58 protein-coding genes, 2 tRNA genes, 1 other RNA gene and 1 pseudogene (1 of these 62 running past the window's edge) are annotated in these 54,503 nt (G+C 62.5%); 32 read left to right on the top strand and 30 right to left on the bottom strand.

The window, feature by feature from the left end:
- Both cmk and D460_RS0113725 read right to left on the bottom strand, forming a co-directional pair.
- Positions 1–113 carry the 5' end (the start) of a (d)CMP kinase gene (cmk, locus tag D460_RS0113730; RefSeq protein ID WP_018899131.1) on the bottom strand. It extends 538 nt beyond the left edge of the window, so only the first 113 of its 651 coding nucleotides appear in the window; the start codon lies at positions 111–113; its stop codon lies beyond the left edge, outside the window.
- 68 nt (positions 114–181) lie between these two features.
- Positions 182–847: an FMN-binding negative transcriptional regulator gene (locus D460_RS0113725; RefSeq protein WP_026283117.1), complete on the bottom strand. Its 666-nt coding sequence runs from the start codon at positions 845–847 to the stop codon at positions 182–184.
- A 258-nt stretch (positions 848–1,105) separates the two neighbouring features.
- Here D460_RS0113725 and D460_RS0113720 point away from each other — a divergent pair, with 258 nt between their 5' ends.
- The 4 genes from D460_RS0113720 (at position 1,106) to D460_RS0113705 (ending at position 3,461) form a co-directional block, all read left to right on the top strand.
- Positions 1,106–1,498: a TIGR02300 family protein gene (locus D460_RS0113720; RefSeq protein WP_018899129.1), complete on the top strand. Its 393-nt coding sequence runs from the start codon at positions 1,106–1,108 to the stop codon at positions 1,496–1,498.
- Positions 1,499–1,651: 153 nt separating this feature from the next.
- A tRNA-Ala gene (locus D460_RS0113715) sits at positions 1,652–1,727 on the top strand.
- 157 nt (positions 1,728–1,884) lie between these two features.
- Positions 1,885–2,604, top strand: coding sequence for a YoaK family protein (locus D460_RS0113710; protein WP_026283116.1), 720 nt, complete (start codon positions 1,885–1,887; stop codon positions 2,602–2,604).
- A gap of 71 nt (positions 2,605–2,675) precedes the next feature.
- Positions 2,676–3,461: a YdcF family protein gene (locus D460_RS0113705; protein WP_018899127.1), complete on the top strand. Its 786-nt coding sequence runs from the start codon at positions 2,676–2,678 to the stop codon at positions 3,459–3,461.
- A 16-nt stretch (positions 3,462–3,477) separates the two neighbouring features.
- Here D460_RS0113705 and D460_RS0113700 read toward each other — a convergent pair whose 3' ends face one another.
- Complete coding sequence (locus D460_RS0113700; RefSeq protein ID WP_018899126.1) at positions 3,478–3,960, bottom strand: hypothetical protein; 483 nt, start codon at positions 3,958–3,960, stop codon at positions 3,478–3,480.
- 114 nt (positions 3,961–4,074) lie between these two features.
- Here D460_RS0113700 and D460_RS0113695 point away from each other — a divergent pair, with 114 nt between their 5' ends.
- Complete coding sequence (locus D460_RS0113695) at positions 4,075–4,710, top strand: trimeric intracellular cation channel family protein (RefSeq protein WP_018899125.1); 636 nt, start codon at positions 4,075–4,077, stop codon at positions 4,708–4,710.
- A 13-nt stretch (positions 4,711–4,723) separates the two neighbouring features.
- On the opposite strand, the gene irrA is transcribed toward D460_RS0113695, so the two are convergent.
- Positions 4,724–5,143: an iron response transcriptional regulator IrrA gene (gene irrA / locus D460_RS0113690; RefSeq protein WP_026283115.1), complete on the bottom strand. Its 420-nt coding sequence runs from the start codon at positions 5,141–5,143 to the stop codon at positions 4,724–4,726.
- Between the two features lie 301 nt (positions 5,144–5,444).
- On the opposite strand from irrA, the gene fabA reads away from it, so the two are divergent.
- The 5 genes from fabA to D460_RS0113665 all read left to right on the top strand — a co-directional run bounded on the left by fabA (position 5,445) and on the right by D460_RS0113665 (position 9,689).
- Complete coding sequence (fabA, locus tag D460_RS0113685; protein WP_018899123.1) at positions 5,445–5,960, top strand: 3-hydroxyacyl-[acyl-carrier-protein] dehydratase FabA; 516 nt, start codon at positions 5,445–5,447, stop codon at positions 5,958–5,960.
- A 59-nt stretch (positions 5,961–6,019) separates the two neighbouring features.
- Positions 6,020–7,243, top strand: coding sequence for a beta-ketoacyl-ACP synthase I (gene fabB, locus D460_RS0113680; RefSeq protein WP_018899122.1), 1,224 nt, complete (start codon positions 6,020–6,022; stop codon positions 7,241–7,243).
- Positions 7,244–7,247: 4 nt separating this feature from the next.
- Positions 7,248–8,054: an enoyl-ACP reductase FabI gene (gene fabI / locus D460_RS0113675; protein ID WP_018899121.1), complete on the top strand. Its 807-nt coding sequence runs from the start codon at positions 7,248–7,250 to the stop codon at positions 8,052–8,054.
- A gap of 107 nt (positions 8,055–8,161) precedes the next feature.
- The gene (locus D460_RS0113670; RefSeq protein WP_196809338.1) at positions 8,162–9,388 is read left to right on the top strand and encodes a S8 family serine peptidase; all 1,227 of its coding nucleotides are present in this window, start codon (positions 8,162–8,164) and stop codon (positions 9,386–9,388) included.
- A 58-nt stretch (positions 9,389–9,446) separates the two neighbouring features.
- Positions 9,447–9,689: a hypothetical protein gene (locus tag D460_RS0113665; protein WP_018899119.1), complete on the top strand. Its 243-nt coding sequence runs from the start codon at positions 9,447–9,449 to the stop codon at positions 9,687–9,689.
- A gap of 99 nt (positions 9,690–9,788) precedes the next feature.
- Here D460_RS0113665 and D460_RS0113660 read toward each other — a convergent pair whose 3' ends face one another.
- From D460_RS0113660 to rimP, 9 genes are all read right to left on the bottom strand, one after another.
- Positions 9,789–10,805, bottom strand: coding sequence for a class I SAM-dependent methyltransferase (locus D460_RS0113660; protein ID WP_018899118.1), 1,017 nt, complete (start codon positions 10,803–10,805; stop codon positions 9,789–9,791).
- 75 nt (positions 10,806–10,880) lie between these two features.
- Positions 10,881–13,019 carry a polyribonucleotide nucleotidyltransferase gene (pnp, locus tag D460_RS0113655; RefSeq protein ID WP_018899117.1) on the bottom strand — a complete coding sequence of 713 codons (2,139 nt, stop codon included), beginning with the start codon at positions 13,017–13,019 and terminating at the stop codon, positions 10,881–10,883.
- Positions 13,020–13,347: 328 nt separating this feature from the next.
- Entirely contained in the window at positions 13,348–13,617 is a 270-nt protein-coding gene (rpsO, locus tag D460_RS0113650; protein WP_026283114.1) for a 30S ribosomal protein S15, read from the bottom strand.
- Positions 13,618–13,784: 167 nt separating this feature from the next.
- Positions 13,785–14,717 carry a tRNA pseudouridine(55) synthase TruB gene (truB, locus tag D460_RS0113645; RefSeq protein WP_018899115.1) on the bottom strand — a complete coding sequence of 311 codons (933 nt, stop codon included), beginning with the start codon at positions 14,715–14,717 and terminating at the stop codon, positions 13,785–13,787.
- A gap of 12 nt (positions 14,718–14,729) precedes the next feature.
- Entirely contained in the window at positions 14,730–15,137 is a 408-nt protein-coding gene (rbfA, locus tag D460_RS0113640) for a 30S ribosome-binding factor RbfA (RefSeq protein WP_018899114.1), read from the bottom strand.
- Positions 15,138–15,244: 107 nt separating this feature from the next.
- The gene (gene infB / locus D460_RS0113635) at positions 15,245–18,016 is read right to left on the bottom strand and encodes a translation initiation factor IF-2 (protein ID WP_018899113.1); all 2,772 of its coding nucleotides are present in this window, start codon (positions 18,014–18,016) and stop codon (positions 15,245–15,247) included.
- Between the two features lie 99 nt (positions 18,017–18,115).
- Positions 18,116–18,805, bottom strand: a complete 690-nt coding sequence (locus D460_RS0113630) for an RNA-binding protein (RefSeq protein ID WP_018899112.1) — start codon at positions 18,803–18,805, stop codon at positions 18,116–18,118.
- Positions 18,805–20,409, bottom strand: coding sequence for a transcription termination factor NusA (gene nusA, locus D460_RS0113625; RefSeq protein WP_018899111.1), 1,605 nt, complete (start codon positions 20,407–20,409; stop codon positions 18,805–18,807). Before nusA ends, D460_RS0113630 begins: the two co-directional genes overlap by 1 nt.
- A gap of 60 nt (positions 20,410–20,469) precedes the next feature.
- Entirely contained in the window at positions 20,470–21,075 is a 606-nt protein-coding gene (gene rimP, locus D460_RS0113620) for a ribosome maturation factor RimP (RefSeq protein WP_018899110.1), read from the bottom strand.
- 232 nt (positions 21,076–21,307) lie between these two features.
- Here rimP and D460_RS0113615 point away from each other — a divergent pair, with 232 nt between their 5' ends.
- Entirely contained in the window at positions 21,308–22,939 is a 1,632-nt protein-coding gene (locus D460_RS0113615; protein WP_018899109.1) for an MFS transporter, read from the top strand.
- A gap of 3 nt (positions 22,940–22,942) precedes the next feature.
- Here the strand turns inward: D460_RS0113615 and D460_RS0113610 are convergent, their stop codons facing one another.
- Both D460_RS0113610 and recR read right to left on the bottom strand, forming a co-directional pair.
- On the bottom strand, positions 22,943–24,208 hold the full coding sequence (locus D460_RS0113610; protein ID WP_018899108.1) for a lytic murein transglycosylase: 1,266 nt from the start codon (positions 24,206–24,208) through the stop codon (positions 22,943–22,945).
- Positions 24,209–24,357: 149 nt separating this feature from the next.
- Entirely contained in the window at positions 24,358–24,963 is a 606-nt protein-coding gene (gene recR, locus D460_RS0113605) for a recombination mediator RecR (protein ID WP_018899107.1), read from the bottom strand.
- 56 nt (positions 24,964–25,019) lie between these two features.
- Here recR and D460_RS0113600 point away from each other — a divergent pair, with 56 nt between their 5' ends.
- Together D460_RS0113600 and D460_RS0113595 are read left to right on the top strand one after the other, a co-directional pair.
- Positions 25,020–25,637: an MOSC domain-containing protein gene (locus D460_RS0113600; RefSeq protein WP_018899106.1), complete on the top strand. Its 618-nt coding sequence runs from the start codon at positions 25,020–25,022 to the stop codon at positions 25,635–25,637.
- A gap of 105 nt (positions 25,638–25,742) precedes the next feature.
- Entirely contained in the window at positions 25,743–26,273 is a 531-nt protein-coding gene (locus D460_RS0113595) for a DUF992 domain-containing protein (RefSeq protein WP_018899105.1), read from the top strand.
- Between the two features lie 72 nt (positions 26,274–26,345).
- Here the strand turns inward: D460_RS0113595 and D460_RS0113590 are convergent, their stop codons facing one another.
- The 3 genes from D460_RS0113590 to ffs form a co-directional block, all read right to left on the bottom strand.
- Positions 26,346–26,669: a YbaB/EbfC family nucleoid-associated protein gene (locus tag D460_RS0113590; protein ID WP_018899104.1), complete on the bottom strand. Its 324-nt coding sequence runs from the start codon at positions 26,667–26,669 to the stop codon at positions 26,346–26,348.
- Positions 26,670–26,691: 22 nt separating this feature from the next.
- Complete coding sequence (locus tag D460_RS0113585) at positions 26,692–28,572, bottom strand: DNA polymerase III subunit gamma/tau (protein ID WP_026283113.1); 1,881 nt, start codon at positions 28,570–28,572, stop codon at positions 26,692–26,694.
- Between the two features lie 47 nt (positions 28,573–28,619).
- Positions 28,620–28,716, bottom strand: an RNA gene (gene ffs / locus D460_RS35070) — signal recognition particle sRNA small type.
- 89 nt (positions 28,717–28,805) lie between these two features.
- On the opposite strand from ffs, the gene D460_RS0113580 reads away from it, so the two are divergent.
- The 5 genes from D460_RS0113580 (at position 28,806) to D460_RS0113560 (ending at position 31,667) form a co-directional block, all read left to right on the top strand.
- Positions 28,806–29,216, top strand: a complete 411-nt coding sequence (locus D460_RS0113580; RefSeq protein WP_018899102.1) for an HIT family protein — start codon at positions 28,806–28,808, stop codon at positions 29,214–29,216.
- The gene (gene nudC, locus D460_RS0113575; protein ID WP_018899101.1) at positions 29,213–30,172 is read left to right on the top strand and encodes an NAD(+) diphosphatase; all 960 of its coding nucleotides are present in this window, start codon (positions 29,213–29,215) and stop codon (positions 30,170–30,172) included. Before D460_RS0113580 ends, nudC begins: the two co-directional genes overlap by 4 nt.
- A 9-nt stretch (positions 30,173–30,181) precedes the next feature.
- Positions 30,182–30,886 (top strand): YafY family protein, encoded by a 705-nt coding sequence (locus D460_RS0113570; RefSeq protein ID WP_018899100.1) that lies wholly within the window; start codon positions 30,182–30,184, stop codon positions 30,884–30,886.
- A 52-nt stretch (positions 30,887–30,938) separates the two neighbouring features.
- Positions 30,939–31,199, top strand: coding sequence for a hypothetical protein (locus D460_RS0113565; protein ID WP_018899099.1), 261 nt, complete (start codon positions 30,939–30,941; stop codon positions 31,197–31,199).
- Between the two features lie 99 nt (positions 31,200–31,298).
- The gene (locus D460_RS0113560) at positions 31,299–31,667 is read left to right on the top strand and encodes a VOC family protein (protein ID WP_018899098.1); all 369 of its coding nucleotides are present in this window, start codon (positions 31,299–31,301) and stop codon (positions 31,665–31,667) included.
- A gap of 46 nt (positions 31,668–31,713) precedes the next feature.
- Here the strand turns inward: D460_RS0113560 and D460_RS0113555 are convergent, their stop codons facing one another.
- A complete protein-coding gene (locus D460_RS0113555; protein ID WP_018899097.1) occupies positions 31,714–32,574 on the bottom strand; it encodes a prephenate dehydratase in 861 nt (286 codons plus the stop codon).
- 16 nt (positions 32,575–32,590) lie between these two features.
- The gene (locus tag D460_RS0113550; protein ID WP_018899096.1) at positions 32,591–33,340 is read right to left on the bottom strand and encodes a 3-deoxy-manno-octulosonate cytidylyltransferase; all 750 of its coding nucleotides are present in this window, start codon (positions 33,338–33,340) and stop codon (positions 32,591–32,593) included.
- Between the two features lie 158 nt (positions 33,341–33,498).
- On the opposite strand from D460_RS0113550, the gene D460_RS0113545 reads away from it, so the two are divergent.
- Positions 33,499–34,074, top strand: a complete 576-nt coding sequence (locus D460_RS0113545; RefSeq protein WP_018899095.1) for a cytochrome c family protein — start codon at positions 33,499–33,501, stop codon at positions 34,072–34,074.
- Positions 34,075–34,142: 68 nt separating this feature from the next.
- On the opposite strand, the gene D460_RS0113540 is transcribed toward D460_RS0113545, so the two are convergent.
- A complete protein-coding gene (locus tag D460_RS0113540; protein WP_018899094.1) occupies positions 34,143–35,087 on the bottom strand; it encodes an AEC family transporter in 945 nt (314 codons plus the stop codon).
- An 82-nt stretch (positions 35,088–35,169) separates the two neighbouring features.
- On the opposite strand from D460_RS0113540, the gene D460_RS35940 reads away from it, so the two are divergent.
- Positions 35,170–35,385, top strand: a complete 216-nt coding sequence (locus tag D460_RS35940; protein ID WP_155947747.1) for a hypothetical protein — start codon at positions 35,170–35,172, stop codon at positions 35,383–35,385.
- Positions 35,386–35,515: 130 nt separating this feature from the next.
- On the top strand, positions 35,516–36,508 hold the full coding sequence (locus tag D460_RS0113530) for an adenosine kinase (protein ID WP_018899092.1): 993 nt from the start codon (positions 35,516–35,518) through the stop codon (positions 36,506–36,508).
- Positions 36,509–36,577: 69 nt separating this feature from the next.
- On the opposite strand, the gene D460_RS0113525 is transcribed toward D460_RS0113530, so the two are convergent.
- Positions 36,578–37,117: an SH3 domain-containing protein gene (locus tag D460_RS0113525; protein WP_018899091.1), complete on the bottom strand. Its 540-nt coding sequence runs from the start codon at positions 37,115–37,117 to the stop codon at positions 36,578–36,580.
- A gap of 182 nt (positions 37,118–37,299) precedes the next feature.
- Here D460_RS0113525 and D460_RS0113520 point away from each other — a divergent pair, with 182 nt between their 5' ends.
- Positions 37,300–38,301 (top strand): D-glycerate dehydrogenase, encoded by a 1,002-nt coding sequence (locus tag D460_RS0113520; protein WP_018899090.1) that lies wholly within the window; start codon positions 37,300–37,302, stop codon positions 38,299–38,301.
- A 9-nt stretch (positions 38,302–38,310) separates the two neighbouring features.
- Here D460_RS0113520 and D460_RS0113515 read toward each other — a convergent pair whose 3' ends face one another.
- From D460_RS0113515 to D460_RS36740, 4 genes and pseudogenes are all read right to left on the bottom strand, one after another.
- Complete coding sequence (locus D460_RS0113515) at positions 38,311–38,784, bottom strand: GNAT family N-acetyltransferase (protein WP_018899089.1); 474 nt, start codon at positions 38,782–38,784, stop codon at positions 38,311–38,313.
- Positions 38,781–39,608, bottom strand: a complete 828-nt coding sequence (locus tag D460_RS0113510; protein ID WP_018899088.1) for a molybdopterin-synthase adenylyltransferase MoeB — start codon at positions 39,606–39,608, stop codon at positions 38,781–38,783. Before D460_RS0113510 ends, D460_RS0113515 begins: the two co-directional genes overlap by 4 nt.
- On the bottom strand, positions 39,605–40,729 hold the full coding sequence (gene recF / locus D460_RS0113505; protein ID WP_018899087.1) for a DNA replication/repair protein RecF: 1,125 nt from the start codon (positions 40,727–40,729) through the stop codon (positions 39,605–39,607). The genes D460_RS0113510 and recF overlap by 4 nt, the downstream gene beginning before the upstream one ends.
- Positions 40,730–40,867: 138 nt before the next feature.
- Positions 40,868–41,026, bottom strand: a pseudogene (locus D460_RS36740) (riboflavin biosynthesis protein RibD); the annotation flags it as partial.
- 614 nt (positions 41,027–41,640) lie between these two features.
- Between D460_RS36740 and D460_RS0113500 the strand changes: the two are divergent.
- A complete protein-coding gene (locus D460_RS0113500; protein WP_018899086.1) occupies positions 41,641–42,108 on the top strand; it encodes a truncated hemoglobin in 468 nt (155 codons plus the stop codon).
- A gap of 21 nt (positions 42,109–42,129) precedes the next feature.
- Here the strand turns inward: D460_RS0113500 and D460_RS0113495 are convergent, their stop codons facing one another.
- Together D460_RS0113495 and D460_RS0113490 are read right to left on the bottom strand one after the other, a co-directional pair.
- Positions 42,130–42,648 (bottom strand): GNAT family N-acetyltransferase, encoded by a 519-nt coding sequence (locus D460_RS0113495; RefSeq protein WP_018899085.1) that lies wholly within the window; start codon positions 42,646–42,648, stop codon positions 42,130–42,132.
- An 18-nt stretch (positions 42,649–42,666) separates the two neighbouring features.
- Complete coding sequence (locus tag D460_RS0113490) at positions 42,667–43,236, bottom strand: XRE family transcriptional regulator (protein WP_018899084.1); 570 nt, start codon at positions 43,234–43,236, stop codon at positions 42,667–42,669.
- A 139-nt stretch (positions 43,237–43,375) separates the two neighbouring features.
- Here D460_RS0113490 and lepA point away from each other — a divergent pair, with 139 nt between their 5' ends.
- From lepA to D460_RS0113475, 3 genes are read left to right on the top strand one after another with little or no spacing between them, the layout of a single operon-like run.
- Positions 43,376–45,211, top strand: coding sequence for a translation elongation factor 4 (gene lepA, locus D460_RS0113485; RefSeq protein ID WP_026283110.1), 1,836 nt, complete (start codon positions 43,376–43,378; stop codon positions 45,209–45,211).
- Between the two features lie 57 nt (positions 45,212–45,268).
- Positions 45,269–45,499: a type II toxin-antitoxin system CcdA family antitoxin gene (locus tag D460_RS0113480; protein ID WP_018899082.1), complete on the top strand. Its 231-nt coding sequence runs from the start codon at positions 45,269–45,271 to the stop codon at positions 45,497–45,499.
- The gene (locus D460_RS0113475) at positions 45,499–45,792 is read left to right on the top strand and encodes a CcdB family protein (RefSeq protein ID WP_018899081.1); all 294 of its coding nucleotides are present in this window, start codon (positions 45,499–45,501) and stop codon (positions 45,790–45,792) included. Before D460_RS0113480 ends, D460_RS0113475 begins: the two co-directional genes overlap by 1 nt.
- Before the next feature lie 100 nt (positions 45,793–45,892).
- Here the strand turns inward: D460_RS0113475 and D460_RS0113470 are convergent, their stop codons facing one another.
- Positions 45,893–46,351, bottom strand: a complete 459-nt coding sequence (locus tag D460_RS0113470) for a GFA family protein (protein ID WP_018899080.1) — start codon at positions 46,349–46,351, stop codon at positions 45,893–45,895.
- A gap of 487 nt (positions 46,352–46,838) precedes the next feature.
- On the opposite strand from D460_RS0113470, the gene D460_RS0113465 reads away from it, so the two are divergent.
- The 6 genes from D460_RS0113465 to D460_RS0113435 all read left to right on the top strand — a co-directional run bounded on the left by D460_RS0113465 (position 46,839) and on the right by D460_RS0113435 (position 53,924).
- Positions 46,839–48,419 carry a peptide ABC transporter substrate-binding protein gene (locus D460_RS0113465; protein WP_018899079.1) on the top strand — a complete coding sequence of 527 codons (1,581 nt, stop codon included), beginning with the start codon at positions 46,839–46,841 and terminating at the stop codon, positions 48,417–48,419.
- A 275-nt stretch (positions 48,420–48,694) separates the two neighbouring features.
- Positions 48,695–49,618: an ABC transporter permease subunit gene (locus D460_RS0113455; RefSeq protein WP_018899078.1), complete on the top strand. Its 924-nt coding sequence runs from the start codon at positions 48,695–48,697 to the stop codon at positions 49,616–49,618.
- Positions 49,615–50,532: an ABC transporter permease subunit gene (locus tag D460_RS0113450; RefSeq protein WP_018899077.1), complete on the top strand. Its 918-nt coding sequence runs from the start codon at positions 49,615–49,617 to the stop codon at positions 50,530–50,532. The genes D460_RS0113455 and D460_RS0113450 overlap by 4 nt, the downstream gene beginning before the upstream one ends.
- 13 nt (positions 50,533–50,545) lie before the next feature.
- On the top strand, positions 50,546–51,553 hold the full coding sequence (locus D460_RS0113445; protein ID WP_018899076.1) for an ABC transporter ATP-binding protein: 1,008 nt from the start codon (positions 50,546–50,548) through the stop codon (positions 51,551–51,553).
- On the top strand, positions 51,546–52,529 hold the full coding sequence (locus D460_RS0113440; RefSeq protein ID WP_018899075.1) for an oligopeptide/dipeptide ABC transporter ATP-binding protein: 984 nt from the start codon (positions 51,546–51,548) through the stop codon (positions 52,527–52,529). Before D460_RS0113445 ends, D460_RS0113440 begins: the two co-directional genes overlap by 8 nt.
- A gap of 177 nt (positions 52,530–52,706) precedes the next feature.
- The gene (locus tag D460_RS0113435; protein WP_018899074.1) at positions 52,707–53,924 is read left to right on the top strand and encodes an alpha/beta hydrolase; all 1,218 of its coding nucleotides are present in this window, start codon (positions 52,707–52,709) and stop codon (positions 53,922–53,924) included.
- Between the two features lie 305 nt (positions 53,925–54,229).
- Here the strand turns inward: D460_RS0113435 and D460_RS0113430 are convergent.
- Positions 54,230–54,306 (bottom strand) — tRNA-Met (locus tag D460_RS0113430).
- Between the last annotated feature and the right edge of the window lie 197 nt (positions 54,307–54,503).

Below are 54,503 nucleotides of genomic sequence, written 5' to 3'. Positions count from 1 at the left end.
GTATCGAGATGGTGGAAGCCATAGGTCTCGGCGATGCGGCGCGACAGCGTGCCCTTGCCGGCCGCGGCCGGTCCATCGATGGCGATGACAAAATGGTCTGAACTGGTCGGCATGCTCGTCTTTCTATCCCGCCCGATATTCTAAGGGCATTGCTGTCGGCCGATCTTGCTCGGCCGGTGTCTCAATTCTCTTTGCCGGCTTCTTCGCCCGCTTCTAGCAAGCCGCCATAGCGGCGTACGAGATCCGTCATCTCGCCCTGCCCCGCCGTTTCGCCGAGCCCGGCCGCGACCCCTTCGCGGTCGGCGATCGGCCGGTTCTGGCTGACCTTCCACTTGCCCTCGATGGCGGTGATCTCGATCTCGACGCCGACGATGCCCTTCATCTGCGCCTTCACATAAGCGTCCGGCGCATCGCTAACGGCCCAAGGCTTTTCACGCGGCGTCTCGTGTTGTGTGGTCAGCGCGGTGATCTGCGCCAAGAGCCAATCGGCATCGTCGATGACGCGGGCGGTGCCGCGCACCTGCACGACGGCGTAGTTCCAGGTCGGCACCACCTTGCCGGTCTCGCGCTTGGTCTCGTACCAAGAGGGCGTGACATAGCTGTCGGCACCCTGGAAGACGGCAAGCAGTTCGGCGCCATCTTGGAGATCGCGCCACTGCGGATTGGCCTTGGCCAGGTGCAGCCGAAGCGTACCCTTTTCGGATGCCGCCGCATCAAGATGAAAGGGCACGGAATTGGCCATCAGGCCGGAGGCGCCGGTCGTGATCAAAAGGCCAAGCGGATGCGCCCTGATCAGCGCGTGCTGGACACCGAGATCGTCTTCCCTGAAATGCGGTGGCTGATACATGTCGCCCATCCGTCTTGCCGCCGGAAGCTGCCGGCGTCACGTTGCCCATCGAGTAATCGCGGCTCACTAGCACAAACCATCGGCCCGGTCATCCGGCGTGGCGCATGGCGCTTGCGGTCGCGGCCCGTGAAGTTAGGCTTTGACATGGCGGCCCGCAACGATTATGGGGACCGGCTTATAAATTCCGAACAGAACGCCGGTTTCAACGGCATTTGCCGAACTCAGGTTCGGCCATTCTCACGATCACGAGGCTCAACAGTGGCGAAAGCTGAACTTGGAACCAAGCGTACCGATCCGGAAACCGGCAAGAAATTCTACGACCTGAACCGGAACCCGATCGTTTCTCCTTACACGGGCAAGACCTACCCGCTCTCCTTCTTCGTCGAAAGCTCGGCTGCGGCCGCCGCTGAAGCCGCGCAGGAAGAGGAAGAAGTGGCCGAAGTCGATACCGAAAGCACGGAAGTCGAACTGGTCTCGCTCGAGGACGCAGACGGCGATGCATCCGGCGACGATATCCCTGACATGGGCGACGACGACGTCGAAATCGAAGGCGATGACGACGACGATACCTTCCTGGAAGCCGACGAAGACGATGACGATGACGACATGAGCGACATCATCGGCGTGACCGGCGACGAAGAAGACGTCTGATTTCGAACAAGGATCGGCCCGGGCGAGAAAAATTCACCGGGCCGATTTTTTAGGCTTGCCATCTGCGAAAACCGCACGTATTAAGCCGCCACTTCCCGAGGACAAGCGCTTCGCGAAGCATCCCAGGCCCGGCACAAACCGGTCCACCCTGATGGGGCTATAGCTCAGCTGGGAGAGCGCTTGCATGGCATGCAAGAGGTCAGCGGTTCGATCCCGCTTAGCTCCACCAAATTTTTCTTCTTTAATTTTCGACTAAATCATCCGACTACCCGAATTGCGTTCCTCGCCATATCGGACGTATGCTCCCCTAGCAATTTTCAAACAGCGCTTTTCACGCCGCGAGGCTCACGGTCTCCGGCACCATTTAAGCGCCCCGGACCCCACCCATGACACGACAAAGACGACGGCGGATCATTCATACCAGACGCACCGCGACCGGGCTTGTGCTCGCAGGGGCGATTTCGTTTTTGGCGGGGATGACGGATGCGACCGGGTTGGTGCTGAGCGGTGACTTCGTGTCGTTCATGACCGGGAATACGACGCGCGCCGCACTTTCGCTTGGAGCAGGCAATTTCGGGCACGCGGCGGTGCTGATTGCGGCGATCACCGTCTTCGTGCTCAGCAATGCCGCCGGGATCGTGCTTGCGCATTTCGCCGAGCGGCGGGTTTTCGTGGTGCTCGGCTTCGTGGGGCTGATGCTGGCGGGCGCATCGCTGATGAGCGATCCTGGCCTTGCGCTGCCACGTTTCTATTTGATCGTCGCCTCCATGGGGATGGTGAACGCCGCGGTGGAGCATATCGAGGGGCTGCCGATCGGGCTCACCTATGTGACCGGGGCTTTGTCGCGCTTCGGGCGCGGCATCGGCCGCTTTATGATCGGCGACCGGCGGCTGGACTGGACGATCCAGATCGTTCCCTGGCTCGGAATGCTGCTTGGCGCCATAGCGGGCGCGCTGCTGACGCAGGTTGCGGGTGCGTCGGCGCTGTGGGTGGTCGCCGCCTTCGCCATGCTGATCGCGCTGGCCGCGCTTCTCATCCCGAAGCCGCTGCAGCGGCGGTTCAACCAGTCGGCTGCCGCCCGCGCGTCCGTCCAGCGCGCGAAGTGATCGTCGCACCATCGTCAGCGCGAATCAGCTAGACGTCGTTCCAGAACCGATGCAGGAACGGGAGCGCCCACGTGTTTATCTTCTCGAAACTCGTCTGGATTTTCGGCCAGCCGCTGTCGCTGGTTTTCCTGCTTATTCTGGTCGCGCTGATTGCGGGACTGATCCGCTTTCGCATCATCAGCCTGCTCGCGACCGCCTGCGCCACGCTGGTGCTCTTCCTCACGCTCTACACGACATCAGGCAATTATCTGCTGCAGGGGCTGGAGGATCGCTTCGCCAAGCCGCAGGATCCGGCTGAGCTCACATGCATGATCGTGCTCGGCGGTGGCTTCGAGAACGAGGTCAATACATCCAGGCATGGGATCGAGATGAATGCCGGCGGAGACCGGTTCATCGAGACGTTGAGGCTGGCGCAGAAATATCCGCAGTCGCGCATCCTCGTCTCGGGCGGCGATGGATCGATGTCTGGTGTCTATGAGGGCGATGCGGTCATGGCGGAGCGGTTCTTCCCGCTGTTCGGCGTGGCCAAGGAGCGTCTGGTCCAGGAGACGACCTCGCGGACCACCTTTGAAAACGCCGTCAACACCAAGGACCTGCTCGCAAGCCATGGGCTTTCCAACTGCCTGCTGATCACCTCGGGCTATCACATGCCCCGCTCGGTCGGGATCTTCCGCAAGCTCGGCATCGACGTGACGCCGTGGCCAACGGACTACCGGACGGATGGTCACGAGCGCCTGGCGCTCGATTTCACTCAGCCGAGCCGGAACGCGCAGAACATGGCAACAGCGATCCGCGAATGGTTCGGCCTTGTCGGATATTACTTCGCCGGGCGCACCTCGGAGCTTTATCCGGGCTGAGCCCGGCCGTTCTCGGCTACTTCTTGGAGATCGTCACGAACTTGGTGCCGCGCACGCGGGTGGTAATGACGCAGGGATCGGTCTTCGGATCGCCGTCGGGCCGGTCGCAGAAGCGCGGATGCATCTTCATGGCCAGCACCTTGTTGCCGAAGCGCTGCACGAAATCGTAGCCATAGGTCTTGGCGGTGGCGATCATGAAGTAGCCACCTTCGGCCACCTGCAGATAGAAATTGTAGATGCAGCCGTCTTCGTCGCACTGCGGGCCCTTGGTGCCGTCGCAGGTCATCTCGCCTTCGTTGACGACGACATCGACCAGCCCGTCATTGTTGATGTCCTGGCGGGTGACGAAGCCGTCGTCGAACTCCACCTCGGTGCATTGCTGCTTGAAATGATCCTTCTCGTAAATCTCAGGATCGGGAAGTAGCGACTGCTGGGCATAAGCCGCGGTGGATACGGCCAGGGCCGCAACGAGGTTCAAGGCGATCAGCAGCGTTTTCACGGGTTCTCTTTTCGTCGGATAAGGACGGCATTGGCTCGAGAGTTTGGCTGATCCGCCTTGCGCCGCCCTTGCGGCCATGATTATTCGAGGGAAAGATCGCCATTGGAGTACGCGATGTCGCCATTCGTCTATCTCGACTATGCCGGCGTTGCCCTGTTTGCGGCAACGGGTGCGCTCGCGGCCTCGCGCAAGCAGCTCGATCTGATCGGCTTCCTGTTCTTCGCGGTCATCACAGGCATCGGCGGCGGCACGGTGCGCGACATCGTCCTGGGTCGCGTGCCGGTCTTCTGGGTTCTGAACCCCACCTATATCCTGGTCTGCTGTGCCGCCGGCGTCTTGGTGTTCTTCACCGCGCATATGGTGGAATCGCGCTACCGGCTGCTGATCTGGCTCGATGCCGTCGGGCTTTCGGCCTATTGCGCCATGGGTGCGGCCAAGGGGCTAGCCGCCACCGGCTCGCCGACCATCGCGATCGTCACCGGCACGCTGACGGCGACCTTCGGCGGCGTGTTGCGCGATCTTGTCGCCAACGAACCCTCGGTATTGCTGAGGCCGGAAATCTACATCAGCGCGGCGCTGGTCGGCGCGGCGATCTTCACCGGCGCCAATGAATTCGGGCTACCGCTCTATGCGGCATCGGCCGCTGGCGTGCTTGCGGCGTTCGCGGTGCGCGGCGGGGCGCTTTACTACGGCTGGACGTTTCCGACCTACAAGGCAAAGCCCGGGCGGCATCCCGACGATGTGATGTAGAGATTGAGTTGGATCAGGAGCGCTTGGGGCGCAGGCGGATCACCACGTCGACATGGGCGATTTCCATACCCTCGGGCGGCTCCGGCAGATTGTCGATGGTGAGGTTGCTGACAGGAATATCGAGCACGTCGTTATCACCCTCCACGAAGAAGTGGTGGTGATCGGAGACATTGGTGTCGAAATAGGTCTTGGCACTTTCGACCGCGAGAACGCGGATCATGCCGGCCTCGGTGAACTGGTGCAGCGTGTTGTAGACGGTGGCGAGCGATACCGGCACGCCTGCGACAACCGCCTCTTCGTGCAGTTCCTCGACGGTCAGGTGGCGATCGCCCTTTGCAAAGAGCAGGTCGCCGAGCGCGACGCGCTGGCGCGTCGGCCTGAGGCCAGCGCCCCGCAACCTTGCTTCAATGGTAAGAGGGGCTTCAGCCGCCATCAACAACTCCCGCTAATCTAGCGTCTCGCAATCATGTTTCTATTAGCCATATAACTTTTGCACGAATGGCTTTCAATAGTTTCAATGGGGACAACAGGTGTCAAAGCGCCGCGAAATCGGGCTTTTCACGCAATTAGTGCTGGCCGGGGGCTTGGCCTTCCTGTATGCGACCACCAAATAAGGCGCGCAGCCGGTCCTTGGACGTGGGTGAAGCTCAGTCATGCTTATGCTTCATTTTCCGTCGAACTTGGATTAAACGTTCACATCCATCAGCTTAGTTGCGGGGGGAATTAGAGTTTTCATGGCGACGAAACAATCCAGCTTCAACTATGAGGAAATCCTGGCATGCGGCCGCGGCGAGCTTTTCGGCCCCGGCAACGCGCAGCTTCCTCTGCCGCCAATGCTCATGGTTCACCGCATCACCGATATCTCCGAAACCGGCGGCGCCTTCGACAAGGGCTATATCCGCGCCGAGTACGATGTGAAGCCTGACGATTGGTATTTCCCCTGCCACTTCCAAGGCAACCCGATCATGCCGGGCTGCCTCGGTCTCGACGGCATGTGGCAGCTGACCGGCTTCTTCCTCGGCTGGCTCGGCGAGCCCGGTCGCGGCATGGCGCTGTCTACGGGTGAAGTTAAGTTCAAGGGCATGATCCGCCCGACCACCAAGCTGCTCGAATACGGCATCGACTTCAAGCGCGTCATGCGCGGCCGCCTGGTGCTCGGCACCGCCGACGGCTGGCTGAAGGCCGATGGCGAAACCATCTACCAGGCCTCCGACCTGCGCGTCGGCCTGTCCAAGGACAAAGACGCCTGATTGCACCGGGCATCCATGCCCGGTTTTCCAAGTTAGAAAAAACGAAAAGGTCGAAACACATGAGACGGGTAGTTGTCACGGGTCTGGGCGTCGTTTCCTCGATCGGCAATGACGCCGCCGAGGTCACCGCTTCGCTGCGCGATGCCAAGTCCGGCATTTCCTTTTCCAACGATTTCGCCGAGCACGGTTTCAAGTGCCAGGTCTGGGGTCGCCCTTCGCTCGATCCGACGGATCTGGTCGATCGTCGCGCCATGCGCTTCCTGTCGCAGGGCGGCGCGTGGAACCACGTCGCGATGAAGCAGGCGCTCGCCGATTCCGGCCTTGAGGAAAAGGACTACAGCGAGAACGAGCGCACCGGCATCATCATGGGCTCGGGTGGTCCTTCGACGCGCACGCTGATCGAAGCCGCCGAGATCACCATCAAGAACAACAGCCCGAAGCGCATCGGCCCGTTCGCCGTGCCGAAGGCGATGTCGTCGACGGCATCGGCCACGCTTGCCACCTGGTTCAAGATCCACGGCGTCAACTACTCGATCTCGTCTGCCTGCTCGACATCCGCGCATTGCATCGGCAACGCCGCCGAGATGATCCAGTGGGGCAAGCAGGACATCATGTTCGCCGGCGGCCACGAAGATCTCGACTGGACGATGTCGAACCTGTTCGACGCCATGGGCGCCATGTCCTCGAAGTACAACGACACGCCCGAGACCGCCTCGCGCGCCTATGACGCGACCCGCGACGGCTTCGTGATTGCCGGCGGCGCCGGCGTTCTGGTTCTCGAAGAGCTGGAGCACGCCAAGGCCCGCGGCGCCAAGATCTACGCCGAAATCGTCGGCTACGGCGCTACCTCCGACGGCTACGACATGGTCGCTCCGTCGGGCGAAGGTGCTATCCGCTGCATGCGCCAGGCGCTCTCGACGGTGAAGGGCGATGTCGACTACGTCAACACGCACGGCACCTCGACGCCAGTCGGCGACAGCAAGGAAATCGGCGCGATCCGCGAAGTGTTCGGCAACAAGATCCCGCACATCCAGTCGACCAAGTCGCTGACCGGCCACTCGCTGGGCGCTGCCGGCGTGCAGGAATCGATCTATTCGCTGTTGATGATGCAGGCCGGTTTCATCGGCGAAAGCGCTCATATCACCGAGCTCGACCCTGAGTTCGACGGCGTGCCGATCGTGCGCAAGCGCATCGACGACGCCAAGATCGACATCGCGCTTTCCAACTCCTTCGGCTTCGGCGGCACCAACGCCACGCTCGTCTTCCAGCGCTACAACGGATAATAACATGACGGGAATCATGCAGGGTAAGCGCGGGCTTATCATGGGTGTCGCGAACAACCACTCCATCGCCTGGGGCATTTCCAAGGCGCTGGCGGCACAGGGCGCGGAACTTGCCTTCACCTACCAGGGCGACGCGCTGGGCAAGCGCGTCAAGCCGCTTGCCGCCGAAGTCGGCTCCGACTTCGTGCTGCCATGCGACGTCGAGGACATCGCGTCCGTCGACGCCACTGTGGACGCGATCAAGGAACGCTGGGGCACGCTCGACTTCGTCGTGCACGCCATCGGCTTCTCCGACAAGAACGAGCTCAAGGGCCTCTACGCCGACACCACGCGCGAGAATTTCAGCCGCACGATGGTGATCTCCTGTTTCTCGTTCACCGAGATCGCCAAGCGTCTGGCGCCTTTGATGAACGAAGGCGGCTCGATGCTGACGCTGACCTATAACGGCTCGACGCGCGTCATTCCGAACTACAACGTCATGGGCGTCGCCAAGGCGGCTCTCGAGGCCTCCGTGCGCTATCTGGCTGCTGACTACGGCCCACGCGGCATTCGCGTCAACGCGATCTCCGCCGGCCCGATCCGCACGCTCGCCGGCGCCGGCATTTCGGATGCCCGCGCCATCCTGTCGTGGAACCAGCAGAACTCGCCGCTGCGCAAGACCGTGACGATCGATCACGTCGGCAACTCGGCGCTCTACCTGCTCTCCGACATGGCGGCAGGCGTCACCGGCGAAATCCACTTCGTCGACGCCGGCTTCAACATCACCTCGATGCCGGCGCTCGACACGCTGCGCAAGGCGGACGCCGAGTAATGAATTGCAACCGCCTTCCATCGGACGGCGGTTTCATCAGCCACACAGGTTGATTGTAATCTAAACCGGAAATTGTAGTGTCTCCTAAATTCACCATGGGGGATACAATGACAGCAGACGTCGCCGACCCACCCACAGCTAATCCTTTGCTTGATACGATGCGCCCGCGCCTGACGGGAGCGTGGTTCGTCAGCCTTGAGGATCACGCCGACATCGGCCCGAGCGTCGATGCATTGCGGCGATATGCGAACACCGACGTATCCGTCGCCGTCATGAGCGAGTTGCAGGCGGTGCCTCCCGCTCCCGGCGGCAGTACGATCCTCTTCGAAGACCTGAAGCTTGCACTCGTCGTCCCACGCCAGGGCCAGACGATTGCCGGCGCCATGGCCAAATTGAGCAGAGAGAGTGATATCGCCGAGGCGCGCCCGGAGTTCTACCTGTTCGGCCTGCAGGAATTTCGTGATACCGAGGCGGCCACCTGGGGCGTCGGCGCGACGCACGCGCTGCAGTCGCCCTATACCGGCAAAGGCATCAAGATTGCCATCCTCGACACCGGCATCGACCTAACGCATCCCGATTTCGCGGGGCGGCCGATCGTTACCCGATCCTTCGTCAACGGCGAGACAATCGAAGACATCCAGGGGCACGGGACGCATTGCGCTGGAACCGCAGCCGGTCGCCCACGTTCGCCAGCCACGCCGCGATATGGAGTGGCGCCAGACGCGGAGCTCTACATCGGCAAGGTGCTCAGCAATGCAGGCTTCGGGGCAGAGCGCGATATTCTTGCCGGAATCCTGTGGGCGATCAATCAGGGATGCGAGGTCATCTCGATGTCGCTTGGAAGCCCTGTTCGGCAGGGCGAGCCCTATACCAGGGTCTACCAGCGCATCGGGCAGATCGCGCTCGACAATGGCAGCCTGATCTGCGCGGCGGCCGGCAACGACAGCAATCGCGCTTTCGGTGCCATCGCGCCGATCAGCTCGCCGGCCAACGCGCCCTCGATCATGGCGGTAGGCGCCGTCGACGCGCTCTACCAGCCGGCCAGCTTTTCCAACGGCGGCATCAATCCCGATGGCGGAGAGCTCGACCTGGTCGCACCCGGAGTCGGTATATTTTCGTCCTCGCCAAGTCCGCGGCTTTACCGCATAATGGACGGATCAAGCATGGCGTGCCCACACGCCGCCGGCGTCGCCGCTCTCTGGGCGGAAAGCGATGCCAGCCTACGCGGGCAGGCGCTTCGGGATGCGTTAACAGCTCATGCACGACGGTTGCCGCATAATGCACGCGACGTCGGCGCGGGTCTGGTCACCGCTCCTCAACGCCCGTCCGTTTGAAGATCCGAAGGCAGTACCTATATGCTGGCGGGTTAGGACGGCTGAAGAAAGGTATGAAATGAGCAGGCTCAGTTATGCCGTCGTCGTTGATGACAATCATTTCGACGAGACGCGCTCGATCGCAGAAACGATATCGCGCCAGGGCTTCAAGGTCGAAAGCGTGATGCCCGAGATCGGCGCGATCTACGGCAGCGCCGAAGAAACCATCGTCAACCGCCTTCGTGCGATCGAAGGCGTCGAAGAAGTCCGCGAAGCACACGATATACAGATGCCGCCGTTTGGCGAGGGTATCCCGCAGTAGCGGCTTTGCCGTGGGGCGGGATTTCTCGCGGGGCGGCAAGCTTCGAATGCGGAGCGATGATGGATATTGAATGAAAAAGGCGGCCAATGGCCGCCTTTTCTATTTCTTCGCCCACAAGACCTTGAAACGGGCGTTACGGCAGGTTTCGCCGCTTTCGCGGAAGCTTGCGGCCAGTACCGGCTCGTAGGGAAGGCCTCGGTTGGCGACCAGCAGGAGACGGCCGCCGGAGCGGAGCGAAGCTGCCGCGGTCTTGATCATCGCCTGGCCGAGCGCCGGCTCGGCGGCGTGGCTTTCGTGGAAGGGCGGGTTCATGATGATGAGGTCGTACTTGTCCTTGACCGGCTCGCCCGCCAGATCGTGCCAGAAGAAGCGTGCCGGTACATTCGGGCAGTTCTCCTCGATATTGGCCTTGGCGGCCTCCAGCGCGGCGTAGTTCGCCTCGTAGAGGTCGAGGCGGCTGACACCTGGGGAGCGCTCCGCCATCTCGACGGAGAGGTAGCCCCAGCCGGCGCCGAAATCGGCGACGTCGCCGGTGAAATCGGCGGGCAGGCGCGAGGCGAGCAACTCCGAGCCGTCGTCGATGCGGTCGTGCGAGAACATGCCGGCGGCAGCCTCGAAGCGGCCGTCGACGCGCACAGCGGGCTTGGCGAACTTGGCGATGATTTCGGAGGGATCGGCGGGCGCGCCGAACCAGAAGGCGACGCCGTGGTATTTCGGCATGTGCTCGAGCGACAGGCCGAAGGCTTCCATGCGCTTGCGCAGCGGCTGGATGCCGTCTTCCTTGCCGCCGGCGATGACGACGAGGCCGCCCATCTTCACGCGGGTGAGTGCCTCGGCGATATTCGCCTCGTTCTCGCCCTTGTGCTTGTTGCAGAGAACCAGAACGGCATCATAATCCTCGCCTTCGACCTCAGGCGTGGTTTCGATGCGCTGGGCGAGCAGCTGCCGGTACAGCGGCCGGAAGCCCTGTACGGCGCTCAGCGCGGCGGCAAAGCCCTGCGGCAGGGCGAAGCCTGCCTCGGCGCCGAGGAAGAGCACGCGCTCGCCCTCGCCGGGCGCCTCGACGGTGCCGCTTACAAAGGGGTGGAACAGTGTCTTCAGCGTCTCGCTGCTCATCGTTTTATCTCGATCCTGAATAGAAAAAGGGCGCGAGAAGATTCCCGCGCCCATGAAGTCATCGGAAGGCGCAGCTTACTCGGCTGCTTCTTCCTTCTTCTTGTCGGCAGGGATTTCCTGGCCGGTTGCCTGGTCAACGACCTTCATCGACAGGCGGACCTTGCCGCGCTCGTCGAAGCCGAGGAGCTTGACCCAAACCTTCTGGCCTTCCTTGACGACGTCCTGGGTCTTGGCAACACGCTCGGAAGCAAGCTGCGAGATGTGGACGAGGCCGTCGCGGGCGCCGAAGAAGTTGACGAAGGCGCCGAAGTCGGCGGTCTTCACGACCGTGCCTTCGTAGATCACGCCGATTTCAGGCTCGGCAACGATCGAGTGGATCCACTTGCGGGCCGCTTCGATTTCCTTGCCCGAGGAAGATGCGATCTTCACGGTGCCGTCGTCTTCGATGTTGATCTTCGCGCCGGTCTTTTCGACGATTTCGCGGATGACCTTGCCGCCGGAGCCGATGACTTCACGGATCTTGTCGACCGGGATGTTCATGACTTCGATGCGCGGAGCGAACTCGCCGAGCTGCGAACGGCCTTCGGAGATCGCCTTCGACATTTCGCCGAGGATGTGCGTACGACCGCCCTGTGCCTGACCGAGAGCAACCTTCATGATCTCTTCGGTGATACCGGCGATCTTGATGTCCATCTGCAGCGAGGTGATGCCGTCGGCGGTACCTGCAACCTTGAAGTCCATGTCGCCGAGGTGGTCTTCGTCGCCGAGGATGTCGGAGAGAACGGCGAAGCGGTCACCTTCGAGGATCAGGCCCATGGCGATACCGGCAACCGGCTTAGCCAAAGGAACGCCGGCGTCCATCAGAGCGAGCGAGGTGCCGCAGACGGTTGCCATCGAGGACGAGCCGTTGGACTCGGTGATCTCAGAGACGACGCGCAGCGTGTAGGGGAACTGTTCAGCCGAGGGAAGCATCGGGCGGATAGCGCGCCATGCGAGCTTGCCGTGACCGATTTCGCGACGGCCCGGAGAGCCCATGCGGCCGGTTTCGCCAACGGAGTAGGGAGGGAAGTTGTAATGGAGCAGGAAGCGCTCCTTGTACATGCCCGTCAGGCTATCGACGTACTGTTCGTCTTCGCCGGTACCGAGCGTGGCAACGACGATCGCCTGCGTTTCACCGCGGGTGAAGAGAGCAGAACCGTGGGTGCGCGGCAGGAGGCCGACTTCCGATACGATCGGGCGAACGGTCTCGAGGTCGCGGCCGTCGATGCGGCTCTTGGTGTCGAGGATGTTCCAACGAACGATCTTGGCCTGCAGGTGCTTGAAGATCGCGCCGATGACTTCGGCGGTGTACTTCGGCTCTTCGCCCTCAGGGAAGAAGTGCGCCTTGACCTTCGCCTTGACGGCGTCGACGGCAGCGTAGCGTTCAGCCTTCTGGGTGTTCTTGTAGGCGGTGCGCAGCTCGGCTTCGAAGTGCTTCAGCATTTCGGCTTCGAGTTCGGAGAAGTCTTCCGGCTGGAAGTCGCGCGGCTCCTTGGCAGCCACTTCGGCGAGCTTGATGATCGCGTCGAGAACCGGCTGGAAACCCTTATGGCCGAACATGACGGCGCCGAGCATGATTTCTTCGTTGAGTTCCTTGGCTTCGGATTCAACCATCAGAACGGCGTCGTGCGTGCCGGCGACAACGAGGTCGAGGATCGACTCGTCCATTTCGTCGAGATGCGGGTTCAGGACGTATTCGCCGTTGATGTAGCCGACGCGTGCGCCGCCGACCGGGCCCATGAAGGGAACGCCTGACAGCGTCAGAGCAGCGGAAGCGGCAACCATCGACAGAACGTCCGGGTTGTTTTCCAGATCGTGCTGGACGACGGTGACGACGACCTGGGTGTCGTTCTTGTAGCCTTCAGGGAAGAGCGGGCGGATCGGGCGGTCGATCAGGCGCGAAACCAGCGTTTCGTTTTCCGACGGACGGCCTTCGCGCTTGAAGTAGCCACCGGGAATCTTGCCGGCTGCGTAGGTCTTTTCCTGGTAGTTGACGGTCAGCGGAAAGAAGTCCTGGCCAGGCTTCGGCGCCTTGGCGGAAACGACGGTGGCGAGAACCACGGTTTCGCCGTAGGTCGCGAGAACGGCGCCGTCAGCCTGACGGGCGATCTTGCCGGTTTCGAGCTTCAGCGGGCGGCCTGCCCACTCGATTTCCACGGAATGAGTGTCGAACATATGTCTTGTCCTTCAATGCGGAGGCGCGCCATTGGCCCTGGGGCACGGCGCAGACGACCGCAATTGTTGATGACGCATCATGGGCAAGACAACGGGAGGCTTTGCGGTCTCGATTTCCTCGTCGAGAAAATCGGGCCAAGGTATGCGCCTTGGCCGAAAGCATCCGGCAATCCTGCCCCATGACAGGTCAACGGTTGGTTTTGCGGATCCGGCCCATCCGGGTCCGCGGGCAGTCCCGCAAACGCCTGCGGCGTCCTGCGGTGTCGGAGAAACGTTCCCCGGAAACAAATGCGGCGGGCGTCCATAAGGAGCGCCCGCCGGCAAAGCCTTAGCGGCGGATACCCAGGCTGGTGATCAGCTTGGTGTAACGGCCTTCGTTCTTCTTCTTGAGGTAGTCAAGAAGCGAGCGGCGGCTCGAAACCATCGTCAGCAGGCCACGGCGGGAATGGTTATCCTTCTTGTGGCCCTTGAAGTGTTCCGTGAGGTTGTTGATGCGCTCGGTGAGGATCGCAACCTGAACTTCGGGCGAACCGGTGTCGCCTTCGAACGTTGCGTATTCCTTGATAAGTGCCGTCTTGCGCTCAGCAGTAATCGACATCGGATGTTCCTTTCGATGAGAGGAGATAAGGTCGCCAAAAGCCGGGATGTCGTCCAGCTTTGGCCGCGAATGCATTCAAGCAATGCCTGATGCTGGCGCTGCCTATAAACCATTCAGGCAGCAAAGGGAAGAGGCGCGCCCGGCGCGTCGGCGCCGGGCTAAAAACATCAGCCGAAGACGCGCTTGGGGCGGAATTCGCCCTGGCCGATTTCGCCGATGGCGATCAGCTTGCCGCGGGCCGTCGCATAGGCTTCGCTTTCCTCCACCGGCGCATCGCGGCCGCGCACCAGGATGGGGTTGCCCATCTTCAGGCGGTGGGCCTGGTCGTCGTTGACGATCAGATGCGGCAGCGAGGAGAGCGCCTCGCTGGTGTCGATCAAAAGCGCATCGAGCGCCGCCAGACGTTCTTCGTCATCCTGAATGTCTTCCAGCGCAACGAGTTCGGCGAGCGGGATCATGGTCTCCTCGGCAAACGGCGCGACGAAGGTGCGGCGCAGGCCGGAGATGTGGCCGAAGCAGCCGAGATCGCGGCCGAAATCACGGGCGAGCGCGCGGACATAGGTGCCCTTGCCGCATTCGACTTCAAAGTGCGCGGTGTTTTCGTTCTCGCATTCGAGCAGCGTCAGGCGATAGATCTCGACCTCACGCGACGGGATCTCGACCGTCTCACCCTCGCGGGCGAGATCATAGGCGCGCTCGCCTGCGATCTTGATCGCGGAGAACTGCGGCGGGACCTGATTGATGACGCCGGTATAGTTCGGGAGCAGCGCCAGGATCTCGTCTTCGGTCGGACGCTTGTCGGAGCTCTCGATAACCTCGCCCTCGAGGTCGTCGGTCGAGCGCTGCTCGCCCCAGGTCACGGTGAATTCGTAGATCTTGCGGCCGTCCATGACGTAGGGAACGGTCTTGGTCGCATCGCCGAGCGCGATCGGCAGCATGCCCGAAGCCAGCGGATCGAGCGTGCCGGCGTGGCCGCATTTCTGCGCCTTGAACAGCCACTTGATCTTGGAGACGGCTTCGGTCGAGCCGAAGTCGACGGGCTTGTCAAGGATAAGCCAGCCCGAGATCGGGCGGCCTTTGGGCTTGCGTGGTTTGGACATAAGGCTCTTCTGTTACTTTTCGTCGGTATCGCCGTCTTCAAGGTCGCGCATGACCTCGGGCGAGCGCAGCAGCTCATCGATCTTCTTGTAATTGTCGAAGCTCGTATCGTCGCGGAAGCGGATCTCGGGCATGAATTTCATCTGCCTAAGATGCGGGCCGAGACGGCCGCGGATGAATTTGGCGTGGCGGTTGAGCGCCGTGATGACCGTCTCGTGATCCGACACGCCGAGCGGCGTGATGAAGGCGGTCGCGACCTTGAGGTCGGTCGACATGCGCACTTCGGACACGGAGATGACGGTCTTTTCCAGGAGGTCGTCTCGCACTTCGCCGCGCTGAAGGACCTGGGTGATCGCGGCGCGTACCTGCTCGCCGACGCGCAGCATGCGCTGCGACTGTGCTGTCGAGGTTTTTGTTGCCATTGTTCTTTGCCTCAAAAATCTGGGGCCTCAAAAGTCCGGGGCCTCAAAAGGTTCGGGCGCCGGCCTCATATGATCCGGCGCCCGTCCACAACTCTAGTCTCGCACGATCAGAGCGTACGGGTGATATGCTCGACGCGGAAGCATTCGATGACATCGCCCGCGCGGATGTCTTCATAGTTCTCGAAGGCCATACCGCATTCCTGACCGACCGGAACTTCCGATACTTCGTCCTTGAAGCGCTTGAGCGTCTTGAGCTTGCCTTCGTGGATGACGACGTTGTCGCGGATGAGGCGCACACCTGCACCACGTTCGACCTTGCCTTCGGTGACGCGGCAACCCGCGACCTTGCCGGTCTTGGTGATGTTGAACACCTCGAGGATCTCGGCATTGCCGAGGAAGGTTTCGCGGCGCTCCGGCGTGAGCAGACCCGACATCGCTGCCTTAACGTCATCCACCAGATCGTAGATGATGTTGTAGTAGCGGATCTCGATGCCTGCGCGTTCAGCGGCGACACGTGCCTGTGCGTTGGCACGGACGTTGAAGCCGATGATCGCGGCGTCGGAGGATTCGGCAAGCGCCAGATCAGACTCGGTGATGGCACCGGCGCCCGAATGGACGATACGTGCCCGCACTTCGTCGGTGCCGAGCTTGTCGAGAGCACCGATGATCGCTTCGATGGAACCCTGCACGTCGCCCTTGATGAGCAGCGGGAATTCCTTGAAGCCGGTGTTCTGCAGCTTGCTCATCATCTGTTCGAGCGAACCGCGCTGGCCGGTCTGGCGGGCAACCGCCTTGTCGCGGGCCAGACGCTGGCGATATTCGGAAATCTCGCGAGCACGGCTCTCGTTTTCAACGACGGCGAACTTGTCACCCGCAGCCGGCGTGCCGGACAGGCCGAGCACTTCCACCGGCATGGCCGGACCCGCTTCCTTGACATGGTCACCCTTGTCGGTGACGAGCGCGCGAACGCGGCCCCACTGATCGCCGGCAACGATGATCTGGCCGGGCTTCAGCGTGCCCTTCTGGACGAGGACGGTCGCAACCGCGCCACGACCACGGTCGAGCTGGGCTTCGATCACGATACCTTCGGCAGTACGCGTCGGGTCGGCCTTGAGGTCGAGGATTTCGGCCTGCAGCAGGACGGCTTCGAGCAGCTTGTCGAGGTTGGTCTTGTTCTTCGCCGACACTTCGACGTCGAGCACTTCACCGCCGAGCGATTCAACGAAGACTTCGTGCTGCAGAAGCTGCTGACGGACCTTGTCCGGGTTGGCTTCGTGCTTGTCGATCTTGTTGATCGCCACGATGATCGGAACACCAGCCGCCTTGGCGTGGCTGATGGATTCGATCGTCTGCGGCATGACGCTGTCGTCGGCCGCGACTACGAGGATCGCGATATCGGTTGCCTGCGCACCACGGGCACGCATGGCCGTGAAGGCGGCGTGGCCGGGGGTGTCGATGAAGGTGATCTTCTGGCCGTTCTGTTCGACCTGATAGGCACCGATGTGCTGGGTGATGCCACCGGCTTCGCCCGAGACGACGTTTGCCTGACGGATGGCGTCGAGCAGCGAGGTCTTGCCGTGGTCGACGTGACCCATGATCGTAACGACCGGCGGACGCGAAACCATTTCGCCGGCATCGTCGGCCCGGTCGAAGATACCTTCTTCAACGTCGGATTCCGAAACGCGCTTGACGGTGTGGCCGAATTCGCCGGCGATGAGTTCAGCGAGGTCGGCGTCGATGACGTCGCCCGGCTTCATCATCTGGCCTTCCTTCATCAGGTACTTGATGACGTCGACGGCGCGTTCAGACATACGCTGCGACAGTTCCTGAATGGTGATGGTCTCAGGCAGGATGACTTCGCGAACAACCTTTTCGCGGGTTTCCTGGATCTGGCTGCGGCGGAACTTTTCCTGGCGACGGCGCATGGCGGCCATCGAGCGGCCACGGTTGTTGCCGTCGTCGTCCGTGCTGGCAGCCGTGATCGTCAGCTTGCCCTGGCGGCGACCATCGTCACCCTTCGGACGCGCGGTAACGGGCTTTGCCGGTTCCGGACGCACGACGCGGCCACGCGCCGGAGCGCCACCGCGCGGTGCACCGCCGCGATCATCCTCATCATTTTCACGGCGACGGACGCCGGGAGCGCCCGCAGGCGCAGCGCCGGGAGCCGGACGAGCCGAAGACGGCGCATCGGTGCGGCGAACGGCCGGAGCCGCAGCCTGGGTACGCGGAGCTTCAGCAGCGGCCGGAGCCGGAGTTGCGGGTGCCGGCGGAGCGGCAGCGGCCGCAGCAGCGCGTTCTGCTTCTTCGGCGGCAAGGCGCTTGGCTTCTTCAGCGGCAGCGGCCTGGCGGACGATTTCTTCGGCGGCGCGGCGCTTTTCTTCCTCGGCGCGGCGAACCGCATCCTCGGCGTCACGAACCTGGGCCATGGCGAGCGCACGGCGGCGCGCGTCCATTTCTTCCGGCGACAGATGGTTCAGAACCACCGGGCGCGGACGATCCTGCTGGCGCGAAGGCTGCTGGGATTGCGGACGGTTATACTGCTGGCCGCTCGGCTGATTGTAGCGCTGCGGCTGCTGGGGCTGCGGCGGGCGGGCCTGCTGAACAGGCGCCGGCGCCGGTGTTGCCGCTGCCTGTGCTGCGGGCGCAGGAGCGGGCTCGGCGGCGCGTACGGGCGCTGCCGGTGCTGCCACCGGGGTGATCGGGCGCTGTTCGTCTTCAGGGCGCATCGGGCGCCGCTTGCGGGTCTCGACAACGACCGCCTTGGTGCGACCGCGGCCCATATCCTGGCGCACGGTGCCCTGGCTTACGCCCGACGGTTTCAGGGTCAGAGTCTTCTTGCCCGGGCCGTTCAGTGTCTTGTCGTCATTGCTATCGGTCATTCGTTCCCGTTCCTTCGGACAGGGAGCGATGACGTCATCAGTCCCTGTCAATCAAAATGTCGATCAATGACATCGGGCCGGACAAGTCCGGTGACCGTATCATTGTTTTTGCCGGCCAGCGCCGCCCGTTGCCCGGGACTGACCGCCATTGCGGTACTGTTCGAGCATCTTTGCGCGCTTCACTACACCCTCACCCGCCTGCCCTGCAAGCACTGCAGCATGGATAAAAGCGTTCTGACCCATCAGGCCTTCCATTTCGCTCTCCGAGAAGAGTTTGTAGGAAGGTATTTCCTCCTCGGTCTCCATTCCGAGGTGCCAGGCCTTGCGGGCCTGGTCGATCTTTCTCACGCCGTCGGCCGCCGCGTCCGTTGCGTGGAACACGGCAAGCGCCGCGCCACTGCGGATCGCGGCATCCACCTTCGAGGCGCCGGTGATGAACTGTCCGGCCTTGCGGGCCATGTTCATCATCTGCATCAGTTGCTGCATCAGCAGCTTGTCGACGGTCTCGCCGAGATCGGCGGCCGCCTTCACATCCGTTTTCAGGGCGCGGGCGAAGGATTTCTTCGCCACCGCCTTGTCGACCAGGGTGCGGTCGATCTTCACCCAGCAGCCGCGACCCGGAAGCTGACGCTTCAGGTCGGCCACCACCGTCCCATCGGGAGCGGCGACGAAGCGGATCAGCTCATCCGGCGATCCGCTTTCGCGCGTCACGATGCACATGCGACCATTCACGTCATAACCTGCAAGATCGTCGTCCTCAGGAGAAACGGTAGGCTCACGCGCAGACATTAAACTTCCTGCTCGGCCTCGGGAGCTTCTTCAGCTTCCGCTTCCTTCGCAAGGTCCTCTTCGGTGATCCAGCCAGCCGCGAGGCGGGCCTGAACGACCATCTGTTCAGCTTCGACGCGCGAGACGTCGAACTTCGAGAACAGGCCCTCGAACTTCTTGGTCTCGCCGTTCTTGCGCTCGCTCCAGCCGACGAGATCGTCGGCTGCGCAGCCGGCGAAGTCTTCCATCGTCTTGATGCCGTCCTCACCGAGGGCAACCATCATCTGGGCGGTCATGCCGTCGATGCCACGCAGTTCGTCCGATACGCCGAGCGCCTTGCGCTTCTCGTCCATCTCGGCTTCGAGCTTTTCGAGATATTCGCGGGCGCGGGTCTGGATTTCCTGCGCGGTGTCTTCGTCGAAACCGTCGATCGAGGCGATTTCGTCGAGTTCGACGTAGGCGAGTTCCTCAACGGCCGCGAAGCCTTCGGAGGCCAGAACCTGGCCGACCATTTCGTCGACGTCGAGCGAATCCATGAACAGGTTGGTGCGCTCGTTGAATTCCTTCTGACGGCGTTCCGATTCTTCGGCTTCCGTCATGATGTCGATATCCCAGCCGGTCAGCTGCGATGCGAGGCGAACGTTCTGGCCGCGGCGGCCGATGGCCAGCGACAGCTGTTCGTCCGGAACCACGACTTCGATGCGCTCGGCATCTTCATCGAGAACGACCTTGGCGACTTCCGCCGGCTGCAGGGCGTTGACGACGAAGGTCGCCGGATCCTGCGACCAGGGAATGATGTCGATCTTTTCGCCCTGGAGCTCGCCGACAACGGCCTGAACGCGCGAACCACGCATACCGACGCAGGCACCAACAGGATCGATCGAACTGTCGTTCGAGATCACGGCGATCTTGGCGCGCGAACCCGGATCGCGGGCAACCGACTTCACCTGGATGATGCCGTCGTAGATTTCCGGCACTTCCATGGTGAAGAGCTTGACCATGAACTGCGGATGCGTGCGCGACAGGAAGATCTGCGGGCCGCGCTGTTCGCGACGTACGTCATATACGTATGCACGGACGCGATCGCCATAGCGGACGTTTTCGCGCGGGATCATTTCGTCGCGACGGATGATGCCTTCGCCACGGCCGAGGTCGACGATGACGTTGCCGTATTCGACGCGCTTGACGGTGCCGTTGACGATTTCGCCGACGCGATCCTTGAATTCGTCGAACTGGCGATCACGCTCAGCTTCGCGAACCTTCTGCACGATGACCTGCTTGGCGGACTGGGCAGCGATACGGCCGAAATCCATCGGCGGCAGCGGATCGGCGATGAAATCGCCGAGGGCCGCGTCCGGGTTGCGGTCGCGGGCCAGTTCGAGCGGGATCTGCGTCGAGTAGTCCTCGGCAGCCTCGACAACCTCGAGCAGACGCTGCAGGCGGATTTCGCCGGTCTTCGGGTTGATGTCGGCGCGGATGTTGGATTCAGTGCCGTAGCGCGAGCGCGCCGCCTTCTGGATCGCGTCCGCCATCGCGGCGAGCACGATCTCGCGGTCGATGACCTTTTCGCGGGCGACTGCATCTGCGATCTGCAGAAGTTCGAGCCGGTTCGCACTGACTGCCATGTGTTTTGTCTCCGTCTAGGCGTCCAGGCTTCCCTTGCCCGGCGCCACAAGTTGATCGGTTTATTCTTCGTCTTCCGCTTCGTTCTGGTTCGCAGCCTCTGCCTTCGCCAGCTTGTCGGCGCGCAGGGCATCACGGATCAGATCGTCGGTCAGAATGAGTTTCGCATCGGCAAGGGCCGTGAACGGAATGACGATCGCCTTTTCCTCGCCGGCCGGAGCCTCGTCACGCTCGAGCGTGAAGCCATCGACGTCGCTGGAAACGATCTTGCCGCGGAAGCGCTTGCGACCCCCGACGATGATCGAGGTCTCGCACTTCAAAAAATGGCCCTGCCAGCGCACGAAATCGGACTTGCGCACCATCGGGCGATCGATGCCGGGCGACGACACTTCCAGATGATACTCTTTATCGATCGGATCTTCCACATCGAGAACCGGAGAAACGGCCACCGAGACCTCCTCGCAGCCTTCGACGTCCATGGTTCCATCGTTGCGCTCGGCCATGATCTGCATGGTGGCGCCGTTCTGGTTGAGCATGCGCACGCGGATCAGGCGGTAGCCGAGGTCGATGAGGACGGGCTCGATGATGGCGGCGAGGCGCTGGTCGAGGCCAGTCTCGGTGATCAGCCGCGGCTCAAGTTCATTGTCTGCGTTCGTCGAATCCGACAAGCGATGCGCTCCTAAGCGATATTTTCGGGCGATCGCGGTAATAAAAAAGAGCGGGTCCTTGCGGCCCACTCCTCATCAATGCGATCAAGATTTGAGAGCCATATAGGCCCGTTTCCGCGAAATAGCAAGCTCCATCGGCGGTACGGCGCGGTTGCGGCAGGCGGTCGGTGGCCTTGATCGCCGTTTCGCTTATATAGCTTGGCGCAGCGCATGGCATTCGACGGGAGGAATCGTGGCCTATACTTCATCGACACTGGCACCGCTCAGGCACGAGACCTACCGCACCATCTGGTTCGCCAGCATCGCTTCCAATTTCGGCGGCCTGATCCAGGCGGTCGGTGCCGCGTGGATGATGACGATGATTACCGCGTCGGGCGACATGGTGGCGCTGGTGCAGACCTCAACCGCGCTTCCCATCATGCTCTTCTCGCTGGTCTCGGGGGCACTGGCCGACAGCTTCGATCGGCGGCGGGTGATGCTGACGGCGCAGTGTTTCATGCTGGCGGTCTCGGCGCTGCTCAGCATCTTCGCCTTCTTCGGGATCCTCTCTCCCTGGTTGCTCCTGTTCTTCACCTTCCTGCTCGGCTGCGGCACGGCACTCAACAATCCCTCCTGGCAGGCCTCGGTGGGCGACATGGTTCCGCGCGCCGATCTTCCCGGCGCCGTGACGCTGAACAGCGTCGGCTTCAACATTACCCGCAGCGTCGGGCCGGCGATCGGCGGCATCATCGTCGCCGCCGCCGGTGCGGCAGCCGCCTTTGCCGTCAATACGATGAGCTATTTCGCGCTGATCTATGCACTGATGCGCTGGAAGCCGACCTATCCCGCGACCACGCTGCCGCGCGAGGCGCTCGGCAGCGCCATCTTTGCCGGGCTGCGCTACATCTCCATGTCGCCCAACCTGCAGAAAGTCATGCTACGCGGCCTTATCTTCGGCATCAGCGCCAGCTCGATCCTCGCGCTCCTGCCGATCGTGGCGCTGGAGCTGGTGGTCGGCGGTCCGCTGACCTACGGCCTGATGCTCGGCTCCTTCGGCATCGGCGCCATCGGCGGCGCGGTGCTGAACGCCAGGCTGCGCGAGCGCTTCTCCAGCGAGACGATCGTGCGCCTGTCGTTTTCCGGCTTCGCGCTCAGCGCAGCGATCGCCGCCTTCAGCCCGATTTCGGCGGTCACCTGTTTGGGATTGGTGATCTCGGGCGCTTGCTGGGTGCTGGCGCTGTCGCTGTTCAACACCATCGTGCAGCTCTCGACGCCGCGCTGGGTGGTCGGCCGGGCGCTGTCGCTCTACCAGACCGTGACCTTCGGCGGGATTGCCGGGGGCAGCTGGATCTGGGGTATCGCCGCCGACAATTACGGCGTCGCCAACGCGCTTTTGATGTCGGCTGTCGTCATGCTGTTCGGCATCGTCATCGGGCTGAAATTCGCCATGCCGGCCTTCGAGACACTCAACCTCGACCCGCTCAACCGCTTCACCGAGCCGGCGCTCGGTCTCGATATCACGCCGCGCAGCGGGCCTGTCGTCATCCAGGTCGATTACGAGATCGACGATCTCGACGTGCCGGAGTTCCTGCAGCTGATGGGCGAGCGGCGGCGTATCCGCATCCGCGATGGCGCGCGCAACTGGGCGCTGATGCGCGACCTGGAAAAGCCGGGCTCGTGGACCGAGACCTACCACACGCCGACCTGGGTGGAGTATATCCGCCACAACCAGCGGCGAACCCAGGTGGACGGCGAAAACACCGACCGGCTAAGGGCGCTGCATCGCGGCGAAACGGGGCCGCATGTGCACCGTATGATCGAACGGCAGGCCATTCCGCCCAGCGACGACCTTTTCTTCAAGGCGCATATCGACCTGCACCACTAGAATTTACTTGAGCTTGCCGATCATGTGCGCCTCGGGATAGCAGGTCGGCTTCATGCCGTTCTTTTCCTGCCACTGGCCGATGGAACGGCGCGTCTTGTAGCCGGGCAGGCCATCAGAACCGCCGACGTCGTAGCCCTTCTTCTCCAGCGCCTTCTGCATGGTGGCGACATCCGAGCGCAGCATCTTGCCGACATCGCCCCAAGCGCCCTCGAACGCGCCGGAGCCATAGGCGATGCGGTCCGCGAGATTGCCGATATAGAGCGCGTAGAGATCGGAATTGTTGTATTCCTTGATGACATAGAAATTCGGCGTCACCAGGAATTCCGGGCCGTCACGGCCGGCCGGCACCATCATCATGCCCGTCGCGTTCTTCTCGCCCGAGGGGAAGGCCTTGCCGGAGATGCGGTCGATGCCGAGCGAGTTCCAATGGGCGATCGGCTTGCCGAGATCGGGACCTTCCTGCGCGCAGGAGACGTTTTCGGGGATCGTCACCTCGTAGCCCCAGCTGCGGTTTGCCTGCCAGCCCTTCTTGACCAGGAAGTTGGCGATCGAGGCCAGCGTATCGGGAACCGAGGTCCAGATGTTGCGGTGACCATCACCATCGAAATCGACGGCATATTTCAGATAGCTCGTCGGCATGAACTGCGGCTGGCCGAGCGCACCGGCCGACGATCCCTTGAAATCGGCCGCCGTGACATCGCCGCCGTCGATGATATGCAGGCCGGCGATCAGTTCGGTGCGGAACATATCCTTGCGGGTGGACATGAAGGCCTTGGTGGCCAGCACCTCGATGCCGGAATTCGGGATCTTGGCGGCGCCGAAGCCCGTCTCGCGACCCCAGATGGCGAGCACGATCGAGCCGGGCACGCCATAGGTCTTCTCGATCTTCTTCAGCGTCGAGGCGTATTGCGTCTGGAAGCTTCGGCCGGTGACGGCCAGGCGCTTCAGCCTGTCATCGTTGAAATAGGGCGCCGGCGAGGAGAACTCGGCCTGCGTCTGCTTCACCTCCTTCGGCGGCGGAAAACCGGGAGGGGCGAGATCGTTCAGCGACCAATCGAGCGTGACGCCTGAGAATGCGGCCTTGAAGGTCTTTTCGGATATGCCGCTCTTTTGTGCTTCCGGCCAGAGGTCGATTTGCACCCAACGCTCGAACTGGGCTTCGACCTCGGCTTTCGAGGGGGCGGCTTGGGCGATGCTGGTGGTGGCGAGGAGGGTGAGAAGAATAGCAAGGGCATGCCGTGCGATACCCCCCTCTGTCCTGCCGGACATCTCCCCCACAAGGGGGGAGATTGGCTGGGAGCGACCGCTCGCTCCAATCTCATTGTTTGACTGGAAGCCCGCCACGAGTCGATCTCCCCCCTTGTGGGGGAGATGTCCGGCAGGACAGAGGGGGGTATTTCTTAGCATCAGTTTTCCCCTCATATCGACGTCCGCGCCCGCAGCGCCGCGGTCAGCGTACCCTCGTCGAGATAATCAAGCTCACCGCCAACAGGCACGCCATGCGCCAGTCGCGTGATCTTCACATCGAGCCCGGCCAGCTGGTCGGTTATATAGTGTGCTGTGGTCTGCCCTTCGACGGTGGCGTTGACGGCGATGATCAGTTCCTTGATGCCGCCGGCCGTGACGCGTTCGATCAGGCCCTTGATGTTCAGATCATCCGGGCCGACGCCATCGAGCGGCGAGAGCGTGCCGCCGAGTACGTGATAGGCGGCGTTCAAGGCGGCGGCGCGCTCCAGCGCCCAGAGGTCGGAGACATCCTCGACGACGATGATGACGGACTGGTCGCGGCGGTCGTCGGTGCAGACGGTGCAGGGATCGGAGGTATCGACATTGCCGCAGCGCGAGCAGATCTTCACCTTGTCATAGGCCTCGCCCATGGCGCTGCCGAGAGGCCCGAGCAGCTGATCCTTCTTCTTGATCAGGTGCAGCGCGGCGCGGCGCGCGGAGCGGGGGCCGAGGCCCGGCACCTTTGCCAGCAGCTGGATGAGTTTTTCGATTTCGGGGCCGGTGACTCGCTTTGCCATATCGGGTTCTTAGCCCATATGTTTGAAAAACGGAAACGGACAGAAAAGCGGGCCTTATGAAAATCCTCGCCGTCTGCATCGGCAACGCCGAGAGGCTGCCGGGCAAGAGCTACAAGACCGGCATCAACAAGCACGCGATCAGCGGCGGCGTGCTCGTCGACGCCGAAGGGCTGCTCGGCGACGCGATCTGTAACCGAAAGCACCATGGCGGTGTCGACCAGGCCGTCTATGTCGAGGGATCGCTGACGCTCGACTGGTGGTCGGCGGAACTCGGCCAGACGATTAAGCCCGGCACCTTCGGCGAAAACCTCGTCATCGAAGGGCTCGACAACACGATGGTCGCGGTCGGCGATCGGTTCATAGCCGGCAATCTTGTTCTCGAGGTCACCTCCGCGCGTATCCCCTGCGCCACCTTCGCGGCGCGCATGGGCGATCCCTTGTTCGTCAAGCGCTACACCCGCGCCGGCCGGCCCGGCATCTATTGCCGGGTGATCAAGCCGGGCACGGTGACAACAGGCGAGACGGTGGAATGGCAGTGCTTCGAGGGATCGCGGGTGACGATGCCGGAGATGATGGCGACATTCGGCAGGCGGCTGTCAGCCGAAGACCGCGCCCGCTATCTGGCCGCGCCGATCCACTACAAGCTGCGCGACAGCCTTCTCGCGGGAGGCTAAGCCCGCGCCGATCGCGGCTCTGAGATTCCGGCTTTATGATCACTTGCTGATATCAGGACATCTCCTAATTTCCTCCTGACGGTGTGCCAATCCAAGGAGGCCTGCATGTCCGTCTTCAAGTTTACCTCGATCGCCCTTGCCGTTGCCGCCGCGACGGCCCTTTCCGCTCCGCAGCCGGCGACGGCGGCCAATGTGCATGCGGGGTCACTGACCTGCGATATCTCGGCGGGAATCGGCATGATCATCGGCTCGAAACGGGAGGTGGACTGCATGTTCACGCCCTCGCAGCCCGGGCATGTGGAGCATTACCGCGGCGCGATCACCAAGATCGGCGTCGATATCGGCATGCTGAAAGGTGGAACGCTGATCTGGTACGTCTATGCGCCGGCGAACCATCCTGAAGGCGCGCTACAGGGCAGCTATTCCGGCGTGGCGGCCAATGCGACCGTTGGCCTTGGGCTGGGCGCGAATGCGCTGGTAGGCGGCCTGGAGGGATCGGTGGCGCTGCAGCCGCTGTCCGTCGAGGGCACATCCGGCCTCAACGTCGCGGCCGGCATCGCCAACATGAAGCTGACCTTCGTTCCGCCGCCGAAGGCAAAGCCCGCCAAGCACCACACGCAAAAGCATACGAAATAGGCGTGTCTCAAACGACAAGCGCCGGCCAACCGATGGGCGCCGGCGCTTGCAAATCCAAGTTCGATCTGATGATCAGAACGGCATCTTGAAGCCGGGCGGGATCGGCAGGCCTGCCGTCAGCGCCTTGGTCTTTTCGGCGGCAACCGCGTCGGCCTTTTCCTTGGCATCCTTGTGGGCGGCGACGATCAGGTCCTCGAGAATCTCGACGTCGTCTTCCTTGAAGAGCGACGGATCGATCTTCAGGCTCTGCATTTCGCCTTTGCCCGTGATGACGACGGTCACGAGACCGCCACCGGACTTGCCTTCGGCCGTGAGCGTGGCGATTTCCGCCTGCATCTGCTCCATCTTGGCCTGCATTTCCTTGACTTTGCCCATCATGCCCATGATGTCGCGCATCGTCTTGCTCCTTCTTGGTGTCTCAGAATTCTATGTCGTCGCCGGGCAGGATATCGCCCTCTTCGGATTCGGCGGTCGCCGGCGCCTGCACGGGGCCTTCCTCTTCTTCCGGTTCCGGCGCACGGACGCGAACGTCGATGATCTTGGCGCCCGGAAACTGCGAGAGAATGGCCGCCACGTCAGGATCCTGCCTGGCGTCGCTCACCTGCTGCGCCTTGGCGTTGGCCTCGGCTTCCACCATGGTCGGCTGGCCGGCTTCGCGGCTGAGACTGACGATCCAGTGGATGCCTGTCCATTCCTTGAGCTTCAGCGCAAGCTCGTTCAGCAGCGTTCCCGGCGCGCCTTCCGTCAGGTTGACATCCAGGATGCCGGGCTGAACGCGCACCGGGCGCACGAAGTTGCGCACCAGCGCCTTGATCTTCACATCGCGCTTTTCGCCGGCGAGGTTGGCGATATCGCTGACCGAATTGACCCGCACCAGCGGCTGCGGCGCATCGGCGGCCTTCGCCTCGGTGCGGCCGACGGCGAGGCTCTGAGGATCAGAGTTCTGGACGACGCGCAGCATGGCGGTCGGACCGGCGGGCTGGGGGCGTGGTGCCGTGGCTTCCGCGGCGCGGGCCATGACATTGCCCTGGTAGCTGACGGTCGCGCCGCCATTTCCACCACCATTGCCGGATGGCGAAGGCGAACGCGCGCCACCGTTGTTTTCAGAAAATTCCGCAAGCCGGCGGGCCGCGTCCTCGGGGGCCGGGAGGTGGGCGGCATGCGCGAGGCGGATCAGCACCATTTCGGCGGCACCCGAAGGGCGCGAGGATGCTTCCACTTCGGGAATGCCCTTCAAGAGCATCTGCCAGATGCGCGAAAGCGCCGTGACGGCGACGCCTTGCGAGAATTCCGCGCCCTTGGTGCGCTCGATTTCGCTGAGCGAGGGATCGTTTGCGGCATCCGGCACATATTTCAGACGCGTCACCAGATGGGTGAAATCGGCAAGATCGGTGAGCACCGCAACCGGATTGGCGCCGGCCTCGTACTGGCTCTCGAATTCGCCAAGGGCTGCGGCCACGTCACCCTTGATGACGTGCTGGAAGAGATCGACGATGCGGGCGCGGTCGGCGAGACCGAGCATCCCACGCACCGATTCGGCCAGCACCGCGCCGCCGCCATGGGCGATCGCCTGGTCGAGCAGCGACAGGCCGTCGCGCGCCGAGCCTTCGGCGGCACGGGCGATCATCGCCAGCGCATCGGGCTCGGCCTCGATGCCTTCCTTCGATGCGATCGTGGTGAACAGGCCGACGAGATCGGACGCGCTGATGCGGCGCAAGTCGAAGCGCTGGCAGCGCGACAGGACCGTGATCGGCACCTTGCGGATTTCCGTCGTGGCGAAGATGAACTTCACATGCTCCGGCGGCTCTTCGAGCGTCTTCAACAGGCCGTTGAAGGCCTGCGTCGAGAGCATGTGCACTTCGTCGATGATGTAGACCTTGTAGCGCGCCGAAACCGGACGGTAGCGCACCTGCTCGATGATCTCGCGGATATCGTCGATACCGGTATGCGAGGCGGCGTCCATCTCGATGACATCGACATGGCGGCCTTCCATGATCGCCTGGCAGTGGTCGCCGGGGATGCGCAGATCGATCGTCGGCTTGTCGATCTCGGCTGTCTTGTAATTCAGCGCGCGCGCCAGGATGCGGGCGGTCGTCGTCTTGCCGACCCCGCGAACGCCGGTCAGCATGTAGGCTTGCGCGATACGGCCGGTCTCGAAGGCGTTGGTCAGGGTCTGGACCATCGGCTCCTGGCCGACCATCAGATCCGTGAAATCCTTGGGGCGGTATTTGCGTGCCAGCACCCGGTATCCGGTGCCCGTCGAGGCGGCATCTGGTGATTGTCGCTCGGTGTCGCTCATCGCCCTGCTTAACGCCCGAACTCTTCGGGCAAAGGATGGAGAGAAGGGTGGGAGGCTGGCACGATGACCCGTGCCTGGCTCGTTAGGGCTGCTTCCTTCCGGACCTGACCCGGTTGGCGAGTGGCTCGTCCACCACCAACCTCCCGAAGGCACATATCGGCAATATCGCGATCAAAAGCAAGCCAAGCTCCGAAAAAACTGCTAGCCTATGGAAAACTCTGGAGGAATACCCGTTGGACGCTTTCAAACTCGACCACCGGCTGGCCAATGACAGCATCAGTATCCTGAAAACGGGCCTCTGCGACTTCCGGCTGGCCAGGGACTGTCGCTGGCCATGGCTGATCCTCGTGCCGCAGCGCACCGATATCACCGAGATTTTCGAGCTGACTCCGCTCGACCAGGTGATGTTGACCTTCGAGACGGAGCTGGCCTCGACCGCCTTGAAGAAGGTGACCGGGGCGACAAAAATCAATGTCGCGGCTATTGGCAATATCGTCCGCCAGCTTCATGTTCATGTCGTCGCGCGCTTCGAGGGTGATCCGAACTGGCCCGGCCCGATCTGGGGCTACGGCAAGGCGGAAGCCTATGAGGACGCAAAACGAGACCAATTCATAGAGACGATGCGGGAAGCCCTTTCATCATGAGCCGTTCGCTTTTCGAGACGGATGTACCCCATCCCGAGCCCAGCAATCTGACGGCATTCGCCGCCAACGACCTGATCCGTGATTCCGAGCATCGCAACGAAAACTCGGTGGACGAGGCGCTCGCCAAGGATGGAACCCATATTTTCGCCTTTACCGGCGACAAGCTGGTATTGAAGCATGACGGCCAGGTGCTCGACCCGCTGTTTGCGCGCTACGAGCTGACCGATCTCAAGCCCAACTGGGACGAGACGATCCTGCTCGGCTACCGCAAGACCGGCGAGCCCCGGCTGGCGGTGCCGGTCGCCGTGCCGGAAGAAGAGCTTTCGAGCCAATACAAGCCCGCCGACGGTCGGTCGCTCTATCGCGACATGCTGCTCGACGACGTGCTGCTCGGCGAATTCGCGCAGAGCGCCAGCCTGATCCGCTGGAACAGCGACAACCGGTTCTGCGGCCGCTGCGGCTCCGGCATGGAGATGCATATCGGCGGCTACAAGCGCGTCTGCTCCGCCTGCCAGCACACGATCTTCCCGCGCACCGACCCTGTCGTCATCATGCTTACCATCGACGAGGAGCGTGATCTCTGCCTGCTCGGGCGCGGTCCGCATTTCGCGCCGGGCATGTATTCCTGTCTCGCCGGCTTCGTGGAGCCCGGCGAAACCATCGAGAACGCCGTGCGCCGCGAAACGCTGGAAGAATCCGGCATCCGCACCGGACGCGTCCGCTACCACGCCTCGCAGCCCTGGCCGATGCCGCACACGCTGATGATCGGCTGCTATGCCGAGGCCAAGTCACGCGACATCACCCGCGACGAGCAGGAGCTCGAGGACTGCCGCTGGTTTACCCGCGAGGAGACGATCGAGATGCTCGAGCGTCCGGGCGCCAACGGCAGCGCCCCGCCGCCGAAGGGCGCAATCGCTCACCGCCTGATGCGCGACTGGGTGGAGTGGAAGAAGTAGGCCAATAGAATGGCTCGCTCAGAACGCCTGCTGACATTGCTGCAGACGCTGCGCCGTTACCGGCGGCCGGTGAGCGGCGCGGTGCTGGCGGAGGAAACCGGTGTCAGCATCCGCACGCTCTACCGCGACATTGCCAGCCTGCAGGCGCAGGGAGCGCTTATCGAGGGCGAGCCGGGGCTTGGCTATATCCTCAGACCCGGCTTCATGCTGCCGCCGATGATGTTTTCGCAGGACGAGATCGAGGCGCTGGTGCTGGGATCGCGTTGGGTGGCGCGGGCGGCCGATCCGAGGCTGGCGGCAGCGGGCGCCGATGCACTCGCCAAGATCGCCGACGTTTTGCCGCGCGAGATCCGCGACGAGATCGAAACGTCCCCTCTCCTCATCCACATGCGCCCGCCGATATCGAGCAAGGCCGACATGGGCGTGATCCGCAAGGCGATCCGCGGCGAGCGGGTGCTGAAGCTCACCTATACCGACGAGGGCGGCACCGTCTCCATCCGCAATGTCTGGCCCTTCGCGATCAGCTATACCGAACAGGTCCGAATGATCGTTGCCTGGTGCGAGCTCAGACAGGACTACCGGCATTTCCGCACCGATCGGATCGTCGAGATGATCCCGCAGGAGACGCGCTATCCGCGCCGCCGAGCCGCGCTGCTGCAGGAGTGGAGCGACCGCGAAATCGTGCCGCGCGAACAGAAAACACTACTGCCATAAACTGACAGCATATGAGTCTAGTATGGGTCCCATCGAAACAGGAGGACCTGCCATGACGAGCCTGAACACGTCCCAGACCATGGGCCAGACCATGGGCCAGACGACGCGCGGCAACCACCGTTCCGACGAGGCCGGCTCCGACACCTGGTATCCGCAATCGCTGATGCTCAGGATGATGCAGAATGCATCGCGCAGCATGGCGCATAGCATGGGACGGACCGGCGCTCCGCGTCTCGATCCGCAATCCATGTCGGAAAACCTGAGGCGCGATATCGGCGTCATCGACTGGGACAGCCGCGACCGCGAGCGGTAACCGACCACACTTTCACATTTCAATCACGCTTTTGAACGCTGCCGGAAAACCCGGCGGCGCTCGCATCATCACGTCATTTTCACGCAGAGGGACACTATCATGAACAGCCCCAATCTCATCATTCTCTATGTCCGCGATCCCGCCGAGAGTGCCAGCTTCTACAAGGCGCTCCTCAACCGCGAACCGGTCGCATCAGCACCCAATTTCGTGGCTTTCGCGCTCGATGGCGGCTTCACGCTCGGGCTGTGGCGGCTGAGCAGCGTCGTGCCGCAACCATCGGCGATCGGCAGCCGCGCCGAGATCGCCTTCATGGTGCCAGGCGAAAACGGCGTCTCCAACCTCTACCGCGACTGGCGCGACCGGCATCTGCCGATCGCACAGGATCTGACGGACCTCGACTTCGGCCCGACTTTCGTGGTGCTCGATCCGGACGGGCATCGGCTGCGGGTTTGTGAGCCGGATAAGTAAGCATCATTGCAAAGTATTAAAAAGGGCGCCTCGGCGCCCTTTGTCGTTACTTCTGCAGCAGGCCCCGCATCGGGTGGCCCTTGTAGACGCCGAGGATGCGCACCTTCTCGGAGAAAAACTGCAACTCTTCCAGAGCGCGGCGGACGTTAGCGTCGCCGGGGTGGCCTTCGATGTCGGCGTAGAACTGGGTGGCGACGAACTTGCCGCCGAGCTGGTAGCTTTCCAGCTTGGTCATGTTGATGCTGTTGGTGGCAAAGCCGCCGAGCGCCTTGTAGAGCGCGGCCGGAATGTTGCGGACATTAAAGACAAAGGTGGTGACCAGCTTCTCTTCGGCAGCGCCACGTTCGGCCCACTTCTCGTCACGCGAGAGGATGACGAAGCGGGTGACGTTGTCTTCGGTGTCCTCGACGTTTTCGGCGATGATATCGAGCTTGTAGAGGTCGGCGGCCAGACGCGGAGCGAGCGCTGCCATCGAGCGATCACCGGTTTCCTGCACCAGCTTGGCGGCGCCCGCCGTATCGCCGGCAACGACGGCCTTCCAGCCATTGGCGCGCACGATCTTGCGGCACTGGCCGAGCGCGTGGATGTGGCTGTGGACGGTGCGGACCTCGTCCTTGGTGACGCCGGGCAGCACCATGAGCTGGAAGCGGATCGGCATGAAATATTCGCCGATGATGTGCAGGCGCGATTCCGGCAGCAGGTGGTGAATGTCGGCGACGCGGCCGGCTATGGTGTTTTCGATCGGGATCATCGCCAGATCGGCATCGCCGCTTTCGAGCGCCACGAAGGCATCCTCGAAGGTCTGGCACGGCAGCGGCTCCATATCAGGAAACATGTCGCGGCAGGCCATATCGGAATTGGCGCCGAAGTCGCCCTGGAAGGCGATCTTGTTGGTCTTGATGCTCATGGAAGATCCGTCATTTCTATTGTGCGGAAAGAATGCGCCGCGCCTTTTCAAGGTCGGCGGGAGTATCGACACCGAGCGGAACGGTGTCAACGATCTCGACATCGATGCGCATGCCGGCTTCCAGCGCCCGCAGCTGCTCCAGCGATTCGCGCTTTTCGAGCGTGGAGGGCCCGAGCGATACGAAGCGCTCCAGCGCCGCGCGGCGATAGGTGTAGAGGCCGATGTGATGATAAAGCGGGCCTTCGCCATAGGGTGCCGTTGCCCGCGTGAAATAGAGCGCCCGCATGCGGGTCTCGGACAGCGGCGCGCCGACCACCTTGACGATATGCGGCGCCGTCTTGTCTTCCTCGTTGTCGATGGCGATGGTCAGCGTGGCGATATCGACTTCGGCGTCTTCAAGCGGGCGCAGCGATGCGCGTACCGTTTCCGGCTCGATCGTCGGCAGGTCGCCCTGGACGTTGACGATATATTCGATGCGGCCTTCTGGATCGACCTTGGTCAGCGCTTCGTAAATCCGGTCGGAGCCGGACTGGTGCGCCTTGGCGGTCATGACGACCTCGAAACCGGCGGCGGCGACCACGTCGAACACTTCCTGCTCGTCGACGGCAACGACCACGCGGCCGATCGCGGCCTCCTTCGCCCTCAGAGCCACCTGGATGACCATTGGCTTGCCGCAGATGTCGGCGAGCGGCTTTCCGGGCAGTCGGGTGGATGCCATGCGGGCCGGAATGAGGACGAGTACGTTGTCTAAATTTGGACTTGCCATTGCTCAGGCCTTCATTTCCGGGCGGAAAGGTGTCAAAAAGTCTCATGCTGCCGAGGCGTTCGGCTGTTGCAAGAACTAGCCAAAAGACATAGGTTTCGCTCGATTTCAAGTGACAGACCGGTTTTATGTCTGCCGGCTGTGAGGGGGGAGCATCACAGATGAATTCTTACGTGAATACGGCGGTGGGAGCGCTACTTGGGACGGTTTTCGTCCTGATGTCCGTATCCATCGCTTCGGAAAGCCTGTTTCATTCGGAAAATCCGGAAAAAGAGGGCTTTACCATTGTAGCCGAGGAAGCTTCGGCCGCCGATGCCGGTGGTGCTGCTCCGGCTGCCGCCGTGCCGATCGCGCAGCTGCTTGCAAAAGCCGACGCCAAGGCCGGCGAAACGGTCTTCAAGAAGTGTCAGGCCTGTCATGACGGCACGAAAGGGGGACCGAACAAGGTCGGGCCGAACCTCTTTGGTGTCGTAGATCGTCCCATCGGCGCGCATGAAGGTTTCGCCTATTCCGCCGCCATGAAGGATTTTTCCAAGGGCGCCAGCGAGAAGTGGACCTTCGATCACCTGAATCACTTCCTGGCCGCGCCGAAGAAGTACATTGCCGGAACGGCGATGGGCTTTGCCGGCCTCCAGAAGGACACCGACCGCGCCAACGTGATCCTCTATCTGCACACGCTGGCCGATTCGCCGGTGCCGCTGCCGGATCCGAACGCGCCTGATTCGGCGACGCAGTGAGATCTTCCATTGCATGAGATGCGAAAGCCCGGCCGATGCGCCGGGCTTTTTCGTTTCAGGTATCTCGATTATCCGAGCAGGTAGGCCCAGAAGGACACGGTGATGGCGCCGAGCGCGGTCGTCAGCGTGATCGTCGAGGCGGCCAAGCTGTGGCCGACGCCGAAGCGGTTGGCGATCAGCCAGGCGTTGACGCCTGTCGGAACCGCCGAGATCAGGACGAGTGCGGCCGTCCAATCGCTTTCGAGACCGAGCAGGTGGCTGGTGGTCCAAACGCAGGCAGGCAAGAGCAGCAGCTTGAAGGCGGAGGTGACGCTGGCGATGCCGACATTGCCCGAGGTGCCGTATTGCTGCAGCGCCATGCCGAGCGAGATGAGGGCGACGGGGCCGGACACGCCGGCGATCTGATCGACCACGAGTTCCACAGGCATCGGCATCGTCCAGCCGAGCAGATGCATGAGGGCGCCGCCGGCGAGCCCGATGACGAGCGGATTGCGAACGAGATTGCTGGCGATCTGGCGCAGCACCGCGACGATGCTGCGGCCGGGCCCACCGGCGATCTTGTGCTCGGCGCGCTCCATCAGAATGGTGCCGATGATCATCATGACAGGCAGGTGCACGGCGATCAGGATCGACAGCGGCACGAGGCCCTTGTCGCCGACGGTGCGCTGAACGAGCGGCAGGCCGATGAAGATGGTGTTGGCAAAAGCCGACGACACGCCGGCGAGCACGCCGATCCGGTCGTCGCGGCCGAAGAAACGCGTGGCAGCGATATGGGCGGCGGTCCAGGTGATGGCGACGCCGGAGAAGTAGGCGATCCAGAGCCTAAATGGCGAGGCGCCCTTGAAGTCCGCCTCGGCGATGGTGCGGAAGAGCAGCAACGGCACGGCGATCTTGAAGACGAAGTCGCTCAGCGCATCGCCGACCTCGGCCTTCATCAATCCCACTTTGACGATCAGCCAGCCGATGAGGATCATCACGAAGATGGGAAGAACGTCGAGAAAGATGGCGGACATCGGGGACGGATTGCCTATTGCATGGAATATCAAAGGTCTAACAGCAAACCGTTCGCGCTGACAAACCGGAATGACATCGGCCATGGCGCAAACGCAAAAAAAGCGGGGTTCGGCCCGCTTTTCCGCATCCGGTCCTGCCGGATTGCCGGTTGGTCATGCTGCCAGTTCATCCGTGGTCAGCGTCGCACCGGTATCGTCGAAGGGCATGACTTTATCTGTCGGGCCCTTCTCGATCGGCGACTGCCCTAAAGCCGTCCATGCCGATCTTGTTGATGAGAGATATAGCCAGGCAAAATGACAGGCGAATGACGTCCGCGCGGCATTTTTGCGAAAGGATTGGCCGCAGATCCGGCATTTCTGCTTCCCATGGGCTGAAAATCCGATAAGACCGACTACCGGCTATCACCAAAACCGGGACCTCCCATTTCATGACCAAATTCGATGTACTGACTGTCGGCAACGCCATCGTCGATATTATCGCGCGTTGCGACGACCAGTTCCTCATTGATCACAAGATCACCAAGGCAGCGATGAACCTGATCGATGCCGAGCGCGCCGAACTGCTCTACAACCACATGGGCCCGGCGCTGGAAGCCTCGGGCGGCAGCGCCGGCAACACGGCGGCCGGTATCGCCAATTTCGGCGGCAAGGCTGCCTATTTCGGCAAGGTTGCCGAAGACCAGCTCGGCGAGATCTTCGCGCATGACATCCGCGCCCAGGGCGTGCACTACCAGACGCAGCCAAAGGGCAAGTTCCCGCCGACCGCCCGCTCGATGATCTTCGTGACCGAGGACGGCGAGCGCTCGATGAACACCTATCTCGGCGCCTGCGTCGAGCTCGGACCGGAGGATGTCGAGCCCGAGGTCGTGGCACAGTCGAAGGTCACCTATTTCGAAGGCTATCTCTGGGATCCGCCGCGCGCCAAGGAAGCGATCCGCGATTGCGCCCGCATCGCCCATGAGAACGGCCGCGAAATGTCGATGACGCTTTCCGACAGCTTCTGCGTCGGCCGCTATCGCGACGAGTTTCTCGACCTGATGCGCTCGGGCACCGTCGACATCGTTTTCGCCAACAAGCAGGAAGCACTGGCGCTCTACGAGACCGAGGATTTCGAAGAGGCGCTCGTCAAGATCGCGCAGGATTGCAAGATCGCCGCGGTAACGATGAGCGAAGAGGGCGCCGTCATCTTGAAGGGCAGCGAGCGCTTCTATGTCAGCGCCATCGAGATCAAGGAGCTTGTCGACACGACCGGCGCCGGCGATCTGTTCGCGGCGGGCTTCCTCTACGGCTACACGCAGGGGCGGACGCTCGAGGATTGCGGCAAGCTCGGCTGCCTGGCGGCCGGTATCGTCATCCAGCAGATCGGACCGCGTCCGATGAAGTCGCTCGCTGAGGCCGGCAAGCAGGCGGGTCTCGTCTAAGGCCTGACTTACCTCTGGCGTACCTGCCTCTGACTTATCTGGAAGCCTTCAATCCGTTGAAGGCTTCTCTTATTTGAAGGCCTCTCCGGGATAGGCGCCCCAGATTTCCGACTGTGCCACCCAACCTTCGGCGCCGTCGATCTTGGCGAGGCACCAGTCGCCGGTGCATTCGCCGATGTTCATCATCACACCGGGCTCCAGCTTGGCGACGACGGTCGCGGAAGGCTGGGCCTCGCGGCGCACGTTGACGAAGACGCTCTTGCCCTTGCCCTTCATCCAGGGGGCGGCGATGGCGGCGCGGGAACCAGACAGCAGCGACTGGTTGACCCAGCCCTCGGTGCCATCGGCATCGCGCACCTGGCGCCAGTTGTCATATTCCTGGATGATTTCGACCGGCAGGCCGGCTTTCAGATACATCCACGACGCGGCATAATCGGTGCCGGGGCCGATGCGCAGGTTGACGCGCTTGGATTTCAGCGTGACGAAGCGCGGCAGCGGCAGGCCGCTCGGACCCTTCGCCGCCTGGGCATAGCCAAGCTCGGCGGTGCCGGCCGAAAGCACAAAGCCCAACGCGAGGGCGAGGCATGATTTAAGGACTGTGCTGCGCATGACGATTTCCGTTCGCTATGACCCAGGCGGTTCCTCCGCCTGATTTCCGGACCTCGACATTCCACGCACGCTCAACGAGTTTTGTTTGTCTTCGCGTACGGGTCTGGTAGAAATTCCCCGGAACGGGAAAATTATCCCGCGTCTTGGTTAAGGACCTCTGAACAAGGCAGCAGCTCCAGGATATGACGACAAAGAAAAAAACGAAGGTCTACATTACCCGCAAGCTGCCGGATGCCGTCGAAACGCGCATGCGCGAATTGTTCGACGCAGAGCTCAATATCGACGACACGCCGCGCACCGCAGCACAGCTCGCCGCTGCGATGAAGACCGCCGACGTGCTGGTGCCGACGGTGACCGACCGGATCGACGCGGCGCTGATCGACGAGGCGGGGCCGCAGCTGAAGCTGATCGCCAGCTTCTCCAACGGCACCGATCACATCGACGTGGAGGCTGCCGCCCGCAAGGGCATCACCGTCACCAACACACCGAACGTGCTGACCGAGGATACAGCCGACATGACGATGGCGCTGATCCTCGCCGTGCCGCGCCGGCTGGGCGAAGGTGCGCGTGTGCTGACCGACCGGCCCGGCGAATGGGCCGGATGGTCGCCCACCTGGATGCTCGGACGGCGCATCCATGGCAAGCGGATCGGCATTGTCGGCATGGGCCGGATCGGCACCGCCGTTGCCCGCCGCGCCAAGGCCTTCGGCCTCTCCATTCACTATCACAACCGCAAACGTGTGACGGCGACGACGGAAGACGAGCTTGAGGCGACCTACTGGGAAAGCCTCGACCAGATGCTGGCGCGCGTCGACATCGTCTCGGTCAACTGCCCGTCGACGCCGGCGACCTTCCATCTGCTCTCGGCACGGCGCCTGGCGCTGCTGCAGCCGACGGCCTATCTCGTCAACACCGCCCGCGGCGACGTGATCGACGAGGCGGCGCTGATCAAGTCGCTCAGGGAAGGCAAGCTCGCCGGCGCCGGGCTCGACGTGTTCGAGAACGAGCCCGCGGTCAATCCGAAGCTGATCAAGCTCGCCAACGAGGGCAAGGTGGTTCTTCTGCCGCATATGAGCTCGGCGACGATCGAGGGCCGCATCGACATGGGCGACAAGGTGATCATCAACATCCGCGCCTTCATGGACGGCCACCGCCCGCCGAACCGGGTGCTGCCGGGGCGTTAAGCCAAAGCTCTAAACCGGCAGGCGCTTACGCATCTCGATCGAGGTGACGCGGGTGAAGCCCGGATGGGCGTTCTCGGCGGTCTTCTCAAAACCCCAACGGCCGAAGACGGCATGATTTTCGGTGAGCTCGATGCGCGTTTCCAACCGCAACGCCGGCAGCGAAAGTGCGCGTGCCGTGTCCTCGGCGATGCCAAGCAGTTTCCGGCCAATGCCGCGCCGTTCCGCAGCCGGCGCCACCGCCAGCTTGCCGACATAAAGGCAATCCGCCTCGGGCCGCAGGAAGATGCAGCCGACAAGCGCACCCTCTTCGATGACGACATAGGCGATCTCGGCTTGCGCCTTGGCGGCCAGCGATTGCACCGTCAATCCGAGCGCCGAGGATGGCGGGTCGATGCGGTCGTTCATGTAAGCGAAGGACGACAGGATGAGCGCGAGAAGCTCGTCCCAACGGGAGAAACCGGCACCGAGGCGAAGGATGGTCACGATGCCTGGCTTTGGCTCTGTCGGGCGCGCCGACGCTTGTAGCGGATGGTGTCGAAGCGCGCCGCAAGCGCATCGTAGAGCAGCAGGCGGCCGACCAGCGGTTCGCCGGTGCCGGTTATGAGCTTGATCGCTTCCATCGCCATCAGCGTGCCGATGACGCCAGTGAGCGCGCCGATGACGCCGGTCTCGGCGCAAACCGGGATCAGGCCCTCCGGCGGCTTTTCCGGGAAGAGGTCGCGATAGGTGGGGTTGAGCACGCCATCGGCTGTTGTCTCGTAGGGCTTCAGAACGGTGACCGAGCCATCGAACCGGCCGACGGCGCCGGTTACCAGCGGCAACTGAGCCGTTTCGGCGGCATCGGCCGCGGTGTAGCGCGTGTCGAAATTATCCGAGCCGTCGATGACAAGATCGAAGCCGGAGAGATGGCGGCGGGCGCTATCTGCGGAGAAGCGCTCCTCGAAGCGGATGACGCGGACATGCGGATTGAGCCTTGCGATGGCGAAGGCCGCACTTTCCGTCTTCAATTCGCCGATCGTGCCGGAATCGTGGATGACCTGGCGCTGCAGATTGGAGAGCGACACCCGGTCATCGTCCGAAATCCCGAGCGTGCCGACGCCGGCTGCCGCCAGATATTGCAGGATGGGAGCGCCGAGGCCGCCGGCGCCGATGACAAGCACACGCGCTGCCTTCAGCTTCTGCTGGCCGGCGCCGCCGATCTCCGGCAGCAGGATGTGGCGCTGGTAGCGGGCGATTTCTTCCGGGCTCAACGGTTCCATGGGCGCGATGCTAGCATGGCCCTTGGCGGCGGGGAAAGTGTCGGTCATTCGAATATCTTTCCATCGGCAACGGTGAAAAACTGCGCCCGATCGCCGAGCGCTGCGAACATCGACCGATCGGTGCCGGTCATGAAGGCCTGACCGCCGAGCGCGTCGATCAGATCGAAAAGTGCTGCGCGCCTGTTTTCATCGAGATGGGCGGCGATCTCGTCGAGCAGCAGGATCGGCGCATGGCCGGTGAGATTGGCGACGAGACGGGCGTGGGCCATGATGAGGCCAACCAACAGCGCCTTCTGCTCGCCGGTTGAGCAACGCGCCGCTTCCATGCGCTTGTCGCGGTGGCGGACGAGCAGGTCGGCGCGGTGCGGGCCCTCGAGCGTGCGGCCGGCGGCGGCGTCGCGATAGCGGCTTTCGGCGAGTTGTGCGGCGTATTCGTCCTCTAGATCGACGGCGGGGCGATCGAACTGGCCATCCATGAAGCCGGCGAGATCGAGCGAGGCCGAGGGGAATGGCGAGGTCTCGCGCGTTTCCTCGATGAGGCGGACGAGGAGGCCCAGCATCTCCTGGCGGGCCATGGCCATGGCGATGCCGAGCGTTGCCATCTGCTCCTCGATGCCCGACAGCCAGGAGGGATCGAAGCGGCGCTCGTCGAGCAGCTTGTTGCGGCTGCGCATGGCGCGCTCGAAATCGCTGGCGCGGCGGCCATGGGCGGGATCGAGCGACAGCACGAGGCGATCGAGGAAGCGGCGACGCTCGGACGAGCCGCCGGTGAAGAGGCCGTCCATCGAGGGCGTCAGCCAGAGAAGGCGCAGGTGATCGGTGAGTTCGTCGGCGGTCTTGGCCGGCGTACCGTTGATGCGGAGCCGCCGCGACGTGCTCTCGTCGTTGCCGTCGACGCCGGTGCCAATCTCGACCTCGCCATCCATACCGTCGAGGGCCGCGAAGATCGTAAAGCCGCCATGGGCGCCGACGCGGGTGACATCGCCATAGGTGGCGCGGCGCATGCCCCGACCCGGCGACAGAAACGACACCGCCTCCATCAGATTGGTCTTGCCGGCGCCGTTATCCCCCACCAACACCACATGCCGGCCATCCAGCTGCAAACCGGCCGACGCATAATTGCGAAAGTCGGTGAGCTTGAGACGGGACAGGGAAACCTTGTGGGGCATGCTTTATCCGGATTCGTGACGGCTGAGAGCTAAGCGCTATGGGCGCGGATGGCAAGGGTGGGGGGAGCTTCGGCGAGTTGCGAGGAGTGGATGTTTAGCGACCTGCAGTGTGGCGGTAAGGTATTGAGCGTCGTGCCGTGGGATACCCCCCTCTGCCCTGCCGGGCATCTCCCCCACAGGTGGGGAGATTGGCTGGGCGCGGCCACTCGCTCCGACATCAACGTTTGGATGGGGAGCATGCCACGAGTCGATCTCCCCCCTTGTGGGGGAGATGTCCGGCAGGACAGAGGGGGGTAACACACGGCACAGCCTCGCGATCATCACATCCTCAAAGACACACCAAAACCCCACGCCGCCCGGAAGGCCGTGTCTCCACCATTCCAATCTTCACTCGGACGGGGCGCTGGAAATCACCTCGATTGAGTAAATAGAATATGGCGCTTCCCAGCGCCCCGTTCGGCGGTTTTTATCCGCGACTTCGATCTCTCTGCCTTCTCGCCCAACTTCGCGGCGAGACCATGTGTGCCTCACAGGCACGTCCGGGCTCAACTCGGCCCCTCTTGCGAGGGAAACCGCCGTCACCGGAGGGAGACCATTTTCCGCAGACCCGGGTCATGAGGTTTTGCGTCTCACCCTCACGCTCCGCGCCGATCCCGCCTCGCCGGCACGCCTGCCGGTGTATCCGATGACGGGACGCAGATAGTGTAGGGCGGGATTTTCGAGGCGGGGAAAATCAGCGCCTGGATTTTGCGTAAGTGGTTGATCGTCAATGGTCGCATCATCTCCGACATCCCCTCGCTGGAGGAGCCGCATCATTCACGGCGAGGGCATTGCGTCGCAGCGGCTTTCGCGGCAGCGGGCGAGCGCTTATATGAGGCGTGCCGCAGGAACGCGGCGGAACGGATTTTGCGATGGATAGCGAGATACAGGGACGAGCGGCGCATTCGGCGGCGATCCGGGAGCGGGCCGAGGCGGAGATGGCGGGCATGGGGGTCGATGCGGCGTTTATCGATCGGCTGGTCGAGACGTTTTATGGGCGCGTGCTTGCGCATCCCGCGCTGGGGCCGGTGTTCGACGCCAGGCTTTCCGGGCGGTGGCCGGAGCATATGGAGAAGATGAAGAGCTTCTGGTCCTCCGTCGCCTTTCGCAGCGGCGCTTACGGCGGCAAGCCGGTGCAGGCGCATGTCGGCGTGGCCAACATGACGCCGGATCTCTTTCCGCAATGGCTGGCGCTGTTTTCCGCGACGCTCGACGATATCGCCCCCTCCGAAGAGGCAAAGGCCTGGTTCATGGCGACGGCCGAGCGGATTGCCCGGAGCCTGACGCTGTCGCTGTTCTACAATCCTGCGCTAGACGATCCCAGGCTGAAGAAGGGCTGAGATCGCCGGGCCGGCCCGAAATCAGGCGATGCGCTTGTAGAAGAAGGTCGAGGCGCAGAAGCCGCCTTCCGGCCAGAGGGCGTAATCCGGGATGACGCCGACGCGCTCCCAGCCCAATCGCGGATAGATCGCCTCGGCATCGCTGCCGGTCGCAGTATCCAGCACGAGAATGGTCTTGTCGCGGCGCGCTGCTTCCTCTTCGGCAGCGCGCATCAGGAGGCGCGCGAGGCCCTTGCCGCGGGCGGCGCGGTGGACGAGGAGCTTCTTCAAGTCGGCGCGGTGCGGCTGGTTCGGCATCTGGGCGGCGCCGATCTGCACGGTGCCGAGCACCCTGCCTTCAACCTCCGCGACGAAAAGCAGGGTGGCGCCCGTGGCGACGCTCTCGGCGACGGTCCGCCAGTAGGGTTCCGCATCTTCACGCGTATAGGGTTGCATGAAGCCGACGGAGGCGCCGCCATCGACACAATCGACGAGCACATCGCAAAGATCGGGTATCGCGGCGCGCGCCTCTGTCGCGTCGAGCAGGCGGATGGTGGTCATGGGGGCTCCTGAGATCGATTAATGGCGGCGGCGGTCGAGCACGACGCAATAGCGGGCCGGCGCGGGGCCGGGATTATGAAAGACATGGCCTTCGGCCACGGGCATGAACAGGCAATCGCCAGGAAGCAGGCGATGCACGGTGTTGTCGCCGGTCGTCATCTCCATTTCGCCATCGAACATCCAGATATGCTGGGTCATGCCGCTGGCCGCCGCATGCGGAGGGAAACTGACGCGGGCGCCGGCCGGGAATTCGACATCGACGATATCGACATCCGACGTGGTGCCAGGCGGCGAGACGGCGCGCCTGATGTAGCCGGTTTCCGGATCGCGCCAGACCTGCTGGTCTTGCCGGCGCAGCAGCGGCGCGGCCTCGCCCTCCTCCGCAAAGAAGGCAGACAGCGACAGGCCGAGTGCGGCGCAGACGCGGGCGAGCAGGGTTGCGGTCGGACTCGCCTCGCCGCGCTCGATGCGCGAGATCATCGCCCGACTGACTCCCGAGGCGGTGGCGAGATCGTCGAGCTTCAGGTTTCTGTCGGTTCTTAACCTGCGAATCCTGACGCCGATCGCGGTTTCGAGTTCCTGTTCCATTATCCGATCCATATTTCCACTATAATAGAAATGCATGGTTCAATCCTGGAATCAAGCGCTATTTTCGCCGCGCGACAGCGCGACTTATCGTAAACGAAACCCTGCTTTTCCGCTTTGCGGCAAGGGGATGCGCTGCTATATGCGGCGCATGAGCACCAATTCGACCCGCACGCCCCTCGACCATATCCGCAACTTCTCGATCGTGGCCCATATCGACCACGGCAAGTCGACGCTGGCCGACCGCCTGATTCAGTCGACCGGCGGCCTTGCCGAGCGCGACATGTCGGAGCAGGTGCTGGATTCGATGGATATCGAGCGCGAGCGCGGCATCACCATCAAGGCACAGACCGTTCGCCTGCACTACAAGGCCAATGACGGCGAAACCTATATCCTGAACCTGATCGACACGCCCGGCCACGTCGACTTCGCCTATGAAGTGTCGCGTTCGCTGTCCGCCTGCGAGGGCTCGCTGCTCGTCGTCGACGCCTCCCAGGGCGTCGAGGCGCAGACGCTCGCCAACGTCTACCAGGCGATCGACAACAACCACGAACTCGTCACGGTCCTCAACAAGATCGACCTGCCGGCGGCCGAGCCCGACCGAATCAAGGAACAGATCGAGGAAGTGATCGGCATCGACGCCTCCCAGGCCGTGCTGATTTCGGCGAAGACCGGTCTCGGCATTCCCGATGTGCTGGAGGCGATCGTGCACCAGCTGCCGGCGCCGAAGAGCGAAGCCGGCGAGAAGGGTCCGCTGAAGGCGCTGCTCGTCGACAGCTGGTACGATACCTACCTCGGCGTCATGGTTCTGGTGCGCATCCTCGACGGCGTGCTCTCCAAGGGCATGACCATCCGTATGATGGGCACGGACGCCAAGTATCAGGTCGAGCGCGTCGGCGTGCTGACGCCGAAGATGCTGGCGGTTGATTCACTCGGCCCGGGCGAGATCGGCTTCTTCACCGGCTCGATCAAGGAAGTGGCGGACACCCGCGTCGGCGATACCATCACCGAGGACAAGAAGCCGACGGCGACGGCGCTGCCGGGCTTCAAGCCGGCGCAGCCTGTCGTGTTCTGCGGTCTCTTCCCTGTCGATGCGGCCGACTTCGAAGATCTGCGCGCTGCCATGGGCAAGCTGCGCCTCAACGACGCGTCGTTCTCGTTCGAAATGGAAAGCTCGGCCGCGCTCGGCTTCGGTTTCCGCTGCGGCTTCCTCGGCCTGCTGCATCTCGAGATCATCCAGGAGCGTCTGGAGCGCGAGTTCGATCTCGATCTGATCGCCACCGCCCCTTCGGTCGTCTATCAGCTGACGATGACCGATGGTTCGGAGCGCGAGCTGCACAACCCGGCCGACATGCCTGATGTCGTCAAGATTTCCGAGATCCGCGAACCCTGGATCAAGGCGACCATCCTGACGCCGGATGATTATCTCGGTGGTATCCTGAAGCTCTGTCAGGACCGTCGCGGTATCCAGACGGAACTCACCTATGTCGGCAAGCGCGCCATGCTCACCTACGAGCTGCCGCTCAACGAAGTGGTGTTCGATTTCTACGACCGCCTGAAGTCGATCTCCAAGGGTTATGCCTCGTTCGACTATCACCTGGCCGATTACCGCGAGGGCAACCTCGTGAAGATGTCGATCATGGTCAATGGCGAGCCGGTCGATGCGCTCTCCATGCTGGTGCACCGCACGGCTGCCGAAAAGCGTGGACGCGACATGTGCGAGAAGCTGAAGGACCTGATCCCCAGGCACATGTTCAAGATCCCGATCCAGGCGGCGATCGGCGGCAACGTGATCGCCCGCGAGACGATCTCGGCGATGCGCAAGGACGTGACGGCCAAGTGCTACGGCGGAGACGCATCGCGCAAGCGCAAGCTGCTCGACAAGCAGAAGGAAGGCAAGAAGCGCATGCGGCAGTTCGGCAAGGTCGACATTCCGCAGGAAGCCTTCATTGCCGCACTGAAGATGAAGGACGACTGAGGCTCTTTGCTTCTGCCTGATATGCGCATATCATATGCGCATATCAGGAGACCGATCATGCCTCAGACCCGTCGCAAGGCCGCCAACCTGTCGCTCGACAGCGAGCTCGTCTCGCAGGCGCGCGAACTGAACCTCAATGTTTCCAAGGCCGCCGAAGACGGCCTCAGGCGCGCCATCAAGAGCGAGCGCGAACGGCTTTGGCTGATCGAGAACGCTGACGCGATCGATGAAGCGAACGCCTACGTCGAGAAGCATGGGCTGCCCTTCGCCAAGTACCGCACATTCTAATGGCGCGCTTTCGCGTCTATGAAGTGGGCAGCGACTATGCTCTCGATGTGCAGTCGAACCTGCTCTATCGGCTTAACACGCGTGTCATGATTCCGCTCGTCGTTGCCAGCCAGGTTGTCAACGTCATGTCCAGGCTAAACCCGGTCTTCGTGGTGAACGGCAGGAATTATCTGATGTCCACCGAGCGCATGGCGTCTATTCCTTTATCGGAGATCCGCGCTGAGATTGCCGATCTCTCCTCACGAAGCGACGACATCACCGCGGCGCTCGATTTCCTCTTCCAGGGCTTCTAAAGCGCGTCGCGATCTTTCAGATTCGCTCCTTGCGCTTTAGGTCCTTGTTTTGTCGCATGTCGTTATCGCAAAACCGCTTCGCGCTTTTGCGCGACATGCTCTAGGCGTTCCTCTCCATATAATCCTTCGTCAGCTTTTCGTAATCCTGCATCTCCGGCAGCGCCTCATAGCTGTGCACAGCGCCGGTTGCGGCGAAGGCGAGCTTCTCGCGGGTCCATGTCTCGATGAAGGGTGTGAACCAGCTGGCGTCGTCGAGCATGGTCGGGCGCAGGTTGACGAACCACTCCATGCCCTCCGTTTTCGTGAACATCCAGGTCATGCAGTGCGGGCAGAAATAGTGGTGCGACATGGCGCCGTGCAGGCCGCCGATGACGGGTTCGCCGCTGGTGATCTCGAAGCCTTCGGAGGGGATCGCCGCGCTCAGCGAATAAGCGCTTGAGGACATGGTCTGGCAGCCGGTGCAGTGGCAAGCCATGGTCAAAAGCGGCTTGGCGCTGATCTTCAATCGCACGCGACCGCAGCGGCAGCCGCCCTCGCTCGGCAAATTCAACTGGCTCATCTCTATCTCCCTGATTCCGATTGAGATGATAGCGCCCGGCGGGCGGAGATGAAGAGGATCGGTCGAATAAATGCGCTTTGTGATGAACTCTCAACCTGCGGGACGAGATGGCTGCCCTCGGATCGCCCGTCCTGCCTCATTGAAAATGCGCAATAATCTGTCGCGCCCGCGACATATCCGTACCCACGGGTGCGTTGACCGGCGCGAATGCATTTTCAATCACTGATTGTTTATATGTTCATTTAGGCTCCGGCCAACAAGCGGGCAATCCTTCGCCCCGAAGGCTATGCCTGGCGCGATATATCGACATTTAACCGGCTAATTGGCGTCGTTTTCGACCGGTTTTCCCCGCTATTCGCAGCTTTCGTTTTGGGGCTTGCAACGGCCGACCTTTACGATAGGTTGCGCGTTGACTTGCACGTAACAGGTCACCAAGGGAACAACGACGAATAAAAGGCGCTAAAAGCCTAGAAAGGTGGGCCCCCACATGAACTTCCCCACGAAGAAATTTCTTGCCTCCGCAGTGCTTGGCTCGCTGCTGGCATTCTCCGCCCATGCGGCGACGATCAACATCCACAATGGCGGCGACCCACAATCGCTGGATCCGCAGAAGCTCTCCGGCGACTGGGAAAACCGCATTGCCGGCGACATCTTCGAAGGTCTGGTGACCGAGGACGCGCATGACAATCCTGTCGCCGGCCAGGCCGCGAGCTGGACGATCTCGGACGACCGCAAGGTCTATACATTCAAGCTGCGCGACGGCATCCAGTGGTCCGACGGCCAGCCGGTGACCGCAGGCGACTTCGTGTTCGCCTTCCAGCGCCTGATGGACCCGAAGAACGCCGCCGACTACGCCTATCTGCAGTTCACCATCAAGAACGCCGAGAAGATCAACAAGGGCGAGATCACCGATTTCAGCCAGCTGGGCGTCAAGGCGATCGACGACAAGACGCTCGAGATCACGCTTGAAAACCCGACCCCCTACTTCCTCAACGCACTGATGCACTACACGGCCTATCCGCTGCCGAAGCATGTCATCGACGCCAAGGGCGCCGACTGGGTGAAGATCGGCAACATCGTCACCAATGGTCCGTACACGCCGACGGAATGGGTTCCGGGCTCGCACGTCACGACCAAGAAGAACGACAAGTATTGGGATGCCGCGAACGTCAAGATCGATGGCGCCAAGTTCTTCGTGCTTGAAGACCAGGAAGCCGCGCTGAAGCGCTACCGCGCCGGCGAATTCGACATCCTCACCGACTTCCCGACCGACCAGTATGAGTGGATGAAGAAGAACCTGCCGGGCCAGGCGCATGTCGCGCCGTTCTCCGGCCTCTATTACTACGTCATCAACTCGCAGAAGGGCGCGACCGCCGACAAGCGCGTGCGCCAGGCGCTCTCCATGGCGATCAACCGCGAAGTCATCGGACCGCAGATCCTCGGCACCGGCGAACTGCCGGCCTACTCCTGGGTTCCGCCGGGCACCGCCAATTACGGCGAGCCGGCTTACGTCTCCTGGAAGGACGAGCCCTACAAGCAGAAGGTCGAAGAGGCCAAGAAGCTCTTGACCGAAGCCGGATTCGGACCGGACAAGCCGCTGACGCTTGAGCTGAAGTACAACACCAACGACAACCACAAGCGCATCGCCGTTGCGATCGCCGCCATGTGGAAGCCGCTGGGTGTCAACGTCCAGCTCGTCAACGCCGAGACCAAGGTACATTACGACCAGCTGCAGCGCGGTGACGTGCAGGTTGGCCGCGCCGGCTGGCTCGCCGACTACAACGACCCCGACAACTTCCTCAGCCTGCTGATGACCGGCGTTCCGAACAATTATGGCCGCTGGTCGAATGCCGACTACGACAAGCTGATCAAGGACGGCAATGCCGAAACCGATCTGGCGAAGCGGGCGGAGATGTTCAAGAAGGCCGAGCAGATCGCGCTCGACGACAGCGCCGCGCTGCCGATCTACTACTACGTTTCCAAGAACGTGGTCTCGCCGAAGATCGAAGGCTTCGTCGACAACATCCAGGACATCCACCGCACCCGCTGGCTGTCCATCAAGGAATAAAGAGAGGCATTGTCTTCACCCTGCCCGGGGGTGATTGCAACTTGAGAAAGACCCTCTCTGGCCTGCCGGCCATCTCCCCCACAAGGGGGGAGAAGACCTGCCGCGCCAACCCTGCCCCAATCCCGCTTCGGCGGATCGGCCGGGTTAAGCCCTCCCCCTTGTGGGGAGGGTTGGGAGGGGTATTTTCCCACACTATTGCCTTCGCATCCGCGCGAACCAGTTTCGACTGATCACGATGATGCGAAAGACCCGGCGCAGGAAAGACCGTCACCACCATGATCAATTATGCATTCCGTCGATTGCTGTCGACGATCCCCGTTATGTGGATCGCCGTGACAGCCTGCTTCTTCGTTCTGAGATTGGCCCCAGGCGGGCCGTTCGATGGCGAAAGGCCGTTGCCACCGGTGATCCTCCAGAATCTGGCGGCCCACTACAATCTCGATAAGCCGCTGATCCTGCAATATCTCTATTATGTCGGTGATCTCCTGAAGGGCGATCTCGGTCCCTCCTTCGCGTCGGAAGACTTCACCGTCGCGCAGCAGATCATGATCGGCCTGCCCTACACCTTCATCATCGGCACCGCGGCCTTTCTGCTGGCGATCGTCATCGGTGTCGCCGTCGGCTGTCTTGGGGCGCTCTACCAGAACAAGGCGCCGGATTACATTCTGGGCGCGCTGATCCTGGTGGGCGTCGTGCTGCCGAACTTCCTGATCGCGCCGATCCTGCAGCTGGTCTTCGGTATTCACCTGCAGTGGCTGCCTGTCGGCGGCTGGGGTAATGGATCGTTGAAATTCCTGGTGCTGCCCGTGGTCGTGCTGGCGCTGCCGCATGCCGGGCGCATCTCGCGCATCACCCGCGGCTCGATGATCGAGGTTATGGGCCAGAACTTCATCCGCACCGCCAAGGCCAAGGGCATCGGCCCGCGGCTGACCGTCATGCGCCATGCGCTGCGACCGGCGATGATGCCCGTCGTTTCCTATCTCGGCCCGGCGGCCAGCTATCTCTTGACCGGCTCGCTGGTCGTCGAAAGCGTCTTCGGCCTGCCCGGTATCGGCCGCTACTTCGTCAACGCCGCATTGAACCGCGACTACGGCATGGTTCTCGGCACGGTCATCTTCTACATGGTGCTGATCGTGTTCCTGAACCTTCTCGTCGATATCGCCTATGCCTGGCTCGATCCGAAAGTGAGAAACCGATGATCCTCAACCCCGCAAAGAGAGAGCTGCTCGCGGCTGAACTGCTGGAGGCCGAGGGTCTCAGCCCCGTCAGCCGTTCGCTCACCCGCGACGCGCTGCGCCGCCTCTGTCGCAACAAGGCGGCCGTGGCCTCGATCATCGTGCTTGTCCTGCTCGTGCTTGCCGCCTTTATCGGCCCCTACCTCATTCCCTTCGGCTACGAAGATCCGGATTGGGCCGCCTTCCGCGCACCGCCTTCGTTTGCCGACGGGCATTATTTCGGGACCGACCCGAATGGCCGCGACCTGCTTGCCCGCGTGCTTTACGGCACCCGCGTCTCGCTGGCCGTGGCGCTGACGGCGACGCTTGTCTCCGTCGTCATCGGCGTGCTCTATGGCGCCATCTCCGGCTATATGGGCGGACGCGTGGATGCCGTCATGATGCGCTTCGTCGACATCATGTACGCCTTCCCCTACATCCTCTTCGTCATCCTGCTGATGGTGATCTTCGGCCGTAACGTCTATCTGCTCTTCGCGGCGATCGGCGCGCTGGAGTGGCTGACGATGGCGCGCATCGTGCGAGGGCAGACGCTGTCGCTCAAGCAGCGCGAATTCATCGAGGCGGCGCGCGCCTCGGGACAGAAGCCGCTGAAGATCATTACCCGGCACATCATTCCCAATCTTGTCGGCCCCGTCGTGATCTTCGCGGCGCTGACCGTGCCCGAAATCATCGCGACGGAGAGCTTTCTCTCCTATCTCGGCTTCGGCGTGCAGGAGCCTCTGACCTCATTGGGAACGCTGATCTCCGAAGGCACCGACGCCATGGAGAGCATGCCGTGGCTGCTCGTCTTCCCGGCCGGCTTCCTCGTCGCCCTGCTGCTCAGCCTGCTGTTTATCGGCGACGGCCTGCGCGATGCATTCGACCCAAGGGACCGCTGAAGGGATCGCTGACATGCAAAAAGACATCAAGAACGACACCCTTCTCGAATTGAAGGACTACTCGATCAGCTTTCGCACGCCCGAGGGCGAGGTGAAGGCCGTTTCCAACATGAACCTCACCGTCAAGCGCGGCGAGCGCATCGCGATCGTCGGCGAGAGCGGCTCCGGCAAGAGCCAGACCTTTCTCGGCATCATGGGCTTGCTCGCGAAAAACGGCCGGACCAGCGGACAGGCGCTTCTCGAAGGGCGCGACGTACTGGCGCTGAAACCGCGCGAGCTGGACCATGTGCGCGGCAAGGATATGGCCATGGTGTTCCAGGACCCCATGACCGCGCTCAATCCATCGCTCAGGATCTCCCGGCAGCTGACGGAGCAGCTCGAAGTGCATCGCGGCTTTACCGCGCGTGCGGCCTCGGCCGAAGCTCTCGACATGCTGAAGCGCGTTGGGATCCCCGACCCATCCAGGCGCTTCAACCTTTATCCGCACGAGCTATCCGGCGGCATGCGCCAGCGCATCGTGATTGCCATGGCGCTGCTGACGAAGCCGAAGCTCCTGATCGCCGACGAGCCGACCACTGCGCTCGACGTGACGATCCAGGCGCAGATCCTCGACCTCTTCAACGACCTGACCGCCGAGATGAACACGGCGCTGGTGATGATCACCCACGATCTCGGCGTCGTCGCCGGGCTCGCCGACCGGGTGGCTGTCATGTATGCGGGCCGCATCGTCGAAGAAGCGCCGGTGGGCGAGCTCTTCGAGAACCCGGCGCACCCTTATACGGCGGCACTCCACGCCTCGATCCCGCGACCGGACCAGGATGTCGACCAGCTCGCCGTCATTCCCGGTAGGCCGCCGAACCTGCAACATCTGCCGAAAGGATGCAGCTTCTCGCCGCGCTGTCCGCTCGTGCAGAACGACTGCATCGACGCCGCACCACGGCTCGACGTGCAGGCGCCGCGCCATCTCGCGGCCTGCTTCCATGCCTTTCCACGCCTCGAGGAGGTTCTGACCAATGGCTGAACGTTCACTTCTCAGGGTCGAGAACCTGACGACCCAATTCGACGTACCCTCCAAGGGCTTCTTCAAGCCACCGCTGACGCTGACTGCCGTCAACAATGTCAGCTTCGATCTCAGCGAGGGCCGCACGCTCGGTATCGTCGGGGAATCTGGCTGCGGCAAGTCGACCCTCGGGCGCTCGATCCTCAGACTCCTGAAGGCGCAGAAGGGCCGTATCCTCTGGCAGGGCCGCAACCTGCTCGACCTCTCGGACGAGGAGATGCGGGCCGCACGCCGCGACATGCAGATCATCTTCCAGGATCCGATCGCATCGCTCGACCCGCGCATGACGGTCGGCGACATCATCGCCGAGCCGCTGACGGTGTTCGAACCGAAGCTCAACCGCGCTCAGCGCGCCGAGCGGGTGCAGGAGATCATGGCCGCCGTCGGCCTCGTGCCTGAGATGATCAACCGATATCCGCACGAGTTCTCGGGCGGCCAGGCGCAGCGCATCGGCATTGCCCGGGCTGTCATCACGCGGCCGAAGCTGATCATCTGCGACGAGCCTGTCTCGGCCCTCGACGTGTCGATCCAGGGCCAGGTGATCACGCTGTTGCGCAAGCTGCGCAAGGAGTTCGGCCTGACGCTGATCTTCATCAGCCACGATCTCTCGGTCGTGCGGCTGATCTCCGACGATGTACTGGTGCTCTATCTCGGGAAGGTGGTCGAAGCCGGCGATTGCGCGACGGTGTTCGACAAGCCGGCGCATCCCTATACGCAGGCGCTGTTTTCGGCAGCCCCAATCCCGGATCCGAAACTGGCGCGCGGACGCCAGCGCATCCGGCTGCAGGGTGATCCACCATCGCCGCTGAACCCGCCAAAGGGTTGCGTCTTCTCACCACGCTGCTGGAAGGCGACGGACATCTGTCGAACCGAGATGCCACCAAGCGAAGAGGTCAGGCCCGGCCAGACGGCCGCCTGCTACCATATCGAGCGCTGATATCCGGGCGGCCACGACGATTATCGTGGCCGCCTGCCTCCCGCAAAGCGTGTGCGTCCTGCAACAGCGCGCATATCATCACCTGCTCAAGGACCATACTGTGGTCATTGCGTAGTCTTGCGGGCTTCCCTCCAGCGCCGGTTGCTCTATGGTGCGTCCATCAGACCGGAGGGGTTCATGCGCGTACGGTTTCTCGTTGTCATGCTGCTGCTGACCAGTTGTGGCCACCCAAGCGGCGTGATGACGCCCGTGGCGCTGACGGCGGCGACGCCGAACACCACCCGCGTCGACATGTTGGTCGCAACCACACGCGAACCCTCGGGCGATCCGGCGACGCTGTTTAACGGCGAACGCAGCCCCAAACCGTCGCTGACGGCCGTCGAAGTCTCCATTCCGCCGAACCGCAAGTCTGGCACCGTGCAATGGCCAAAGCGCCTGCCGCCGAACCCGGCCACCGACTTCGCGGTCACCGGTGTCCAGCAGATCGCCACGGTTCCGGAAGGGCGTACCTGGCTCAGCCAGCACATGCATAACGGCCACGCGCTGGTCTTCATCCACGGCTTCAACAACAAGTATGAGGATTCCGTCTTCCGGCTGGCGCAGATCGTCCACGACAGCAAGATGGACGCGACGCCGATCCTCTTCACATGGCCGTCGCGGGCGCAGATCACCGCTTACGAATACGACAAGGAAAGCACCAACTATTCGCGCACGGCGCTGGAACAGGCGCTGAGGACACTGGTCAACGATCCCAACGTCAAGGACATCACCATTCTCGCGCATTCCATGGGCACGTGGCTGACGATGGAGTCGCTGCGGCAGATGGGCATTCGCGACGGGCACCTGAACAGCAAGATCCGCGACGTCATCCTGGCCTCGCCAGACATCGACATCCAGGTCTTCGCCAAGCAATATGCCGAAATGGGCACGCCGCGCCCGAAGTTCACGATCTTCGTGTCGCAGGACGACCGGGCTCTGGCCTTCTCAAGCTTCATCACCGGTCGCGTTTCGCGCCTGGGCGCCATCGACCCGACGGTCGAACCCTATCGCACCAAGCTGGAAGAGGCCGGCATCACGGCGATCGACCTCACCAAGGTCAACAGCAACGACAGGCTGAACCACGGAAAATTCGCCGAGAGCCCCGAGATCGTGCAGCTGATCGGCCAACGCCTGATGACCGGCCAGCCACTCACCGACAGCAATGTCACTCTCGGACAGGGCATCACGGCGGTGGTCGGCGGGACGGTCACCAATATCGGTACCGTGGCCGCGACCGCGGTGGCCGTGCCGGCGACGATCATCGAAGCGCCGATGATGCATCCGCCGAAGAAGAAGCCGGCCACGGCCGATCAGACGCTGCAGGGCGATTTGAAGGAACAGCAGCTGACGCAGTGAGGCGGGGCGGCTAGGCATGATGGCGGAAGCAGAAGCCAGAGGATTCGTCTGCTGCTGAAGACCTGCTCGATCGCCTCGCCTCGTGCGGCGTTGCCAATGTGCGTGCTGCAAACGCCAAAAAGCCCGCGTGAAGCGGGCTTCGTTCGTACTTGTGTTATGTCATTCTGAGGGAATTTAGGCGCCCTGCCGGACTTTGAACAGTCGTGCGGCGTTCAGGTGATAGTCCTGATGACGCCGAGCTACGATCGCCAGCGAAGATGAAGTCTTCGCGCTAGCGATAAGGTTGAGGTTCTGGAAAGGAAGATTGGTTGCGGGGGCAGGATTTGAACCTGCGGCCTTCAGGTTATGAGCCTGACGAGCTACCGGGCTGCTCCACCCCGCGTCCTCAAGGTGAGGCGCTTGCGCCTCATCCTAACATCGACGAACCGCGTAGCGGTTTGTCGTTCTGCCGGGGCAACTGCGAAGCGGTTGCTCCCGTACGACGTTTCCGTCGTCGTGCCGGAGCAAAACCCTATGGGTTTTGTTCCTGTAAGGGACGCACCATTATAGCTGAGGTGCGTCGAAGTTTCATTCTGTATG

It is taken from the genome of Rhizobium sp. 2MFCol3.1 (assembly GCF_000377565.1).
In the GTDB taxonomy this organism is placed as follows: domain Bacteria; phylum Pseudomonadota; class Alphaproteobacteria; order Rhizobiales; family Rhizobiaceae; genus Rhizobium.
This window is presented reverse-complemented; position numbering and strand designations above follow the sequence as displayed.

What these genes read in the sequence shown, in the direction of transcription:
- D460_RS0113540 (WP_018899094.1), bottom strand. Translation starts at nt 35,087, where the DNA reads ATGTCCGCCATCTTTCTCGACGTTCTTCCCATCTTCGTGATGATCCTC.
- D460_RS0113510 (WP_018899088.1), bottom strand. Translation starts at nt 39,608, where the DNA reads ATGACCGACACTTTCCCCGCCGCCAAGGGCCATGCTAGCATCGCGCCC.
- D460_RS35940 (WP_155947747.1), top strand. Translation starts at nt 35,170, where the DNA reads ATGGCGCAAACGCAAAAAAAGCGGGGTTCGGCCCGCTTTTCCGCATCC.
- D460_RS0113450 (WP_018899077.1), top strand. Translation starts at nt 49,615, where the DNA reads ATGATCCTCAACCCCGCAAAGAGAGAGCTGCTCGCGGCTGAACTGCTG.
- irrA (WP_026283115.1), bottom strand. Translation starts at nt 5,143, where the DNA reads ATGGCGGCTGAAGCCCCTCTTACCATTGAAGCAAGGTTGCGGGGCGCT.
- D460_RS0113695 (WP_018899125.1), top strand. Translation starts at nt 4,075, where the DNA reads ATGTCGCCATTCGTCTATCTCGACTATGCCGGCGTTGCCCTGTTTGCG.
- D460_RS0113600 (WP_018899106.1), top strand. Translation starts at nt 25,020, where the DNA reads ATGAAAATCCTCGCCGTCTGCATCGGCAACGCCGAGAGGCTGCCGGGC.
- recF (WP_018899087.1), bottom strand. Translation starts at nt 40,729, where the DNA reads ATGCCCCACAAGGTTTCCCTGTCCCGTCTCAAGCTCACCGACTTTCGC.
- nudC (WP_018899101.1), top strand. Translation starts at nt 29,213, where the DNA reads ATGAGCCGTTCGCTTTTCGAGACGGATGTACCCCATCCCGAGCCCAGC.
- D460_RS0113585 (WP_026283113.1), bottom strand. Translation starts at nt 28,572, where the DNA reads ATGAGCGACACCGAGCGACAATCACCAGATGCCGCCTCGACGGGCACC.
- D460_RS0113610 (WP_018899108.1), bottom strand. Translation starts at nt 24,208, where the DNA reads ATGTCCGGCAGGACAGAGGGGGGTATCGCACGGCATGCCCTTGCTATT.
- D460_RS0113670 (WP_196809338.1), top strand. Translation starts at nt 8,162, where the DNA reads ATGACAGCAGACGTCGCCGACCCACCCACAGCTAATCCTTTGCTTGAT.
- D460_RS0113530 (WP_018899092.1), top strand. Translation starts at nt 35,516, where the DNA reads ATGACCAAATTCGATGTACTGACTGTCGGCAACGCCATCGTCGATATT.
- D460_RS0113660 (WP_018899118.1), bottom strand. Translation starts at nt 10,805, where the DNA reads ATGAGCAGCGAGACGCTGAAGACACTGTTCCACCCCTTTGTAAGCGGC.
- D460_RS0113630 (WP_018899112.1), bottom strand. Translation starts at nt 18,805, where the DNA reads ATGTCTGCGCGTGAGCCTACCGTTTCTCCTGAGGACGACGATCTTGCA.
- lepA (WP_026283110.1), top strand. Translation starts at nt 43,376, where the DNA reads ATGCGGCGCATGAGCACCAATTCGACCCGCACGCCCCTCGACCATATC.
- rpsO (WP_026283114.1), bottom strand. Translation starts at nt 13,617, where the DNA reads ATGTCGATTACTGCTGAGCGCAAGACGGCACTTATCAAGGAATACGCA.
- fabI (WP_018899121.1), top strand. Translation starts at nt 7,248, where the DNA reads ATGACGGGAATCATGCAGGGTAAGCGCGGGCTTATCATGGGTGTCGCG.
- D460_RS0113595 (WP_018899105.1), top strand. Translation starts at nt 25,743, where the DNA reads ATGTCCGTCTTCAAGTTTACCTCGATCGCCCTTGCCGTTGCCGCCGCG.
- D460_RS0113480 (WP_018899082.1), top strand. Translation starts at nt 45,269, where the DNA reads ATGCCTCAGACCCGTCGCAAGGCCGCCAACCTGTCGCTCGACAGCGAG.
- D460_RS0113560 (WP_018899098.1), top strand. Translation starts at nt 31,299, where the DNA reads ATGAACAGCCCCAATCTCATCATTCTCTATGTCCGCGATCCCGCCGAG.
- D460_RS0113550 (WP_018899096.1), bottom strand. Translation starts at nt 33,340, where the DNA reads ATGGCAAGTCCAAATTTAGACAACGTACTCGTCCTCATTCCGGCCCGC.
- rbfA (WP_018899114.1), bottom strand. Translation starts at nt 15,137, where the DNA reads ATGGCAACAAAAACCTCGACAGCACAGTCGCAGCGCATGCTGCGCGTC.
- D460_RS0113565 (WP_018899099.1), top strand. Translation starts at nt 30,939, where the DNA reads ATGACGAGCCTGAACACGTCCCAGACCATGGGCCAGACCATGGGCCAG.
- D460_RS0113725 (WP_026283117.1), bottom strand. Translation starts at nt 847, where the DNA reads ATGTATCAGCCACCGCATTTCAGGGAAGACGATCTCGGTGTCCAGCAC.
- D460_RS0113665 (WP_018899119.1), top strand. Translation starts at nt 9,447, where the DNA reads ATGAGCAGGCTCAGTTATGCCGTCGTCGTTGATGACAATCATTTCGAC.
- D460_RS0113465 (WP_018899079.1), top strand. Translation starts at nt 46,839, where the DNA reads ATGAACTTCCCCACGAAGAAATTTCTTGCCTCCGCAGTGCTTGGCTCG.
- D460_RS0113500 (WP_018899086.1), top strand. Translation starts at nt 41,641, where the DNA reads ATGGATAGCGAGATACAGGGACGAGCGGCGCATTCGGCGGCGATCCGG.
- recR (WP_018899107.1), bottom strand. Translation starts at nt 24,963, where the DNA reads ATGGCAAAGCGAGTCACCGGCCCCGAAATCGAAAAACTCATCCAGCTG.
- D460_RS0113590 (WP_018899104.1), bottom strand. Translation starts at nt 26,669, where the DNA reads ATGCGCGACATCATGGGCATGATGGGCAAAGTCAAGGAAATGCAGGCC.
- D460_RS0113555 (WP_018899097.1), bottom strand. Translation starts at nt 32,574, where the DNA reads ATGAGCATCAAGACCAACAAGATCGCCTTCCAGGGCGACTTCGGCGCC.
- D460_RS0113545 (WP_018899095.1), top strand. Translation starts at nt 33,499, where the DNA reads ATGAATTCTTACGTGAATACGGCGGTGGGAGCGCTACTTGGGACGGTT.
- D460_RS0113525 (WP_018899091.1), bottom strand. Translation starts at nt 37,117, where the DNA reads ATGCGCAGCACAGTCCTTAAATCATGCCTCGCCCTCGCGTTGGGCTTT.
- infB (WP_018899113.1), bottom strand. Translation starts at nt 18,016, where the DNA reads ATGACCGATAGCAATGACGACAAGACACTGAACGGCCCGGGCAAGAAG.
- D460_RS0113520 (WP_018899090.1), top strand. Translation starts at nt 37,300, where the DNA reads ATGACGACAAAGAAAAAAACGAAGGTCTACATTACCCGCAAGCTGCCG.
- nusA (WP_018899111.1), bottom strand. Translation starts at nt 20,409, where the DNA reads ATGGCAGTCAGTGCGAACCGGCTCGAACTTCTGCAGATCGCAGATGCA.
- D460_RS0113435 (WP_018899074.1), top strand. Translation starts at nt 52,707, where the DNA reads ATGCGCGTACGGTTTCTCGTTGTCATGCTGCTGCTGACCAGTTGTGGC.
- D460_RS0113470 (WP_018899080.1), bottom strand. Translation starts at nt 46,351, where the DNA reads ATGAGCCAGTTGAATTTGCCGAGCGAGGGCGGCTGCCGCTGCGGTCGC.
- D460_RS0113490 (WP_018899084.1), bottom strand. Translation starts at nt 43,236, where the DNA reads ATGGAACAGGAACTCGAAACCGCGATCGGCGTCAGGATTCGCAGGTTA.
- pnp (WP_018899117.1), bottom strand. Translation starts at nt 13,019, where the DNA reads ATGTTCGACACTCATTCCGTGGAAATCGAGTGGGCAGGCCGCCCGCTG.
- truB (WP_018899115.1), bottom strand. Translation starts at nt 14,717, where the DNA reads ATGTCCAAACCACGCAAGCCCAAAGGCCGCCCGATCTCGGGCTGGCTT.
- D460_RS0113475 (WP_018899081.1), top strand. Translation starts at nt 45,499, where the DNA reads ATGGCGCGCTTTCGCGTCTATGAAGTGGGCAGCGACTATGCTCTCGAT.
- D460_RS0113440 (WP_018899075.1), top strand. Translation starts at nt 51,546, where the DNA reads ATGGCTGAACGTTCACTTCTCAGGGTCGAGAACCTGACGACCCAATTC.
- D460_RS0113455 (WP_018899078.1), top strand. Translation starts at nt 48,695, where the DNA reads ATGATCAATTATGCATTCCGTCGATTGCTGTCGACGATCCCCGTTATG.
- D460_RS0113445 (WP_018899076.1), top strand. Translation starts at nt 50,546, where the DNA reads ATGCAAAAAGACATCAAGAACGACACCCTTCTCGAATTGAAGGACTAC.
- D460_RS0113570 (WP_018899100.1), top strand. Translation starts at nt 30,182, where the DNA reads ATGGCTCGCTCAGAACGCCTGCTGACATTGCTGCAGACGCTGCGCCGT.
- fabB (WP_018899122.1), top strand. Translation starts at nt 6,020, where the DNA reads ATGAGACGGGTAGTTGTCACGGGTCTGGGCGTCGTTTCCTCGATCGGC.
- D460_RS0113495 (WP_018899085.1), bottom strand. Translation starts at nt 42,648, where the DNA reads ATGACCACCATCCGCCTGCTCGACGCGACAGAGGCGCGCGCCGCGATA.
- fabA (WP_018899123.1), top strand. Translation starts at nt 5,445, where the DNA reads ATGGCGACGAAACAATCCAGCTTCAACTATGAGGAAATCCTGGCATGC.
- D460_RS0113710 (WP_026283116.1), top strand. Translation starts at nt 1,885, where the DNA reads ATGACACGACAAAGACGACGGCGGATCATTCATACCAGACGCACCGCG.